We start from the raw sequence: 47,416 nt of genomic DNA on the forward strand, positions 1-47,416 counted from the left end.
GTCGCCCGGGGGGAGTCTCACCCCCGGGCGACCCGACTACTAAGCGCCGATGCGCCACACCAGACGCTGGGGCCCGATGCTGACAGCAGGTTCTAGGGCTGGTGCAGGAGGAGGCGCCGGATTCGAGCGGCCTCACCGGGTCGGTCTTCCGCGGACAGTTGCTCCGCAAGAGAGGTGCCGACGTCGTGGTACGTCATCCCTCTGTCCAGTGGTGCGTGTCCGCGCCGCATGAGGTCCGTGGACCGGTCGAAGAGCTCGACGGCCTCTTCGAGAAGGTCGCTGTCCATGGCCCGGACGTAGACGGCGAGGAACAGGGCGGAGATGTGGTAGGCGAAGGCTGCCGGGTCGGTGTTCGTCAACTTCCCGTAGAGCTCGACGTTTTCATGGGTGGCGGCGACCGCCTCCGCGTGCCTCTCCGCCGCTTCTTCAGGTCTGCCTTCGTTGTTCGACGCTATGGCCAGACCGAGCAAGGTGGCGACCTTCATGCTCAACGCCTCGCCCAGCGTGTACAACTCGACGCCCGGCTGTCGTGCGGTGACGCGGCGAAGGATCGCCACGCCCTCGTGAACCGCCGTCAGGCTCTCTTCCGGGCGTTGCTGCATGACCAGGCGCCCGGCGAGTCCGATCAACCCGTCCGCCAATGAACCTTCGTAGGCCGCGGGGTTGGCCCGGGCGAGGTCCCGGTACAAATCGACGGCCTCCTGCGCGGAGGGCACCGCGTCCGGGCTCCCGACGGCTTCGAGGGATCGTGCGAGCTGCTGCAACTCGACGGCGAGCTGCTGCGCGTTGCCGGACGGGTTCTTGGCCGCGAGCCGACGACGCACCGCCACGCTCTCGCGGGCCAGCGCGAGTGACTCTCGTGGACGCCCGGTGTGCTGGTAGCACACGCCGAGCGCTGCCAGTGACGCCGCGAAGTCTGAGTCATGAGCGTGGGCGTCGGAGACCACGAGGTCCCGGTAGACGCCCACGCATTCCTCCAGCACCACCGCCGCGTCCGCCGCATGTCCGGCCTGAAACAGATCCCGCCCGTGACCCAGCAGACCACTGGCCAAATCCGGTATGAACATGCGGTCCTCGCCGGCCAGTTCGCGCTTCAGCGCCACCGCTTCCTCAGTCGCGGCTCGCGCCTCTGCTCGTCGGCCGGTGATGTCCAGCCGCTTGGCGTAGGTGTTCAGCCCCATGGCGAGATTGGCCTCGACAATCCGGCGTTGAGGGGTGCGACGCATGCTCATGGCCGCTTCCCTCAGCTCGCTGACGCTGGTCGCCGCCTCGGCCAGGGCTTCCTCGAACCGGCCGGCGTGTGTCAGCCGCACCCCGTGCTCGTGCCGGGTCACGGCCCGGTCGTTGAGGTTGCGGGCACGCGCCAGCCGGTGCGGGAGCAGCCGGGTGCTCACCGCGGCGATACCGGGGTCCAGGTCGGGGGTCGGCTGTTGGTGCGACGGGAAGAACATGGCGATGGCTTCGAGAAGGTCCGCGTCGATGTCTTCGAGTTCCGCCAGAGCGGCCAGTGTGGCGCTGCCTCCGATCACGGCGAGTTGCGGAACACCGGCAAGCAGCGGGAAGAGGTGGAGGGGGCCCACGTGGGGCCAGCGCACTGCTGCGGCGGCCAGGAAGACCACCGCACGGGCCATCCAGTCCCCCTCGATGGGGCTGCCAACGACGTCGGCCTCGCGGAGCAGTGCGTTGACGGTCTCGCCGGCCCACTGCTGTCCCGGGTAGTCGGCCTGATGTCCGGCGAGGGTCAGGGCGAGGAAGTCCTCGCAGAGCCGGTCCGGGTACAAGGGTTCCAGGACAGTCCCGCGGTCGGGTTCCGCGGCGGGGTAGCACACGGCGTGGTCGGTGAGCAGCTGCCCGGCCGGGACGTGGACGGTGAGCGGATAGATGGCCGCACGGCCCACATCGGGGGTCACCGCTCCGGTGAGCGCCGCGGTGAAGACCGTGCGGTTCATGACGTGGGGAGGGGTGCGGAAGGCGGTTGCATGCGGGGAGATCACGTGGTCGGGATCCCCGTGCAGACGTGCCCAGTGCAGGTGTTCACGGTCCAGGAGGTACGTGGACAGACCGGCGAGGTCATCGGGTGGCCGTACGCCCTGGACGGCCGCGTCGACGGCGACGAGAGCGGCCATGTGCACGGCCAGCGTCAGGCCGAACTCGGCCTCGCCGAGCTGGGCCGGAGCGGTGATCCCGGCTGCGGCGGCACCGTAGCGGGCGGCGAAGCTGTCTCGGGCCACGGTGAACATCTGGGCGCGCGGGGAGCCGGAGGCGCCCTCGTCGTCGGACAGCGGAGCCAGGCGCTGGGCCGATGTGCGCGCACCCTGGTTGACCAGGGCGGCACGCACTCCGGGCCACAGATCGCCACCCCGGGCCAGCAGCAACACCCTGGCGCTGCGCCCCCGGTCGCTGTGCAACAGGGCGTTGCTGAAGAGCCACAGCAGGTGCGACAGGGGCCATCGGTCGGCGTAGTCGACGATCAGCAGCACGCCCGCCTCTCCTGCGTCGGCGAGATCCTGGCTGCCGGGCGGGGGCAACACGCTGCCCGGGCCGTGGGTCGCCGTCACGACCTGCCAGCCGTCCCGCACGGACGCCTGCGCGAAGCGCTCGGCCAGCCGGGTCTTGCCCTGTCCTCCCGGCCCATGGAGCCATCGCACGGCGAGCGCGCCCTCCTCGTCCCGCCACGCCTGCAGCGAGGACAGTTCGGCGGCACGCCCGGTGAACTCCACCACTCGGAAGCGGGCGTTGAGCATGCGGCTGGGCACTTCCCGCAAGAACGCGTCCTCCGGAGTCACGATGGGCTGCCAACGCTGAAGGAGATACACGGGGACGCCGTCCCCGAATACATGGATGTCCGCGCCGACGACCCCGTAGGCGAAACCGTTCTCGGCATGTACGGACTGGTTCACGAGTCCGACTCTTCTCGCTCTGCACGGCGACCCGCCGCAGGCGGGTTCGGCACGCCGTGGTGGTGTACGTGCACGCTGGCACCCGGCCCCAGAGCTCCATACGCCGAACCGCCGTCCCTGGCCACCACGCTCTGGTTCCAGCGGGGTTGAGCATCCCGGAGCTGTCGGCCGACTTCCTCGCTCAGGGCACGCAGCTCATCGACGGCATCAGGGCTGGCGCGCAGCAGGCTCTCCAACAGCCACTGCCACCTTCGCTGCAACTCCTGACGGGCGCCCTCCGGGTCGGCGGCGTCGCGCAGTTGGGCGGCGCTCGCCTCCAACTCGAGGTAGACCTGGCTCCGTTCCGGATCCTCCTGAGCCCCGGCACCCCCACTGTGTCGACGGAAGACCGCCACGACACGATCGCGCGCAGACTCCCACGCGGTGGTCGCCATGGCCGTCACGATCGTGCTTGCTCCGGTCAGGGCGAGCGAGGACAAAGAATCCGACACGAGAGACCTCCCCCGTACGCGCCAACGTGACGCTCACCTCCGACCGATCGTACGCATCACCGTTCCCACGCGCAGCGGATCGGCCTGTGCGCGAGAGCGGCGCAACGTGTATGAGGGTCCATGCCGAGTCGAGCGTGCGCAACGGCGCAACCCGCGCCCTAGTCTGCCATCGACGCCGAGGCAGGCCTCAAGGATGAGACGCTCCCAACTCTCGACCACTGCAGCCGCCCACTGGTCGCCTCCCGACTGGCTGACGTTCCTTGTCGACGACGACCTTCTGTTCGTGGACGGCCGGGGGTTGCGTACAACTGCGGTGGCCAACGAGTGCGTTGCAGCCGGGACCGACAGAGAAGCGGTTGATTTTCGGGTCGTAGAGATCGGGGTTGTCCACGCCGGTCTTCAGGTTGTCCGGCACCAGCCGGACCGGGGCCCCGCCGAAGAACGCGAACGCCTCCACGTCGCTGGCCGCCCACGACGCCTGGTCCATCGAGACCACCGGCCGCACGAACATGTGCCGCGAGTGCGAGAGCACCATGACGAACGCCCACATCCGCTGCGAGCGCCCGGTGCGCGGATCGGTCCACGAGCCCAGCAGCCCGTAGTCGACCTGCGCCTCGAACCCCGGATCCGGGTCCGGCCGCAGCACCGTCACCTTCTCCCGGACCGCACCCTCGGCCAGGTTCGCCGCGACGTACCGCTTGAACGACGCCACCGACGCCGCCCGCGCTCGTCGCGCAGCCGCTGATGGATCGTCGCCTTGGACACTCCGGCCCGCAACTGCTCGACGATGTACTCCCGGTGCTTGTCGAAGTCCGGCCAGGTCACCTGCCGTAGCCGGGTGTCCGTCAGGTGCGGGAACCAGTCCTTGACCAGCGCCGTCCACTCCGCCTCGCTCACCAGCGGGCCGCCGGGCACAAACCCCGCGGCGATCGCAGGCTCGACATAGCGGGCGATCGTCTTGCGGTTCACTCCCAAGGAACCGGCGACATCGTGCTGAGACCGACCGGCATACCAGTGCACCAGGATCTCGGTTATATCGATCACATAGAACGTCCTCCTCGCCATCCGCTCCCCAGCCACCAGGGCCGACAGCGGACGATCATGAACGAGAACGAGGAAGGATCTTGAAAACTACAACCGAACGTTCGCCGCACCCACGCCGAACATCACGAGCGGCCACACGGTCCATGACGAGCGGCCAACGGCCCCATTACGTGAGCGATTTCGAGCATCGCGGTCCCATTACGTGAGCGCCGACATTCCTAGCCGTCGTCCGCGCCGACGAACACGCACACCGACCCACACCAAACGACCTGATCCCGCTGTCCTGCAACGAGATCTGCCGCCTGTTCATCACGCTCGTCGTCCGGCCCGTCCACGACGCGGCCCACCGGCTTGTCTGGTCCGACTGGCGCCGCCGCCACCAGGCACGATCACGCACCAGTCACTACCGGCGGCAAGCCGCATCCCAGACATGAAGATCACGATCTACAGCTGGAGTACTAGGACCACGCCTTGGCGGCCTGATGGTGATCACTGCGGAGGATGGGAAGAGGAGGGAGAATCCTCGCGGCGTTTCACGAAACCAGCGTTCAGTCGTCGCTGGTTCTGATCTGCGCCCCGTGTTCGTTGCGCTCGTACGTACGCCGCGTGTTCTTCTCGATCTTCCGGGCGACCTCCGAGCCGAGGTCCAGTCCGTTCATCTCTGCCAGGGCGGTCAGGTAGAGGAAGACGTCGGCCAGTTCTTCTCCGAGGTCGGGTAGGCCCTTGCGCCAGGCGGTGAAGGCTTCGCCGACCTCGGCGGTGAGGAGTCCGAACTCCAGGGCGGTGTCGGTGGTGTTGAAGCCCTTCACCAGTTTGTTCTCCCAGGCGAGCTTCTGGGCGGATGAGATGTCCACGACTCCTCCGGGGCGGTACAGCGGGTGCTGCCGCAGCCTAGCGGGAGCCGTGGGTCCGGTGGGCCGGCTTCCTGTCGCCGTCACCCGGCTGACGGGAGTTCGTGGGCCGTTGTGTCGAGGGTGAGGACCTTGGCGTAGTCGGCGAGCGTGGAGAAGACCCGCTGGTAGCCGGTGACGAGGGCGGCGACCTCCGCCGGGCTCGCGGCTTCCCCGTCGCGGTCGAGGAGCCGCCGACGAATGAGAGCCGGGGGTGCGGTCAGGTGGATGAACAGGCCCTTGCGGTCGATCACGCTCTCGGCCAGGTCGAGCGCTTCACTCCAGGTGATGCGTGACCTGCCCCGGTGCAGCGGGCCGTAGACCAGCTCACTGATGAAGCAACGGTCGAAGAGGATACGGTCGACACCGTCGAGGATCTCGCGGTAGCGGGTGGCCAGGTCGAGGTGGTCCGGTGTCCTGGGGGAGTGGATCACCCGGAAGCCGTGCTGTGCCGACAAGCGTTCCGCGAGCGTGCTCTTGCCGACCCCGTCGGGACCTTCGAGGACGAGCGTGTCGTGGGCACTGGCCATCTCGTCGAGGTTCACACCGCCAGCCATGCCTGCACCGCCTTCAGGTTGTCGAGGTGAGTCTGGGCGGCGTACTGGATCATGAGGTTGCGCCAGTTGGGCTCGCGGCCGGAGGCATGGGTGTACGTCGTGCGCGGGTGGAACGCGGCGATCCGCACGCCGGACGCGAGGGCGGCGCCGATCAGCAGAGCGGTACCGGGCGGGGTCTCCGGCCCGGACACGTCCGCCAGGAGCCGCGACGCCCCGCACGCCGCGCTCAGGTCGTCCAGGGCACCGGCGATCGGGTCGGCGGCAGTGAACCGCCGGGGCAGCACCACCCCGTGACCTGCGTCCAGACACGGGCGAGCGAGGTAGTCGTGGCCCCATGCCGCGTACGGCGATCCCTCGACGTAGACGAGTTTTTCCTCGCCGTGGGCCGTCGAGGGCGGGCCGGGGGCCGGCAGATCCAGCAGGGCCTCGACCGCCGTGTCGAGCGCGGTGTCGACCTGGGACAGGTTCCGGGAAAGGAACTCCGCGTAGTGGGTCGCACCCTGCTGATGAGGGGAGGGCTCCGGTCCGAGGCGGGGCACTCGGATGACGCGTGTGGCCACGGCCTGGACCAGGGGGTCAGGAAAGTCGAGGCAAGCACCGTCCGCGGTGAGGGAGTAGGTCTGGAAGTCAGTGGTGAGCAGGAGCACGGGGATGCCGCTGGCGGCGGCGTAGCCGATCTCCATGCACACGCCGTCGTCGAGGCTCGGGCCGTGCAGGAGAGCGATCATCGCGTCGAGACGGCCGAGGCGTTCCCGGTCCAGTTCGAACAGGCGGCGGCCCTTGACCTCGGCGACCAGGTCCTCCTCGTCGGTGTCGCAGAAGGGCAGGAAGACGCGCTCGGTACCGGCCTTCGCAGCGAGCCGCTCGGCGAGGTCGGCGGCGAGGGCACGGTCGTGAGCGGCAAAGAGCCGGTGAGCTATGTAGATGGACACCAGCGGGAGCCCCCAAGTCGGATGTCAGGCGCGGCGTTGCGCCGGGATGGGCAGGGACGGGGCCGTCACGAAGTGGGCTGCCGCCTCCGCCGCTTCGGCAAGGGCCTGGGCGGGCGTGGCGCCCCGTGACCGGTGCGCGAGGAAGGTGCCGGCCAAGGTGTCACCGGCCCCCGACACCTCGCGCGGCGGCCGAGGTGGAGGAAGCACCGAGGCGGCCTGCTGCCCGAAGACCCACACCTGCGCCGTGCGCGGGCCGTCGGTCACCACGATTTCCGGCAGCGCCGCTGTATCGGTGTTGGACCGGAGGAGCTGGTACTCGGCAGCGTTGACGAACACCGTGCTCGCCTGGTCGAGCCAAGGGACGGCGGTCCGGATCATGTCCTCTGCGCTCGGCAGGAAGAAGTCGACGCTGAAGACGGCACCGTGGCGCACGAGCCGGTCGAGGACAGCTGCCACATCGAGGGGGCGGCGACAGCAGAGGTGGTACTGGCTCTCCGGGTGCCGCTCCACGTGGGCGAGTGCGTGGCCGGTCAGCCGTTCGGCGACGCCGTAGTCGGTACGGATGTCGACCAGTTCGCCCATCAGGTCGTACTCCAGACCGAAGCGGGCGGAAGGACCCTCGGCCTCACCGCGCGCCGACCAGTCGATCCCTTCGAGCCCCGCCGCCTGTGGCACGTGGGCCAGGTCGTCGCCGAGGACGCAGACCGGAGCGGCCGGACGGCCCGCCCTGGCAGCCGCGAGCGCCACGAACAGCGCGGCACCGCCGAGACGTGCGCCTCCGCGATGGTCCGGGTAGCGGGTCACGTCGCGGCTCACGTTGCCGATCACGTCGAGGCGCGTCACCCTCTGCCCCCGGGCTGGTCGGTTCGGTCGCGGTGAGCGCAGCCGACGACCTTGGTACACAGCGGCCTGTGCCGACAGAGTCGTGGAGAGGGCCCGTTGAGGTACAGCCGCTTGAAGTAGATCGTGACGAGGTGTACCCACCAGGTCGGCTTCGCGTCATCCGGGATGGTGACCTGGTGGCCATGCTTGGCGACCAGGGTGCGGAAGTCGTGTGCCCGAGCGTGGACGGCGGCTTCCAGGACGTGACGCATCCGTTCGTGGGCCATCGCTCCCGAGGGCAGGCCGATGCCCAGGGCGGGTGCGAGTTTGCTGACTATGCCGGAGTCCACGGGGATGATTCCGCAGTGATATCCGCGAGCGGTGAGCAGCGCGCACTGGGCCACTTTGTACGAGGCCCCTCGCACACGCCGGGCGAAGTCGGTGATCAGCTCGTCGCTGTCGGCCGACGGTGAGAGCGGGGCGACGCCCTCCTTGCTCCAACTCTGCAGCAGTTCGGCGAGTGAGCGCAGGTAGTCGATCCTGGTCTGCGCCAGGCCGAGGGGGCGTACCAGCTCGGTGAGTTCGGTCTTGGTGGCGGCGACCAGAGTGTCGAAGCCCAGGGCGTCCGCCGCTCGGATCACCGTCGCGTAGGTGCCGACCATGCGGTAGGAGACCCGGGTGGACCAGCCGGCGGCGAGCATCCGCATACGCGGGTCGGCGATCGTCGTGGGCCACCATCTGTTGTTGTCGTGGTTGGCCTCGACTTCGGCCCGGACATCCGGCAGGGCGGCGGCGCGGGCGACGAGCCGGTAGACCCGGTGGATTTCCTGCGGTTTCACTGTTGTGCGGGGGACAGCGGTCATGCCGTGACTCCAGAACTGAGGCGGGCGGTCAGGAGCGCCATGGCGAGGTTGGAGGAGTAGACGGGTGTTCGGAGGCGTTGCTCCAGTTCGGCGACCGCCTGAAGGGTGTGCCAACCGGTGCAGGACAGCACCACGGCCTGTGCCGCGTCGACCGCGTGCTGCGGAAGCCCGTCCACCAGCCCCAGGACCTTCTCGGTGGTGATCTGCGGGTAGCCGTCGTCCAGACCGAGGCTCGCGTGCGCCAGGACATCGAGGCTCCCCGTCTTGGCGAACGCGGTGGCCTCGGCCTCGGTGACGTCGACGGGGTAGGGGGTGGCGAGTACTACCCGCGTCACGTCGGCAGCGGCCAGCGCGGCGAGTACCGCGTCGAACGCCGTGGTGATGCCGGCGGGCAGGGGCGGTCCGCCGGTGAACCCGGCCGACGTGCACGCGAGGATCACCGTGTCCAGCTCGATGTGGGACAGCGAGTCGAGTGCCTGCGCCGAGGCCGCTCGTAGCCCGTGCCAGAACGATTCGTCGATGGCCGTCGTCCTGGACGCCGGGACTAGCCGGGCGTGGTGGAAGAGCATGTTGCGAAGGCCGAGACGCGGCAATTCGGCTTCGACCGCCATGTTCGCCCAGGGCAGCAGCAGGCCGGCCCTGACGGGCCGGTCGGCTGCCGCGTCCAGAGCCGCCAGGGCCGCGAGAGATCCGTCAGGCAACTGGTGCACAGCGCTCTCCGTAGATCATCCGTGGAGCGTGCCCGGTGACCACGAGATCTGCGGTGGTCCCGAGCGGTACGGCCGCCTCGCGTTCGACGATCTGGATGGAGTACGAGCCGAGCCGCCGCCACCAGGTTCCGCCCTGCCCGATGAAGTAGGAATGCAGCCCCGGCACCCGCAGGCCCGTGGGATAGACCCGTTCCTTCATCGGCTGGTCCCAGGTGTAGTCGATATCGGCCTTCCACGTGGCGAAGTGCTCGGCGGACGGCAGCGGCTCCAGTGCGCCGAGGGCGGCCAGCGGGGTTCCCGGGAAGGCCCGTGCAAGGCGGACGTTGGTGCGGTGGCACAGCAGGTCTGCGTCGAGGATCGCGGCCAGGCCCTGGAGGTTGGCCGCGTGGGTGCAGTGGGTCTCCCCGGGCAGGCCGTAGATCAGGTTCAGGCCCGGCAGGAGCATCGGCAGACCGCCGGGACCACGAGCGGCGCCGGCCTCGTTGACGTGCTCGACCGCCCGCATGAGGATCTCGGGCGTGCAGGTCAGGGTGTTGTGCTCGATGACAACGGGGTCGAAGGATTCGATGCCCATGGGCGCGCAGTTGCCCTCGGTGCAGTAGTCCGCGACCAGCTTGGCGATGCGCCGCCCCACGGGAGAGGCGACGGCAAGTGGATCGGCGTTGTCTATGTGCAGGACTTCGAGGTCGGGGCAGTTGTCGCGGATGCCGCTCAGCAGGGTGCGGATGGCTTCCTCGTCGCGGTTGCGGTAGGAGAAGAAGCAAGTCTGCTGCCCGAGGCGGAAGTTGCGGATCCCGGCCGCGTAGAGCTGCTTCACCTCGGCGGTGATGTCGTCCACCTCGCGGAAGGCGACCAGCGGCGACTTGGCCGGTTCATTGCAGAAGTTGCAGAACTTCCGGCGCGTGCAGCCACGGTACAGCTCCAGCTCGGCGATCGGCCGCCAGGGCAGTTGCTCGACCAGACCGGTGAACGAGTCGCGTTCGCGTCGCATCTGCCCGTAGTCCGCCGGGCAGTGACTGCCCAGAAGGATGTCGCCCGACGTCACGGTGTGGGTGTGGACAGCATCGAACAGCCCGGCGTACTCCGCGGGCGCCGCCACGGCGTAGGTGGACAGCGGGCCCAGCAGGAAGCGGAGACCCCGCGTGCAGGCAAGCGCTCGGGTGATCTCCTGCAATGACCCGTTCACCGCATGGAGATGGACCGACGGAACGGCGTCGCCCGCGACCACGACCACGATCTCGGCATCCCGCAGGAGCTGAACCGCGTTGTCCCGGTTGACGGTTGTCGAGTAGGTGAGGGGATCGCTCTGCGGCGGCTCCACGGTCGGCCTGCCCCCGGCAAGGCACCACCTCACGTCGTCGATGGTCAGGTACCGTACCTCCGCCTCGGGGCGGGCTCTGCGCAGCGCGGACCAGGCATTGCGCACGTAGGTCGACAGGTAGGGCGGCACGCCGAGACCACTGGGCTCGACGGTGAAGCAGTCCAGGATGACTACAGGCTGCATGTTTCTCCCTCCGGAGCCGAGGGCGTCGGCGGCGCTCCAGCAGCGTCCGCTCTGGAAGGCCCACAGCCCGCAGCGCTTCCAGTCTCATCGCTCGCCCGGCGTGGGAGGAGGGGGCGAGGGGGTTGTTCGGTTGTACGGGGGTTGGTCTTTCACGCCTGAGTGTCCAAAGGCTGGGACGCAGGGTGATCGACAGGGCATCATCTACGCATGGGTGGTGGTACGGGGGCTGGAGGGGGCAACACGGCCCTAGCAGCTCTCATCAAGGAAGCGGGATGCTCGAACGCCGCTTTGGCGCGGCGTGTCAACGAACTGAGTTCTCTGCAGGGCGAGATCACGCGCTACGACAAGGCGTCAGTCACTCGCTGGGTGCAGGGAATGACACCCAGAGGGAAGTCCCCCCAGTTCATCGCCGAGGCCATCGGCAGCTTCTTGGGGCGGCCCGTTTCCCCCACTGACCTCGGATTTCCGCAGCAGGCCCAGCGGCCGGTGGTTGCCAGCGCGCTGACGTACCGTGAAGACGTGGGTGAAACTCTGCACACGCTCGCGGAGCTTGGTTCGACGGACATCTCGCGACGCAGCCTGCTCGGGGCTGTTCCGTTCGTGGCGAGCGCCCTCATGGACCCGCAAAGGCAGTGGCTTCTGTGGCTTCTCGAAGACGAGCAGGCACCTCACCTTGCCGTCGTGGCGGGAGGCGGCCCTGTCGAGCAGGTCGAAGCCATGATCGACATGTTCGACCTGATGGACAACCGTTTCGGCGGCGGGAACGTCCGCCCCAGCATCGTCGGCTACCTCAGCACGCAGCTCACCCCCATGCTCCAGCAGCGGGGCCTGCCTTCGAACCAGCGACGCACCCTCTACGTCTACGCCGCGAAGTTGGCTGCCATGGCGGGCTGGTGCTCGTACGACACGGCCGACTACGGCCTCGCTGAGAGATACATGGTCCAAGCACTCCGTCTGTGCGCCGAAGGTGGAGACCGGGTACTCGGCGGGCAGATCCTCGCCGGCATGTCTCATCTTGCGACCAGCCTCGGCAATCCGGCGGAAGGCGTCGCCCTGGCCCGCGCCGGCGTCGCGACCGCCAAGTCTTCGGGCAGCCCTCTCGGGCTCATGCGCCTGCACGCCATGGCGGCCCGCGGACACGCCATGCTCGACGACTCCCGGCAGGCAACGGCCTCGCTCGTCGCTGCCGGTACTGCCCTGGAGCAGAGCCGCGGTCCGGCCGAAGAGTCCCCCTGGGTTCGCTTCCTCGACCACCACTATCTGGAGGCGGAGGCCGCCCTCGTCCACCGTGACCTCGGCGAGGCGACCGAAGCCGAACGCCTCGCGGCAGCCTCGGTCAAGGCCAACGCCGACAGGCGCCGCCGCCAGGCGATCAGCAGCTCGGTGCTGGCGACCGCACTACTCCAGCAGGATCGCCTGGACGAAGCGGTCGGCTCGGCCAGTAGCGCCTTGGACCGGCTCGGCGGAGTGCACAGCGAACGGTCCGTGCAGGCCCTGCGAGATTTCCGAGCACGCCTCACCCCGCGTCGTAACGAGGCGATCGTCCGCGACTTCGAGCGCAAGGCCCGCCCGATACTCGGTGTGTCCGCCGCCTGAGCTTTATCAGTAGCCCTGTGGGGTCGGCGCGTTCTGCCCTCGGTCTACAGGAAGGTTGACTCCGGTCACGCCACGAGCCTGGTCGGAGAGCAGGAAGGCGATCACGTCCGCGACCTCCTCGGGACGCACCAGCTCCCGCCCCGGGAACTCCGCAGCGAACTGCCGGTAGGCGACCGGGTCCTCCTGCCGCATACGGTCCCACCGCTTCCCCGGGATCAACATGGACCCCGGGCTGACGGCGTTCACGCGGATCCCGTGCGGGCCCAACTCTCGTGCCAGCGAGGCCACCATATGGAGCTGCGCGGCCTTGCTCGCTCCGTACTGCGCCTGTGGGCCAGGTTTCCAACCGGAGATCGAGGATACGACCACGATCGATCCGCTCCCCGAAGCCTGCAGGTGAGGGGTGGCGCACGCGGTGAGCCGAGCAAAGTGGCCGACATTCAGCGCCCACGTCGTCGACCAGTCCTCTGCCGTGGCTTCGGTGATGCCCCTGCCTCGGGCGCCTCCCGCGCAGGCGACAACCCCGTCGAGGCCATCGAACGCGGCAGCAGCCGAGTGTACGAACTGCTCCAGCAGCTCCGGCGCGGCGACATCCAGCGGCTGGGTGAGCAGCTCACCGCCGGCACCGAGCGAACGCCGTAGTCCGTCCAAGGTCTCTGCTTTCCGGGCGCAGGTGGCGACCCGGGCTCCTTCGGCCAGCAGCAGGCGGACCACTTCCCCGCCCAGCCCTCTGGAGCCGCCTGTCACCACGATGCGGCGGCCCGCGAACCTGCCTGCCAGGGGAGCCGATTGCTTCTCCTGCTCCGTGCTTCTTGCCATGTGTACAACCTCCGGCCAACCGCGCCAACTCGCGTGTCTGAAGCCATCCTTTCTGCATCCTTCTTATCCCCTCGCCGCAGCGGTTCTCTTGTCGTCGTGCCCGAACCGGAGCAACCGTGCAGCCGACGGCCAGCCGGCCCCGGTGACTCTCTCGGGGACAGCAGCAAGAACCCGGCACCCTGCCTGCCCACCCCAGGACCGCTCGGGTGGCCCAACACGAACCAAGCGAGAGCCGGCGACCGCACCCTGCGCTCCGTGCCCCGCACTCTCCCCCACACCGCCGATCTGGGAGGCCACCGATGAGCCCCGCTCCCGCCGTCGCACCGGCCACGGCAGCTCTGCGGCCGCAGATGTACCGCGTCTTCGATGTGGCCATTGCTCCGGACCCGGTGCGCGTCGCTGGGATACGGCGCATCACCGCGGCGTTCATGCGCTACTGGGCGGTGCCCGCCGAGTTGGCGGATGACATGGTGCTCGTCGTCTCCGAGCTGGTGACCAACTCCGTCGAGCACGGCACGGGCACCATCAGCCTGCGGCTGCGGCACAGCGGCTCCGGACTGTACATCGAGGTCACGGACGGCAGCTCCACCCCCGCCCGACTCGGTGCTCCGGGCACCGACGCTGAACACGGCCGTGGCCTGCTCCTCGTCTCTGCGCTCGCACAGGACTGGGGTGTCAGCGGGGACGGCCAGACCACCTGGGCCACTGTCCGCGTGCCCGGAGGGAGGTCGTGATGGTTGCTGTAGACGACGCCACCGCCGTCGAACTGCTGAAGCGGCCGGTCACGGCCGCAGACCAGGCGAAGCGCAGGATCGCATTCCGGCTGGCCAGCTCCCTGGCCCGTGAGGGGATCAGCGATGACCTGATCGACACCATCGAAGAGGTCCTGAGCATCCGGCCTGCCTCCGCCGCCTCCCATCCGAAGCTCGATGGCCTCCTGGCGCGTCTGGGTCTGCCCCTCCCGCGGCTTCAGTCCCCCGAGGCCGCTCCGCTGACCGCCGAGGAGACGGCTCGGATCACCGACCGATTCCACCGGGCAACCCGTTTGCTCTTGCAGGTCGTCCCCCACCGCGTCGCGGTCTACCCCACCGAAGAAGTGTGGCTTCTGTGCACCCTTCGGGACGAACATCCGGGCCATGACGGAGCGCTCTCGCACTTACGCAGGTACGCCCTGACGATCGTCTCCATCCTCGACTTGATGGGAGACGACGAGTGATGTCTCCCGTCACAGGCGTCGGGATGTCTTCCCCTACGGCCCGGTACCACCCCACCCGACGCCAGGACAACGCAACTGCGCACATCCGCCTCGGGGCGCCGAAGCCTTTCAGCGGCGGGTGGACTCCCTGCCGCCTCGTCCTCGCCCTCCTCGGCTTGTCCAGCTCCGCAGCCCTGCGCCGAGTACGGCCCGGACGGCGGCCGGCACCCGTCATGGACAGCCTGGTGGCCGCCGACGAACGCCGCTTCTCCGAACTGTGCCGTCTGATCACCCACGTACGTCAAGGAGCTGAACAGTGACCACCACGACCGCGGCAAAGATCAGCCTCGCCCGTCGCGAGCAGCAGGTTCTCCAGGGTATGGCCGCCGGCAATCCCCTGGGTGCCGTCGCGGGGGAGCTGCGGATTCGGGAGGGCACGGCTGCGGGGTACCTCAAGCAGGCGAAGAACAAGCTGCATGGCGTGAGCGTGACCGCCGCTGCGGTCGCCGTCGGCTACGCCACCGGGGCCATCGCCCAGCCGCCGCTCCTCAACCTCGCTTCGCTGTCCGTGCCCCGTGCGCAGTGCGACCTGGTCTCGCTCATCGCGCGGGGGCTGACAACCGCGCAGATGGCCGCGGATCTGAAGCAGCCGGTCAACGTCGTACGAGCCGACGGCCGCGCTCTCCTTACAGTCCTCGGGGCCCGCAACCGTGCCCATCTGATCACCCGGGCCTGGCAGTTCCGGATTCTCTCCGCGGACCAGGTGATCGCGTGACTTCGCTGACGCCGGCTGTCCCCGATGCCCCACCGCCACACGTTCAGGTGACGACAAAACTCCTATGCACTCTTATTCCGCCCTCTGATACGGTCCCGAAATCCGGCCAGCCGCTGTAGAGGAACGACGGAAGACGATGAACTCGCCGATCTTTGCCGGTACCGCCGATTACTATGCGCGATACCGCCCCGTATATCCCGACCGGATGCTGACCGACCTGGTCGATCTCAGCGTCGGCCCGCACGGACGGCGGCTTGTGGACCTCGGCTGCGGCACCGGCGAGGTCGCCCTGCCCCTGAGCGCGTCCTTCGATACGGTGACGGCGATCGACATCGACCCGGACATGGCCGCCATCGCCGAGCGCAAGGCCACCGAGCGGCAGATCCGCAACGTCGCGTGGACGGTGGGGGCGGCCGAGTCCCTCGACCTGCCGGCCGGGTCCGCCGATCTCGTGGTCGCGGGATCGTCCTTCCACTGGATGGACCGCGAACTGCTCGCCGGGCGGGTCCGGACCTGGCTGACCGGCACTGGTGTCTTCGGCCTGCTCGGCGGCGGCAGCGACGTATGGGACGAGCGGGCGCCCTGGCACGCCGTCGCGGTGCGGACGATCCGCGAATACGTCGGCGAGCGGCGCCGCGCGGGGAACCAGCCATTCGTCGCGGCGGGCCGCCACGACGACTACCTGGAGCTGGCCGGTTTCGTTTTGGAGTCCCGGCAGTACACCGCCGAGAAGGTCTGGACGGCCGACGAGATCGTCGGATACCTCTACTCGACGTCATTCTGCAATCCCGTGGTGCTCGGCGACCGCAAGGCAGCCTTCGAGGCCACGCTCCGGGACCGGCTCCGGGAGTTGTCCCCGGCTGACTCGCATCCGGAGACGCTTGTTTTCCACTGCATGCTCGCCCGGCCGAAGCGTTAGCCACGGGCGTCAGCGCCGATGCGGCTAACCCACGCGTTCGACGACCGGATCCGTCGGTCGTCGTGGCCATGCCCCCGTATGTCGTCGACTATCGATGTATGGGAGTGGGGGATTCCTGGTCCAACTCGCCGGGGTCACGGCGACGGTCGCGGTGTTCTGGCTACTGCACGAGCAGTTCGAGGGGCGTTCCGCGGCCGGTCCGGCGCTGGTGCTCGGCGGCGCGCTGCTCGCCTGGTGGCTGCTGCGTTCGGCGTTCACCGGCGTCGAGCTCGTCGCGGCGCGGCGTCCACCACCACAACAACGCGCACGCGGTACGGAAGGACTTGTCGCAGGACGTGTCCGCCCGCCGGCCTGGCGCAGCACGTGACCGACGGGGAGCTGACCCTCGGGGCGGTACTGGCGCGGCTGGAGCAGCAGGAACGGCAGATCGCCGCGCAGGCCGAGACGACGAGGGAGCAGATCGCGCAGCTGACCGCACGGCTGGACGAGCTCTGCCGGGCCGCCGAGGAAGTCCGGATCACCCGTAAGACGCTGCTGGCGCTGCCCGATCCGGCACCGCCCGCGCCGCCGGCCCCGAAGCTGCCGGACCATCCGGCCTATCAGCAGATCATGGCGGTGTTCACCGCGGCCGACGCGCCACTGCGGGCGCGCCAGGTGTGCGAGGCGATGGACCTCGAGATCGCGCCGAACAACATCAACAACACCCGCCTGAAGCTCAAGCGGCTGGCCGACCGCGGAATCCTGGTCGAGACAGAGCAGGGCTTGTTCACCCAGCCGCGGCCGTAGCCGCCCGGCGACGCCGGAGCCAGCCCGCTTACCCCTTCCGAAAGAGTGAAACGGACATAAATTCACGTACCGCCCTCTGAAGCACGCCCTAGAAGAAGCGCACGTCTGCGACATCCATGACCAACCAGCAATCGTGAGCGAGCACACAGGGGTAGACGAGGTACAGCTAATCTCCTTCGCAGTACGCAGAATCCGTTCTGTACCGAGCTTCCGCAAGGATACGGACGGGCTCATGGAACGCGTTCGTGCACTCGTGACCCCTTCACCGTAAGTCGGCACAAGTGAACTGCGTAATGCCGCTGAGCGGTTAGGCGACACTGACCAACTCGTACGACAGCCGCAGCCTCGGGGACTCGCTGGTATCCGGTGCTGCCTACTACGGCCAGTGCGGTGCCAGCCGGGGCTCGGTCCAACCTTGACACAGGCATGTGGGTGCGCAATGGCCCTGAAGAAGTCTCGCCGTGCCAAGCGCTATCGCCTGCCGCTCGCGCGGCATCCACAGTGCACCTGTCACATCCACGACCCACAGTGTGCCCACCCTTGTGAGCACCCCGGTGGGCTGACCTGCTCGGCTCCGCCCGGGGCGGAGCCGAGTCTCCTATGCCTTGTCCTCCCCGCCCCGCAGGGATGATAGGACCAAGCGTCCATACCGTGTGGTGAGGGCTCCGGCTGTGGCGGCGACCGACAATGTCAGCGCGATGAGCAGGTGCGTCACGGAGTTGTCACCGAGGACCTGCAGAATGCTGAGGGCCGTGCCAAGCGGTAGGCCGAGAATGGTGAGGACACCCAGGGCTCCGCTGATCTGCTGGCTCTCCTGGTTCTGTACAAGCCTGCTGTAGTCGGCCGCTTCGGCCAGGATTTCGTCGAAGCGTACAGGCAGCCGGTGTTGGTTCTGGAAGGCGAGGAGCAGATCGTTGGCCGGGCCGTGTGCGGTGAGGTGTTGTCGCCAGTAGGTGCTGCGGAAGACGGCGATGTTCCGTTCCAGCGTGGCGACGCGTCTCGCGAGACGGGAGGAGTTGAACACCTCGGAGAGTTCGTCGGTGAGTTCGTCGATGTGATCGCGCTGGAGTGAACCGAGGAGCAGGGCGTCGAGGTAGACGGTACGCGAGTGCAGGGCGCCGAATTCGTAGAAGTCGCCCGCACCTGTGTCCGGCCGGTGGCCGAGGAAAGCGGCGCCTTGGCGCAGTACCAGGGCGCTCCAGTCCGCCGAGATTCTTACGGTGTCCTTGAGTTGCTCACGGGCGGTCTCCGGGGGCAGGGGGAAGTCCTCCGGGGTGGAGCGTGACGCCAGCTGCCACAGCCAGCGGTCCGCGGTGGCGGGCAGTGCTCCTTCGGGGCCGGCGCGGAGGGCGGGGGCGTGCTGCGCCGTGGGGGTCATGAAGGCGATGGTGTACGGCCGGGCTATGGCGAATGGCGTGTCGGGGTCGCGGACCTCGGCGATACCGGCGAGCAGTACGGCCGGGTCGAAGGGCCCGGTCAGCGGTTCGTCGGCGGAGCTCGGCCTCCGCCCGGCCATGGGCCGCAGAACGGGCAGCAATGGTCCCTCCACGCTGAAGTGCAGGACCACGAGGGCATGTTCAGGGTTGCGGGCGGTGGCCGCGCGGAGAAGTTCCATGCCCAACAGGTGCAGCCCGTCGTTCTTGACGTCGAGCGGCAGGTGCCAGCGGCGCGGCCGTCCGGGCGCTCCGTACAGTGCACGGGCAGAGGCGGGGGCGAAGTAGGTGGACCGGGTCTGGGCGTCGGTACGGCGGTTGCCCAACTCGAAGGGGAACGGGCCTTCGGGCCAGTCGGGTACGCGCAGCAGCCGCACCGGCAGTACCACGGTCAGCTCCTGGCGTGCCCCCATGGAGTTCTGGAGCAGCGGAATTCCCTGGGGATTCACCGGTAGTACTCGGCCGGGTCGGGTTGGTCGAGGCGGATGACGAACTCCGCCCGGTCGGGGCTTTCGGCGCTGATGTGGAAGCGGACCTGCTCGCCCGTGCGGATGGTTCTGAATCCCTCGGTCACGATCTGCCGGTAGTCGAAGCTGTAGTAGCGCTTGTCCTCGTCGTCCCGGACGACGTAGGAGCCGAGCGCTCCGCTCAGCCCGCCGCCGCTCGGGCGCCTGTCCACGATGGTTCCCTGACGTGGCCCGCCGCTGCTCATGCCGTCTCCCGCTGCGTCCGTCACGTGTCGAGGTCTTGCGCGCAGCGGAAGCCGACCGCGTTGCTGCCGCCGCGCTTGCGGTAGATGCCCTTGCTGCTGGTCTGCACAGCACGCATCGGGTTGTCGTAGCTGCCGCCGCAGATGACGGCCTCGCCGGGGTCGTCCAGGCTGGTGGATGTCCATTCCCAGCAGTTGCCCGCCATGTCGAGGACGCCGAACGGGGAGCGGTTGCCCGGTCGTTCGCCGACTGGTGTCGCCCCGGCCCGTCGTACGGCGTCGCCCGCGAAGTCCCGGTACCACGCCTGGTACGTCACGACGGGTTGGCCGACCCAGGTGTCGGCACAGTTGATACGGCTGCTGTCGGGCGTGTCACCCCAGGGGAAAATGCGTCCGTCGCTGCCTCGCGCGGCGGCTTCCCACTCAAGGGAGGTCGGCAGCCGCTTGCCCTCGAACGCGGCGAAGGCGTACGCGCTCCACCAGCTGACGCAGATGGCCGGGTGGGCGTCGTAGAGCGGGTTGTCGTAGTAGTCCGGCCGCCGCAGTCGGTCGGTCCACGGGCGGTGTGTGACGTCGGCCGGCTGGTCGGAGTGGTCCCACTGCGAGGTGCCGTCGTCGTCGAGGGCGTCGAGGAAGCGGCGGTAGCGTGCGACGGTCACGGCGTGGCGGTCGAAGCGTACGGGGTGCTCGACGCGGCGGATCAGCAGCCGTTCGGCGGGACCGACCAGGTACGCCCCGGCGGGCAGCACGCAGTCGTCCGTTTCCGCGTGGCCGGGCATACCGGCGAGGAACGCGCGAACCTGCTCGGTGAGGAAAGCGCCGCCCGGAAGATCCGCTGCCGCGTCCCGGTTCGCCAGGTCGGCCAGAAATCTGGCAGCCAGTAGTTCCTGGTACGCCGTGTGGACGAAGGCGACGTGATCGGGGCCTGCGGGCCGCAGCAGTGGAGCGAGGCCAGATGCGTCGAGGTCGAGGCGCCCGTCCTTGAAGGCGTCGGCTCCCAGCTGCCGGTGTATGTCGAGGAGGGAGAACACGGTGCGGTCGGTGAGGAAGGCGTGCCCGAACGCGGCGGGCAGCCGCTGCTCCAGGTCGGGCTGGCCTCGTTCGGTCAACGTCCGTGTGATGTGTGCGCCGAGGATGTCCGCGAGCGGTCGGCCCGGAGGGAGGTTCAGGGATGCGGTGAGGTGCTTCTCCAGAGGGGTTGCCTCGGGCTCGGCCAGGCGTACGACGTGGAAGTGCGGGACGCGGGACGGGTCCAGGCCGTTCGCGTACATCTGCTCGACCAGTTGCTCGGAGCGGCCCGCGCCGCTGTCCAGCAGTTGGCGTACCTGGGGCGAGTCGGCGAGGAACGACACCCGTGAACTCATGACCACCGCTGATTCGGCGGATAGGACGGCCGCAAGATCGGCGAAGAGCCGCAGGAAACCGGCCGCGCTTGGTTCATCCACGCCTTCGTCGACCGCGTCGAGCACGCACAGCGCGGTCCCGGAACGGATGAGGAAGAGGAAGAGGTCGTAGGCGCGCGAGCGGTCTGACGTCATGGCCGGTGCGAGGAGGCGGGCCGCGTACTCCGAGAACGGTTCGTCCTTCGGTTTGAGACCGAGGTCGAAGTAGAAGCGGAAACGGCGGATCTCGGAGTTGACGGCCAGTGAGCGCAGGAGTGTGCTCTTGCCGCTGCCCGGGCGGCCGGTGACCAGGACATTCGCGCTGCCGCGCGACAGACGCGTCAGCAACTGCGCCGCATCGTCGGACTGCTCCATCGTCGACTCGCCGGTGCGGGGATCGATGGTCAGCGCCGCCGCGGCGATCGCGGTCCTTTGCTCCTCCGGGGTGGCCACGGGGGCGAGATCGGCGAGATGGGTGTCGAGATTGACGATGGTGTCGACGAAACCGTCGTAACGCACGATGCGAAAGTCCAGCCCCAGTATGGAATGGAGGGCACTGGGTGTCGCACCGCCGTCGTCGTCGAGAACGACGAACCGGGTGAGCTTTGGCAGCCGGGTGCGCAACAGCTCGCCACCGCTGGAGGCCAGGACCGTACTCAGGTCGTCGGCGTCCCGGGAGAGCATCAATTCCACGTACTCCAGCCGCATCCCCGCCTCGCGGCAGAACAGCTGGTAGACCGTGTTCGGGCTGAGGACGAACCGCTTCGCCTGCCGGTAACCGAGGGTGACGTACAACCCGGCGAGGAACTCGCAGCGGCCAGCCACCTCGGGCGCCATGTCCGGCTCACCGCCGAGAAGGGCCGCGCTCCCGGTATGGGTGAACCAGACCAGGACGTCCACGAGCCTGCGGACCGCCAGCAGCCCGTCCTCGTCGCTGATGTCGTACCCGTCGTGCGTGGACCGGTTGCGGAGCCGCCGAATATCTTCGAGCGCGTCCACAACCGTGCTGCTGCGGATGTACGGACGGCAGCGCTTCACCAGGTCGTTCAGGGCCTTCGTGGCGGGGTCGCCCTCGACGCCGTGGTGGCGCCACAGCTCCTTGAGCAGCTTCTCGGTCAGTTTCCCAACCAGGGCGACCGCGTTCTCGGGATAGCCGTCATTGAGGGACCGTAACGGCCTCTCCAGATCGAGCCCCAGTCGATCGGCGATCCGCGAGTGGTCGTCGAGTTCGCTCCGCAGGCGCCGCAGCCGTTCATCGACCATGGTGCTCACTCGGGCCTCCCACCGCGGCGGCCGAGGACGAACGCGAACCGGTCGGGAAACACCAGCACGGGCTCCGGATGAGCGGCTCGCATTTCTTCGATGCCCTTCTCGATCTCGCTGTCGCTGAAGGTGGAGAGCAGGGACATGTAGCGGGCGCGCACCATGCCGAGATACTTGTCCCGGTCGATGCGCAGCTCGTGCTCGACATGGCCGAGACCGGCTTCCATGCCTGCAGCTCGCAGGTGTTCCTCGATGACGGCCGGATCCGGCTGCAGTTCCTCGAAGCGCGCAAGAGCCGCCTCGAACAGCGGGTACTGGATCGTGGCCGGAAGCATCACCACCAGCAGCCGCCCTCCGGGCGCCAGGCGATCGGCCAAGCCGCGAAGCGTGCGTGCCGGATCAGCCACGTGGTGCACCGACTCTTTGAGCCACATCGCGTCGAGTTGTTCGTACGGCAGGCGAGTACGTCCTTCGGCGATGTCCTCGGCGGAGGCGACGATCGGCGTCAGATCGGCCGGAGGTGGCGTGCCGAGCTGGCTGATCATCGCCTCGGAAGGATCGGCGCACAGAACGGGATGGCGCGGCTGGAGCTGCTTGGCCACTTCCCTGGCGAACAGGCCCGTTCCGGAGCCGATGTCGGCGATCCGGTCCGTGGGACCAAGCCGCAGGGCATCGGCAATCCGGCCGGACATCCAGGGAATGTAGTCAGGGCCGTAGATCCAGTGCTCGTCGTACTCGGCCGCCAACTCCTCGTAGTGCCCTCGCACGTCGCGCCGCTCCACGATCCCCCTCGTGCCCTCGCGTGTCGCCGGTTGTACTGCACAGGCAGGCTATCGCGGGTACTTGCGCGGCAACAGTCGGTAATTCGGCTGCTGCTGGAGGTTGACCGACTTGCCTCGGGCACATGGGAACACGTGAATGTGAGACGAGGAGCCACACCCCCCGTGGAAACCTTTGGGACTTGCAAAGTGGGCCGCTGACGCGGGTCCCGTCCCACATGGCAACTTCAGCCCCAGGCGAGTTGGCCGCTCGGTGGCTGGGCGCAGGGAGCCGGTGCGGCGGCTTCGGCGTGAGTGATGCGATACGTGAGCGCGGTGTTGCGGCGCTCGGTGCGGTTGTTAGCGACGGCCCGTTCGACGGCCTCGCTCTGGCCGATGAGCATGACGCCATGGCGGGCGCGGGTGACGGCGGTGTAGAGCACCCCAACGGCTCGTCAACGCGCCTGACAGACGCACGGCCGGTTGCGCGCGGGAGGTCCGCTCCTGGCGACGTGGACCGTCCCTGGTGCAGTACCAGGAGCGGTCGGCTCCGTCACGGCCGTCGACATGGCGTCGAAGCGGCGAGGTCTCGCTGCCTACGAGGCCAACGGCATCAGGGGATTCGTAGTCTTCATCGCCGTGCTCAGCCTCGGCTGCTTCATCCTCGCGTGGGTACTGCGCGACAGCCCGAACACACCCCTCGCCGTGATGGCGGCGGTGCTCGGCATCGCCGTTGCCGTGGCCGCGGCCCTGACCCCTCGGTGGATGAAGCAGTGTTACGAGAAGAACCGGCGGCTGGTGGATTTCTACGACCAACAACGGTCTGGCCAGGTGGGCCCCCGCCGCCCCCGCCGCCTCCGCCGCCTCCCGGGCCCACCGATCCGCATCCCGGTAGCGGGAGCGGCCAGTGATACGGGTCGACTTCTCGATTCCCGCCGAGTTCGAAGAGATGCCTTTGGACATGGACTTCGACACGGCCTGGGCCACCATGAACGCCCGAAGCACCTCCGCCTCACTGGCGCCCGAAGCCGAGCAACAGCCACGGGCGGAGATGGCCCGCACACTCCAGCGGATCTCGCGGTTGCTCGCAGAGGTTGGCGTCGTGTACACAGCCAACTGCCTGCGGTCCTTCGAGGGCGAGACTTCCATCGGCTCGCTCGCTGTCGCTGTCGTGGACTTCCCCTACGGCGACGATCCCGTCGCCGCAGTCAGAGCAACCCTGCGAGGGATCCTCGACTCGCGAGGAGAAGGGTGGGCCGCAACGGGTGATCGACGCTCCGTGCGGCCAGGCTGCCGTCTTCACCGGCAGCCAGATCTATGTTCTTCCTGCGGTGTTCCTCCCCGAGCGGTGAAGAACTAAAGGTCCTCACCGCCCAGTTCCACGCGATCATCCCCATCCCGCCCAAGGCGGGGGGAGGCGGCCAGTGAACCTCCCCTCGTAGCGTGGAGACCGTGACCGGAGGGACGGTCGAGGGTCGTGGGATCCAGGAAGCGCATCTACGACGCTGAGTTCCGCGAGGGGGTGGTACGGATCGTGATGGAGACCGGGAAGCCGATCCCGGAGGTGGCCGAGGAGCTCGGTGTACATCCGGGGCCGCTGCACAGCTGGGTGTCGCGGGCCAGGCGCAACGGCTCGCCGTCGTCGGACACGCCCGTCCAGGCGTCGGTGGGAGCAGGCTCGGGTGGCCGGTTGCGGGAGGGTGAGCGGGCCGGGCTGGAGCGGCTGCGGGCCGAGGCCCGGGAGAAGGACAAGCGCATCCGCGAGCTGGAGATGGAGCGTGATGTGTGCAAGCGATTGGTGGCCTTGTGGGTGAAGTAGCTGAGGTAGACCCGGCCGTGGCGGTCAGGGTGATCAGCAGCTGCAAGGCCGAACAGAAGATTCCGCACCGCATCGGCTGCCGGGCACTGGGCGTGTCTGAGTCCTGGTTCTGCAAGTGGCGCGATCGTGAACCGGCCGCGCGGGAGGTGCGCCGGCAGCATCTGGCGGAGGAGACCGAGGAGATCTTCCAGCGGTCCGGGGGCACCTACTGCTCGCCGAAGGTGTTCATCGAGCTGGTCCGGCGCGGCTGGCGGGTGTCGGTGAACACGGTCGTCAAGGTCATGGCCGAGCTGGGGCTGGCCGGACGGAAGCTCCGGCGGCGCCGGTCGCTGACCAGGCCGGGCAAGCGGCCGACGGCCCCGGACTTCGTGCGCCGGGACTTCACCGCCGAGGAGCCCGACCTCGTCTGGTGCGGTGATCTCACAGAGATCGACACGGGCGAGGGCAAGCTGTACTTGGCTACGGTCATCGATCTTTTCTCCGCGGCCACCCGCGGCGGCGACGTGCGCGGCGTGGCGGCCAGTCCCTCGGCGAGGGTTTTGCGTGATTCGCACTCATGGTGGCAGTTTCCTGTGACTGCACGCCGCAGTTGGTTGTTCGGCTTTTAGGTGGTCCTTGGAGTTCATGGGATGGTGCATGGCCCGTCCCTCGGGGCAAATTGGTACTGCCTCGTGCAAGGTGAACCGCTGGGTGGTGTCCTTGTGGAGGAACGGCTTGTCAGCTGGCGCGAGGGGCCAGCCGCTGGTCGGATCATCGGTGCTGGAGAGTGACACGATGCAGCGACGGGGGCGGAATGAGCGGGGTGGACCTGGTGGTAACTGCGCTGGTCGCGGGCGCTTCGGCGGGGCTCACGGACACCGCGAGCAGTGCGGTCCGTGACGCGTACGCCGGATTGCGTGATGCGGTGCGCCGACGTCTAGTGGCCGAAGATGAAGCCGATGTCCAATTCCTGGAGGCCAACGAGGATGAACCCGGTGTGTGGCAGGCCCAGTTGAGTACCCTGCTGACGGATGCCGGAGCTGACCAGGACCGGGAGATCGTGGCTGCGGCCGAAGCGGTTCTGCGGGAGCTGGGCAGGGGATCCTGGCACTCCGCAGTCCAGGGTGTGGATGCCCGGGACGCAAAGGGCGTGCAGATCGGGGACGGCAACACCCAAACAAATACGTTCAACTGACGGGACAGCGTGGGTGAGCGCGGGGGATCGTGAGGTCGACGCCCGTGGGGCGCAGGGAGTGCAGATCGGGGACGGCAACGTCCAGGTGAACGTGTTCCGGGCTGCACTTCCGCTGGCCCGCACCGCCTACCTCCACCAAGTGCAGGCGATCGCCCCCGAGGTACTGACGGACCGGGACGCGGAACTGTCCGAACTCGTGGAGTTCTGCACACGCCCCGACGCCGGCGACTGGATGTGGTGGCGGGCAGCGCCGTGGGCCGGAAAGACCGCCCTACTGTCCTGGTTCGTCCTACGCCCTCCGCCCGGTACGCGCATCGTCTCATTCTTCGTAACGGGACGCTTCGCGGCCCAGAACGACCGGGAAGCGTTCCTTGACGTCGTGATCGAGCAACTGGCGACGCTCCTCGGCGAACCCATCCCGTTGTATTGGACAGCCGCCACCCGCACCGCGCACCTGTGGGCCATGCTCGATGCGGCGGCACGCCACTGCCGCCGTCAAGGGCAGAGGCTTCTTCTCGTTGTGGACGGTATCGATGAGGACCGCGGCGCCGACACCCACAGCATCGCTGCCCTCCTGCCAGCACACCCTGCCGAAGGCATGCGCATTGTGGTCGCAGGGCGCCTCAACCCTCCCCTTCCCTCTGATGTGCCCCCCGAGCACCCGCTGCGCGACCCGAGCATTATTCGTACGCTGGAGGCATCCCCACACGCACGAAACATCCAGCAGGCTGCACCGCTGGAACTGGGCCGCCTGCTGCGTGGCTCCGACCCCGGGCAGGAACTGGTGGGCTTGGTGACGGCCGCAGGTGGCGGGCTCAGCGGCCAGGACCTAGCGGAGCTGACGGGGCGGCAGATGTGGGAGGTCGAGGACACGCTGCGCACTGCGGCCGGCCGTACGTTCACGCGTCGGCCGACCATGGGGCGATCCGATCCGGTATCAGCCGGTGAGGTTTATCTGCTGGCCCATGAGGAACTCCACGAGGCAGCCACGCGCTTCCTGGGCGGTGCGCGGCTTCGCGCGTTCCATGAACGTATTCACTGCTGGGCGGATCGATGGCGCCGCGCGGGCTGGCCCGCCGAAACACCCGAGTATCTCCTCATCGGGTACTTCCGTATGCTCCACGCCCACGCTGAACCGGCCCGCATGATCGCCTGCGCCCTGGACGTGGAACGCCATCGTGCCCTACTTGATGTGACCGGAGGTGATGCCGCCGCCCTGGCCGAGATTACAGCGACACAGGACGTGCTCCTTGACCGGGAACCCCCAGACCTGCGTGGCATGACACTGCTGGCTGTCCAGCGGGACGCCCTCACTGACCGCAATCGCGAGATCCCCACGCGCCTTCCCGCGGTATGGGCGCGCCTGGGGCACCCTCTGCGTGCCGAAGCGCTCGCCCGATCGATCTCTGATCCAAGCCGTCGGGCCCGAGCGTTCGCTGCCCTGAGTGAGGCACTGGCTGAAGGTCGTGCTGGCGGCCAAGCGGGAATCGGGGCCGACGAGGGCGTCTTCGGTGCAGGAGAGGTTGCCGACGAAGCTGAGGCTGCGGCCCGGTCCGTCACTGAGCCGGAAGCGCGAGCCGAAGCCCTGGCGCGAGTAGCGGAGGCATGGGCGGAGTCGGGACATGCCCGACGTTCACAGGACCTAACCCGCGAGGCCGAGCACCTGGCCTGGGCCGGGTTCGGAACCGCCTACAAGTTGACGCTCGCAGTGGAGGCAGTTGCTCGCGCGTGGGCGTGTCTGGGCGACGGTGACCGTGTCGAGACGCTCGCGCGTGAGCTGGAGTCACTGTCAAAGAAGCGTAATTGGAAAGGGACAGGCGACGAATTGCCGGACTGGGCCGCCACAACGGCGCGTGCGCTTGCGCGGGCGGGCGACGTCGATCGTGCTGAGACCGTCGCTCGCGGCATCACCAATGTCCAGGCGATGGCCTTCGCGCGCGTGGTGGAATATTTCGAGCAGCGCGGAGACAACGATCGTGCTGAGATCTTGGCCCGCCATGCCGCTGAGCAGGAACGGACCGTGGACAGCCCCGAACTGCGGTCCCTGGCTTTAGCCGAAGTGGCGGCAGCGGCAGCACAGGCGGGTGATGCCGAGCGTGCTGAGAGATTGCTGTGTGAGGCCGAGCACTTCGCGACGGCGAGAACCGCTGACTCTCACACGTCGAGGGAACAGGCCAGATCGCTCCTCGCGGTGGTGGTGGGCTGGGCAGGGCTGGGGCACACAAGTCATGCCGAGGAGCTTGCCCGCCAGGCCGGACGGCTGATTCAGGCCAGCATGCAGTGGCGGCGCGTATCGGCGCTGGCGTGGGAAGCAGACATCTGGGCGCGGCTTGAGCACAGCGACCGAGCCGAGAATCTGGCCCGGCAGGCGGAAACCATTGCTCGTACCGCTGGGCTACCAGGGCTGCCACGCCTGAAACTGACTGAAGTGGCGGTGACATGGGCGTGGGTCAACGACGCCAACCGCGCCGAGGCTCTGGCCCGCACCGTCGCGCATGCGGACGCACGAGCCTCCGCTCTGGCTGAGGTGACGGCGGCTATCGCTGCCCGGGGGCACGCTGGCCGAGCCCACACCGTTGCACTGAGCATCACGTCACCAGCGCTGCGGGCACGCGCCCTGGCAACGGCAGCGGCGGGGATGACAAGGTCTGGCGATGCGACCAGGGCCCAAACCGCGCTGTACGAGGCCGAGGCGGCGGCACGGGCCACGCCTACTGTGGGGGCTCGCTCGGTCGCGTTGGCTGAGGTAGCGGCAGCGAACATGTCGATGGGACAGGTCACCCAAGCCCGATCGGTCTTGCGGAAGGCAGAAAGCCTGGCCCAGTGGATCGCTATCCGGGATTCCAGCCAGGGAGAACAAGTACAGGCGGTGGCAGAAGTGATGGCGGGGCTCGGCCATCTGAACCGTGCCGTCCAACTCGCGCAAAACATCATGGACCTTGGGCTGCGCACTCAGGCACTCCTCAAGCTAGCGGCGGACCAGACCCTCGCAGGGGAGAGTGAGCAAGCTCGCGTACTCATTCAGGAGGCCGAAGACGTCATCCGGACTAACCCCGAGTACGGAGAGTGGAAACCTCTCATGACCGGGTTGGCGGAGGTGGCGGAGGCGTGGGCACGCTTTGGCGCGATCGATCGTGCCTCGGAGCTTGCCCGTAAAGCCGCGGACCTCGCACGGACTAAGACCGGTCCTTGCCTGGCGCGGGCAGATGCGGCCGCGGCGCTCGCGCGGCAAGGAGATCTCGACGGCATCGAAACCGTGATCAGGACGATCGCTTCCCCTTGGTGCCGGGGGCGCGCTCTGGCGCAGGCCGCGGAGGCGCTGGCGCAGTCAGGACACATCGATCAGGCTGAGATCCTGGCCCGGACGATCGCCCTCCCGCACTGGCAGGCGGTCGCTCTGGTGGAGGTGGCCCGCCGAACCGATACGGCCCGCGCGCATCATCTGCTCATACAGGCGCTGCGGGTCGACGCCTGGCAGACCGCCGCCGACCTGCTCACCTTAGAGATTCCGGATGTCCTGGTGAAGATGGTCGACGAACTTCTCGCCAGCCAACCTGACTTGGGCGAAAGCAAAGAGCAGCACGGCGAGCTCACGTGGCTGCCCCGCTTCGCGAGGCAGTGGTCACTCACGCGACGCATTTACCAGAGGGATCCGGAACCGACGTAGGAGATTGGGTCGGCTTCGGTTTCGTGGTGTCCCTGGCCTGCCCCGAGTTCGATCGGCTCGTGTACCCCGTGTCCAGGCTCCAACCAGGCCGGATCGAAATCTGAGACCTCCGGCGGGGTCCCACCCCGCGGCACCTGTATCCCACCCATGACTCGACCGCCATGGATGCTGTGAGAAAAGCCACATGAAATGGGACGGGCTCACCCCAATGGGCGACCTCGACAGCAGCCACTGAACGTGAGATTAGAGGCCACACCCCTTAAACCAGTGAGACTCGTCCATCTTCAGCGAGATGGGACAATTGCGAGCAGGGAATCTCAGCACCGTGTCTGAATACCTACAAGTAGTCCTGCCCGCGCCCGCCGTCGCGGATCTGGCAGACGGCGATGGTGTGCAGCACCGAGTTCAGCGCGCGGTTGCCGCCGGTGTTGAGTCGGTGGCGGATGTTGTTGCCGCTGGAGGCGTCCAGGGGTGCGCTGCCGGTGTAGCTGGCGAAGTGGTGCTCGGTGGGGAAGCGGCTGATGTCCCCGATGTGGTCGATGGCCTTCGCGGCCAACACGGTGCCCAGGCCCGGCAGAGTGGTCAGCGTGGTGCGGGTCGCGGCGACGGCCTCGCGCATTTCGGCCTCGTTGTCCTTGACCTGCCGGTCCAGCCGGCGCAGGTCGGCCAGCAGATCTCGGGCTATGTCACGATGGCAGTTGTCGGTGGCCGTCACCGGTCGGATGCCCTTCATCAAGGTGGCAGCCTTATCGGCGGAGAGGCCGGTGGGGGCGCCGCCGGGCAAGAGGTCGCGCAGGACGGCGTGCAGCCGGTTGAGTACGCGGGTGCGTTCGTGGACCAGGTCGTCGCGTCGTTCGGTCAGCAGCCGCAGGATGGTGGTCTGGTCTTCCTGCATGATGGGCCGCAGGTCGTGGCGGAAGAGGGCGACCTGCGCGACGTGGAGGGCATCCCTGGCGTCGGTTTTCCGGTCTCCACCGGTGGCCAGGAGGCGGGCCCGGGCCGACAGGGTGGAGGGGACGTCGACCACTGGCTGCTCGTCGATCAGGTGGTCGTCGTAGAGCGCCTCGAGGTGCCGACGGGCCACCAGCACCGGAACCTCACCCAGAGCCGCGCCGACGTGCGCGTCGAGATCGGTGCCCGGGAAGAAGCCGAGCTGTCTGAAGAAGCGCTGTCGCTCCGGCGCGAGATCCCGGTAGGACAGATCGAACGTCGCGGTGACGGCGCGTTCCCCGGCCCGCAGCTCTCCCAGCCGGTCCCGCGCCGCCACCAGCCGCCCGCACAGGTCCTCGGCGGTCCACGACGGATGGTGCCGCAGCCGTGCCGCGAGCAGCGACACCCCCAGCGGCAGACACCCGCGCAGTCGCACCAGTTCGTCCACCACACCCCGGTCGAGGCCATCGGCCGGCCGCCCACTCAGCCGCACGAAGAGGTCGACCGCGTGATCCGGCGGCAGCGCCTCCACCGACATGACCACCTCCTCGCTCGCCACCAGCCGCCTGCGGCTGGTCACCAGCACCAGGCAGCCACTCCCACCGGGGAGTAGCGGCTCCAGCTGCCGGTAGCTGGCCGCATTGTCGAGAATCAGCAGCGCCTTCTTGCCCGCAAGCCTGCTCCGCCACATGGCGGCCCGGGCCTCCGTGACCGCACCGACATCGTCACCGACGGGTATCTGCTGCGTCGGCACGCCGGCGGCCGCGAGAAGCGAGGCGAGCGCCTCGCCGGCTTGCACGGGAGTGCGCCCCGGCGAGTACCCGTTGAGGTTGACGAAGAGCTGACCATCGGGAAACCGCTCGGAGAGCAAGTGACCGGCGTGCACGGCGAAAGTGGTCTTCCCGACGCCCGGCATCCCGTCGGCATGAACCGGCAGCCCCTCGCCACGCTCCTGCGATGCCCGCACGGAGCCCATCAGCCGTTCCAGCTCCCCGACACGGTCGGTGAACGCGGCGGTGTCGCGTGGCAACGAACGCAGCACCTGGGCGGCTCCCGGCGGCCCCGCTCCATCCTACGATCGCCCCGGCGTGGTGGAAGGCCGAGCCTCGGAGAGCCCGGCGAGCAGGGCCGTCAGCCCCGCCATCGTCACGCCCAACACGACGAACGAGAACCAGGCATGCTCCTGTAACCACCCCAGCCAGCCGGGCCACCGCGACTCGTTGGACACGGCGTTCGTGACGAGCCCGACCAACAGCGTGGTCACAGCGCCGCCTCCGGCGACGCCGGCGATCGCGAGTCCGCGCCGGAGTCTCATACGGAGGCCCCGGCGACCGGGGGAGCGGTCGACTCCGCTCCGGCGCCGCTGACGAGACACCACACGCCGCCAACCGACCTGGTCACGAAGGCCCCCGAGTCCGACGCCCAACTTGCCTAGCGGAACAGTCTGGGTGGACCTTGGTCAAGGGCGCGTCTGCGCCATGCCTGCCGTTGAGGTAGATGCGCGTGTCTGCTCTACGTGCCTAGCCGTTGAGGTTCCGGCGGCTGATCAGCCAGATCGCGATCCGTGGCCATGATGACCGCGTTGAACAACCACAGCAACCGATACGACCTCGTCACACCAAGGAGAAGCGCTGCTTCTACCATCCAATGGACGCCACCTGGGTCAGACTCCGTGATGTCCAGGACAGTGGCCAGCAGGCAAACCCCTGAGATCAGCAGGGTCGCCGAAAGAACACTGACCCAGTTCCGCCGGAATTGGGACGCCAAGTGCCCGGCGGTTCGTAGCGTTCGCATGCGCCTACCCGTCGCGGCCGCATACTGCGCGATCGCAGCAGTGACGAAGCTGCCGACCAGGGCCACGACTGTGGCTCCCGTCGTATAGATCTCAAGGCGTTGCTCACGTCCTGGCTTTCCAAAGAGGTCGCCACCACCTGTCGAGTGCACCCAGACAAGGTGCAGCCCGAGAACCACGATGACAATCAGCCAGTCAGCGCTTGGTCGAGCACGCCACGTGTTGAGCAGTCGCTGTGGTCCACCCCCAGTGCCAGACACCGCGATACCCCCTGCGCGACCAGTAGAAAGACTTCCCCCTGTCGCACTCCAGCCTAGACGTCGGCACCGACAGCGGCCTTCAGGGTCCGCCTGTGCTCAAGAGCAACGCGCTCCAATTCGGTCAGGGCTACATGGAGGTCGATCGAGTGCCCGTCTGTTGACTCGAGAGGCACCCTGCACTTCGCGGTGATTCGTTCGGCCACGAAGTCGATCTTCTCGTCCGTCGCTTGCTGGTTCCATTCATCGATGTGCGCCTCGGCTCTCGCGACGTCCACCGCGTCGGTGTTGTCGAGCCAGTCCCCGATGTCCGCGGCAAGCGCAGAGGTCGAATCCAGCAGCTGCCGGTGGCCGCGCGAGCGGCGCCGAACGGAGTACCACTTGGGCTTCTTCGGGACCTCCAGCGTCAGTGTGATGGTCATGTCCGGGTATTCCTCATGGATCCGGCTGACCGCCGTTCCGATGTCCGAGCTGCTGCGGAGCGCAGTCGGACTGTCGTGGGGCTCGGGCTGCACACGGATGGTTAGCTTCTCCACCGCAGTCGCGCGGGCGAGCTTGTCGCGTGAACGAGCGTCGATCACCGGTCGGAGCTGAATCTCCTCGCTGGTGAGGTGCATCCCGTTGAACCATCTCTGGATCGCCTGCACGCGCGGGGCCGAGATGCCACCGCCCATCGTGGCCACCACGTTCCCGAAGGAGAGGAAGTACACCGTCGTGACATCGACGAGCCCTTGATTGGCAGCGAGTTGCAAGTAGCTGAACGACCCGTCGTCGTAGTTGATCTGCTGCGGTACGTCTTTGCGGACCTTGGCCAGGAGCAGGTGAGGGGCCGGCTGGTTGGGGTCAACCGCGCCGATCAGGGTCTCACCGCCCGACTCCACCGTGCGTTGGGGAATCGGCAGGTCGAGCAACTGGCGAAGCCGCGTCCCCCAGTCGCGGTGCTCCATCCGGGAGTTCGGTTCCTTCGCGTCGGCGATTTCGTAGAAGTGAACAGTTCTGTCCCGGTTTCGTGCAGCCACCCGCATGCTCCCCCATCAGGATGTGTACCCACCAGGATAGCGAGCCCAGCGCAGGCTGCTCGATGTATCACACACTGTGGGCCTGCCCCCATCGATGAAGGCGCAGGCCCACGCGGGCTGTTACTCGTTCTCGAACTCGGCGTTCAACTTCAGGGTGTTGGCGTTCTCGGTGAGAATTCGCACCTTGTCTTCCGAGAACCCTTCCGGGTTCTTCGCCTGGATCTCGACGGTGACCTCCACCTCGGTGCCAATCGCGTCGAGGTGCTGGATGATCTCGAAGAAGTACTTTGTCGCGTTCTTGCTGTACTGCTCAGAGGTGAGCTGGGCATGGGCGTAGAAGCGGGTGGGGATGCGGGGGATGACCGGCTGCTGCAAACCGTCGGATGCCTTGGCCGTCGTTCCGCCTGTTGACGTGCTTGTGGCGGGCGACGCTGTGGTGTTCGGGTCGGTGGTGGCGGGTTCGCGCTTCTGCGCGGCCTCTGCCTCATCCTCCTGCTGTTGCCTGACCGCTCTATCCGGACGTACAAGGAGAGTGCTGTCGGTGATCTGGCCGAACTTCGCGTTGCCGCCTGGCAGCGTCAGCCCTTGATAGCGGCCACGGTCCTCGTCGTATCCGGAGGCCAGGGCAAAGCCTTCCGTCTCCCACGTCACCATGGACAGGACGTCCTCGATGCCTTGGTCGAGGACTAGGCGGTTCACCAGTCGGTTCATGTACGGGTACGTGGTGTGCAGTTCCCAGAGCTGCCCCACCGAGATGTGTCCCTGTTCCCAGATCCGCGACAGGGGTCCGCTGAGCTTCTGATACAGCAGCGCGGGAGCCTGCTGGATGTACAGCAGTCCCTCCCGCCTGAGACGGTCGGCCGTCCGTACCGCAGCGTCGCCCGCGCGACCACCGTCCACCTTCAGGTGTTCCCAGACGATCGGGCCGCCAGAGCTCTGTTCGGGAATGAGCGCCCACCGGTAGGCGTCGCCGATCCGCAGCTCGACCTTCTCGTGCGCCTGGTCGCGCCGGGTCTGTGCCTGGCGACGCTGGCTCTCGGTGAGATCGAGTTCGAGCTGGGCGTCCAGCACCTTCTTCCAACCGAGGTACTCTCGGGCCGCCTCCATGAGGTCGCTCATGTCCTTCTTGTCCGGCGCCAGGAACACCAGCGTGTTCTGGTGGGTCCGATTCCTCGTGCCGTGGGAGGAGAGCGCTTCTACCGCGAATTGCAGAGCCGGGGTGTCCGGGACATCCTTACCGCCGCGGTGCACGTACTTCGGGTGGAGCAGCACCACCCGCGCTTGCTCGACGTCGGGGACTTCCTTCGTGTGCAGCGGTGCGATGTGGACGGCGCCGAAGTCCCCGCGCCGGTGCTGGATCGGGCTCAGCCGTCGGACGATCTCCGCCCACACGTCCTCGTCCCGGCCGAGGAGCCGCTCGGCCTCGTCCTTGGCCCTGCGGGTGATGTTCGTTTGTGTGTCGAACCAGTAGCGGTCGGCATCGCTGTACAGGTACGTGGAGCGGTCCGCGAGGGTGTTGAGCGCGGTGCGGAAGTTCCCCATAGCGTCACCTGGAACTGCCATGCCGAGCCTGATGTGCTGCTCTGACAGTCCCTTTTTGGCAGCCTTGATGGTGGGGGCGGAACCCATGAAGACAGTGCGCGCGACGCGACGGCTCATCGCCCGCTGGCCGAGCACCGTCTTCTCGTTGTCTACGGACACCGGGGTGGAGTCGGGACCGTCGACGTCGGCGTCGATGATCGGCTTCCAGCGATCTTCCAGGTAGTGGGTGAGTTCGCTCGCGACGCGCTGGTCGTCAAGCGGAATGTCTCCCGGCATGATCATGGGGCTCTTGTTCTGGTCCCGCCACAGTGCATGGATGACCGCGCTCATCAGCCTCAGCACACCACGAGTGCGCTGGAAGCGGTCGAGGGTCGACCAGTCCTCGTAGAGACGGGTAAAGAGCTCCGGGTGGATCGGGTACGTCGACTTGATCCGCCGCTCGTAGTCGGTCCTGTCCACACCCGCCGGGAAGTCCCGCTTATACGTCGCATAGAACTGGCTGAACAGCCGGGCAGCCTTGTTTATCTCCGCCTGGACGTCGCCGGTCGGAGTCTCAAAGAGCCGACGCCGCACAATCTCGAAAGACTCGTCGGAGCTTGCCGGCCTCCAGGCATCCGCCTTGCGATGGATGACCTTCTGCAGCCGGTCCAGAGCGATCTGTCCAGCTTCGCCGCCGATCTCGTCAGCATCAGCCCTCTCGTTCTGTCCATCTTCCGAAGCTGGGATGGACAGAACGAGCTGCGCACCGGTCACCGCCTCGACCGCCTCGGTCAGGGACTGGGCGAACGAGAAATGCGTCTCGAACGTGCCGGCCGGAAGGTCGTCGTTGTTGACAAGCTGGCGCGCGTAGACCACCCACTCGTCGATGAGAACCAGGCACGGGGCGTAGGCAGCGAGCAGGTCCTGCAGCAACTCCGAGCCCGGGCTGGTACGCGTCCGGTCGGCCTCGGCGATGACGTCGTACGCCTGTCTGCCGCCCAACTGCCAGGCCAGCTCCCCCCAGAGGGTGTTGACTACGGTTCCGTCCGGCTTCTCATCAGGCTGGCCGGGTGCCAGAGCCGTCCCTACCAGTACGGCACGCCGCACTTTTTCCTTGGGCAGCCCTGAGGGCGAAGATGCGATGAGTTCTTGCATCTCCTGCGGCAGCCGCTGCGGCTGAAGGCCCGCGGAGTAGAGGTGATACAGCGCCAGCATCGAGTGGGTCTTGCCGCCACCGAAGTTGGTCTGCAGATTCACGGTCGGTGAGGCGTTGTTGTCGCCAGAGATTCGTCGCAGCGACTTGCTCAGCAGATCGCGCAGACCGTCGGTCAGATAGGTCCGCTGGAAGAACTCTTCAGGGTCCGTGTACTCCGGTGCACCCTCACCCTTCGCAACCTGCGCGAGATTCGCCGCGAACTCGGAGGCGTTGAAGTCGCCGCGCGCCACGTCCTGGTGCGGGACGAGGACATCACGCCAGGGCTTGAGGCCATCAGCGGCGACGCTGGGCATTGCCGCCGCACGCCTGGTCTGTCGCTTGGTCTCGGCCTCGATCATGGTCCGTTGAAGGTCGATACGGGACTTACGGACCTGCTCAACCAACTCAGCAGTCGCCCCCACTGCGATCAGCAGCCGTTCCGCAGTGTCCAAAGCACGTACCGTGTCATCGGCACTGAACGGCTCGTTGTGCGCCCACCGGTTGCGCACGTCGTTGACCTCACTGGCGTACCCGCGAGTGGCGCCTGGCAGCGAATGACGGAAGTACGATCCCCAATAGCGTTGGACAATGTTCAAGAGGAACTGCGGATCGCGCTTCGACGCCAGGCTGCGCCCCTTCTCGCGCTCCTCGGCAGCCGCATCGTCAAACCAAGTCGCCCCCTGCCTTTTGGTCATCTCCCGCTCCACAAGCGGGAGCAGCCCGTCAGGCAGCAGCTGGATCATGCGGCTGATGCGGTCGAGGTTGCTCATTGCCATGGTTCCCGCAATCCCGTCTTCTGAACGCTTCCGTGGTGTCCGCTTCGTGATTGGCGCCGTGCGACATGTCGTTGTTCTGCACGCCCGCCCCCTCGCGCATACTCTGGCCTCACCGATCAGAACAGCATGTCTTCCTCCGCTGTCACGCCTCGTTTGTCCGCACCTCGGGCTGCGGTCTGCAGATCAGGCCAGGAGCTGACAAGGTTGTTGAACCACCTCTGGCTCTCTGCCCAGCCTCGGCTCTCACAGACGTTGTGCAAGAGGTAGGCCAGTCCCTTTACCGTGTCCTCGTCAATTTCGGGGCGTGTACGTGCGCGTGCGAGTAGCTCTCCAGCCGCATCAATGCCGGTGCCTGGACCCTTGCCCTCAATGAGGCGGGATAGGTGCATAGCGACCTCCCAGACGGTGAGACGGTCGTCAGCGGCTGGGTCGTATTTGACCGGAAGAACAGCAGGTTTGATAAGTGCCGCCTTCCCGGCAGCAGACCTTACAACCCCAGCGTGCACGAGACCGGGCACGGAGGTGTTGTATCGGTTAGCTAGTTTATCGGCTTCACCGAAGTCAGCGGTGCCCCACTGGTGTTCCTCAAACCATTTAATGCACCACCGGGTGTCCGAATCGAAATCTTCTTCGTATTCAGAGAGGACTTCATCGAGCGCCTTGGCGATCAGAGAGAGCGCGGTCCGGACACGCATGGGGGAGCCATCGGGCTCGGTCACGCGGATATACCGGGAGAAGATCTCCATGCCAGGGCCGATGGCGGCCTGGCCAAGGTCGATTGCCGGGATCGAACTCTGCTGCAACGGTTTGATGCGCTCAGGGAGTTCACGGCGGAGGGCTTGAAGGAAGCCGCGGCGATCTAGGGCACCCGCGGTTTCAGGGCGGGGACGGCAGATCATCGCAACGTAGGAGGCGAGTGCATTCGCCCCCTGCCCCACCTGACGGGTGCTGTTGGTGGCGTGAAGAGGCCATGTCCCAACGACGCTCACGCCAGCAGCCAACATCGCCTCAAGCAGGGCATCCCATGCGGAGGAGGTCAGCTCGCCGTCCTTGGTTTCCTCCTGCCGATGGGCATAGATGACGATGAGGGGGAGGTCGGGGCGCGACGCCTGTTTGAGTGAGGAGAAGACCTCTGTGAAGCCGTCAATGAAATACTGGCGGGCCATTTCCTGGCCGCCATGGCGGTGGGGGTTGGCGATCAGCTCCTCGGCCTTGGGGGTGGCCATGGTGCCGAATAGGTCGGGATGAAGCCTTCTTGCGGCACGGCGGAGCCATACGTAGAAGTAGTCACTCAGGTCCGCGTAGTTGATCTGGGCGAAATACGGAGGATCTGTTGCGATCAGGGAGCTGGCAGCGGGAACGAGATGGCCCGCGGTACGGGCGTCAGCTTGCACGACCGTCCCTACCTTGGCATCGCGAGGCAGGGACTTGAGTGCCTTAATAATACCATTGACCAGCGAAGACCAGCTCCCAATGGATGAGCTAAAGGGATTGACTTCAGCAAAATCCCATAGCATAGGGATCGCCTGACGGCCAAAGGCTGGCTCCGCCTTGGAAGGCCCCTTTCGGATTCTCCATCGACTCTGGGAAGAGTGTGCTGCGCTTAGCTTACTCATGCAAAGAGCGAGCACCGATCCAATCGCCTTTACCTGATCTCCATCGCCTCCATCCTGTTCGACCCATTCCGGCACCTTGGCTACGACATCCGCAAACGCCCCCAACATGTGCAATTGGCGCGGAGTGTAAATATCGGCCTGTCGTCGCAAGCCGTATAGTGGGGTCTTGAAGTCCCGTGTATTGCCGGGGAATTCTAGCTCCGGAACTTCATCGGGAAGGGTTAGCTCGAGAGCCTCAGATCCTGGGGGTTCGGGTACGAACCGTCGTCCTGTCTCGTCGTCCACTGCAATTGCCAGCATTTGCAGCCCCATGTGGCCGTCGATGCCCGCCTTGCGGATGTACTTCTCGTCGACCTCTGTTTCGCATGCAAGGCACGTGAACTTTCCGCCGCGTCCCGCCCGTTTTGTCGCGTCTGGAACCGCCGCGTTCACGCCGGTACCGACTTCGAATCGCACGAACCGCTGCTCCACGACAGGCTTAAGCCATGCCTCACGCCTCTCTTGCTTGCTCAGCCAGGGGGAGCTGTAGAGCGGGATGTCGATTCCGCAGGCGGGGTTGGCGCACGGAACCTTTCTCGCCCAGAGCCAGGCTACAACTTCTCCCCCGCTGACTGGCGCATACAGGTGCCCGACCCTGGCTTTGACCTCCTTCTCAACGCGCTTGGCATAATGTTGAATGTCGACCAACAGCCCGACCATCGGGTCGACGGTTGTACCTTTAAGTGTGCCGTCATCACCAGAAACCGGAGATCTGCCGAGCACGGCAGGAACCAACTGAGTTTCCACGCGGGTCACAAGAGCTGGCACTGGATTAAGGTCGCTCGCCACGGTCGGAAATCCGAGCCGTTGTGCCTCTACCAAGGTTGACCCACCACCGCAGAACGGGTCAAGCACCGTTGGGAGTTCCTGCCCCTTCTCGGCTAGTATCGCCCTGGCTCGCTTCATGGCTTCCGATGATGGAGCCGTGCCATTTTCTGGGACCAGACCCTTAATGATCTCCTCAAGTTTGGCACGCTCCTCCTCATCGCCTGGGTCGTCCACAACGGCCGCGAACAGTAGCGCCCGCCATGCGGGAGTCGGCATAGGCGCAAACCACTTGTGGACATTCTTCACGGTGCCGATGCTGCGCTCTTTCTCAGCCTTGCTTGCTTTACTGATAGCCTCTAGTGGAAGCGCGACCTCAATTAGCTTCCGCCTCCGCGGCGCCGAATCATTATTCACCCCAGTGCTCACAGCGGAGCTCCTCCCTTGTTCCAGGCATCCGGCCACGACAGCAGGAGCCCCTCGGCTTTCAGATCCCCGAACTCGGTGTCGGCGAAGGCATTGTTCAGGTACCGCACCTCATCATGTTCCGGCCCCTCGGGGTGCACGGATACAAGAGCGAGTCGGTGTTGATCGCCACGATTCTTGGCGACCAGAATTTCGTTTCGGCTGATGTAGAACTGATCCGCTCCGGCACGGCGACCCTTCACCTCGATGTGAACGAGTCGGCCTTCCGGGGTCAGGGAACGGATGTCGTATCCCGGGTTGTTGTGCGCCATCTCTTCAGGAACGCGCCCCAGTGCCCTCTCGACTCTCAGTACGGCGGCAACTGCCCGGCGGTCGGTCTCGTATCCGTCCGTCGCGTGCAGCGGTGCTAGAGAACTCCCGCCGTCCCCAGGCCCAACTGCCCTGGCCAGCCAGCCAATCGGGACGATCAGCGCGTGGCCGGCCACCACCGGTGGCTTGGGCTGTAGTGATGCGTCCTTCTCCAGATCAGCCAGCCGCTGTTCGCGGCGCAGCTCAAGTTCCTCAGCCCATGAGCGCGCTCGCTCCGGCCTGTGGCGGACCCGCTTTCCTACTGCGAGATCCTGCTCCAACTTGCCAGCCTGCGCGTACCAGTAGCTGATCTCCTGTTTGAGGCGCTGTTCGACCTGAGTGCGAGTGCGGTCGATGACAGGCAGGAGGCGTTCGCGAGCTGAAGCGAGGTGCTCGGGAACGGCTTCCTGAATCGCCCAGTCCAGAGCCCGTGCACTGCCGCCGTCGCGCAACCACTCTTCGTCCAGCAGGACCTTTATGGCTTTGGCCTCCAGCGGAGTCGGCGGCCGGTAGTCGAGGTAGGGGGCCGGACCCGCGTTCCGGGCTGTGCCGTCGGGCAGCAACTCCGTGAACGCGAAGGTCCGGTCGACCGCGCGCCGGTGACCATCCAGGACGTCCTGTTCCAGAGCGACGAGGAGCTGTGGCTGGTCGCCCGGGTCTGCAGCGTCGACCAAGACTGCGCCTTTGCCGAGAAGGTGTCCGTGGCGTCGCACCGTCTCATTCAGCACGGCGTCGAAGAGGGGGTGGCCTGGTGCGATGAGGTCGGCTCGCGGCTTGCCCGGTACCGTGATGCAGTCCCGCTCGAAACACACTCGCTCGTACTTGCGCTGCACCATGCCGCCGAGGCCGTCACCGAGACGTCCCGCCTCTCGCAGGATTACCGGCACGTGGGTGATCTCGGAGCGACCGGCTTCTCGAGGCTTCAGATGTCCGCCCAGGCGCGCGAAGGCGTCGCGGAAGAAGGCTTGCACGTAGTGCGGATGCAGTCGGCGGGCCTGTGCCTCTTCCATGCGCAGCCGCACTCTGTGGATGTCCTCGATCCCCATGACCTGAGCGTCAAGGGCAAGGCCCTTGATCAGCTCGACGGCACGCTCACCGACTCGGGCGTCGATGACCTGGTCGAGCTGGGCCTTCACCTCGGGTCGGTCGCCGTAACGGATCGCTTTGACCAGCAACTCGCGCAGCGGCTCGCCCTCGAAGATCTCGCCGAGGACATTGTAGACCTTGCCCTGGTATGCCTTGCTTTGCTGCTCGATCTTGTCCAGGAGCCGCTGGAAGACCTGGCCCTCGCGCGTATTGTCGGCGACCAGATTCCAAAGGTGGCAGACCTCGGTCTGGCCGATGCGATGGATACGGCCGAAGCGCTGCTCGATCCTGTTCGGGTTCCACGGCAGGTCGTAATTGACCATGAGGTGGGCACGCTGAAGGTTGAGACCTTCGCCGGCCGCGTCGGTGGCAATGAGCACCAGGACGTCGGGATCCTGGTTGAAGGCGTCCCGAACGTCACGTCGCTGCTGTCGCGGCGTACCGCCATGGATGGTCACCACGGTCTCGGGGCGCCCGATGAGCGCACGGATCCGCCGGGAGAGGTACTCCAGAGTGTCCCGGTGTTCGGTGAAGACAATCAGCTTGCGAGGCCGGCCTTCAGCGTCCCGCATGTGTTCGTTGTCCTGGAGCAACGTGGAGAGTTCCAACCACTTACGGTCCTCGCCCAGCGCGAGGACGCGGGTGGCCAGGCGTTCCAGCTCCCGCAGGCTGTCGATCTCCTGCTTCAGCTCGGCGATGGTCAGCGCGGCGGAAGCCGAGTCGACGACCTCCTCTTCCAGGTTCTCCAGTTCCTCGCCAGACAAGTCGTCCAGCTCGCTGTCGAGCGAGTCCATCCCGGCCATCGCTGCGGAAGCAACGGGCTGAGGAGCCGTGGCAGCAAGCTCGGCCTGCTGCTTTGCCGTGAGCATCTCCTCGCGTCGGGCCTCGAGTCGTTTTCGGCGGCGTTCCAGAGATCTTGCGATGGCCTCGGGACTCGATGCGAGCCGGCGCTGCAGCACGGTGAGGGCGAAGCCGACCTGGTTACCGCGGCGGCCGTCCAGCCGCTCGGCACGGTTCATCTCGTCACGGACGTACTCCGTCACACGCTCGTACAGTTCCTGCTCGGCGTGCGAGAGCTCGTAGGGAACGGTGTAGGCGCGCCGCTCTGGGAACAACTTCCGCCCATCGAACGTGAGCAGATCCTCCTTGACCATGCGCCGCATCAGGCCCGCCGCGTCGTGCTGGTGGACTCCGTCCCGGTACTTCCCAGCGAAGCGGTCGCCGTCGAGCAGCGCCATGAACAGCTGGAAGTCCTCCTCCTTGCCCGCGTGCGGGGTAGCGGTCATCAGGAGGAAGTGCCGCGTGATCCGGCCGAGGAGGCGGCCGAGCTCGTACCGCTTGGTCGTCTTGAGCTCGGTCCCGAAATAGCTGGCGCTCATACGGTGTGCCTCGTCGACGACCACCAGGTCCCATGCCGACTCGACAAGACGTTCCTGGATCTCCTCGGAGCGTGCCAGGGCATCCATGCGCGCGATCAGACGCGGGTGCTTGTCGAAGACGCTGCCGTCGATGGTGGAGTCGATGAGTTGCTTGGTGAGCAGCGTGAAGTCGAGCCCGAACTTCTCCAGAAGCTCGTCCTGCCACTGTTCGACGAGACCACCGGGGGCGACGATCAAGCAGCGCTCCAGATCGCCGCGGAGGGCCAGCTCTTTGACATAAAGGCCAGCCATGATCGTCTTTCCAGCGCCGGGGTCGTCAGCTAGCAGGAACCGGAGCGGCGTACGGGGAAGCAGCTCGTTGTAGACCGCCTGGATCTGGTGAGGCAGCGGATCGAGCACGCTCGTGGAGACGGCCAGCATGGCATCACCGCGCGCAGCCATGCGGATACGTAGTGCCTCTGCGGCGAGACGGAACAGCTCGGGATCGGCGTTGAATCCTTCATGGGAAGGAGCGGACGTCGCGAGCGCGAGCTTGCTCTCGTGGTCGCGGTAGAGAATCGTCTCCTCGACCGTCCCGTCAGGGCGGCGGTAGGTGACCTGTGCTGCGGACGTGCCGAACATCCGCAGCGCGACGATCACGACTTCCGTACTGGGAGCAATGCCCGATATCACTCTGCCCGGCGCAAGGTCCTCAAGCCGGAGGTGGCTTTGTTCGGACATACCTAAGCCTCCTGCCGACTGCACCCATGGTCACGTGTATAACGAGCTTCAATGATGCATCAGAGCGAACATCCTGAGCCCCGAGATGCTGCGGCCTCCCCACGCGACATCCCCGGCTTTCCGGACGGGCTCCGTCGCACTTCGGTTCGGCCTCGCGATCCGCACTTCTCTGATGATTGGCAAGGTAGGTCCCGTGATGACGCGCGTCGAACTCATGACCGCCCTGTCGGGAATACGGCAAGCACAGATAGGCAGCCGCCGTGCCCCGCACAAGCCGCTGCTCATACTGTGGCTGTTGGGGCGATTCGCCGAGTCGGGCAGTACCGCGGTCACGTACGACGAGGCGGAAGCCCCTGTCAGCCGTCTCATCAACGACTTCGGCCCCGCCGTGACGAACCGCTCGCGTGCACGGGAGCGAGCCGCGATGCCGTTCGTGCACCTGGAGCGCGAGCTGTGGGATGTTCGGGAGAGTGACGGCCTGGCCCTCGGGCCGGACGTTCCGGAGCGCGGCACGGGGGTACGTGTTTAGCGCTGCAGTGACCTCCATGCTGCACCGCCCTCATCCAAGATCATCTAGGGCCATCTGCTCCGACTGTGATGCTTGGCCAGGAATATGAGTTCCCGGAATTCCAACAGCCCGAAGCGCCTCGATTCGATCGATAATGGCCTCAGCAAAAGCGGACCAGCCAACCGAAGGGACAGGCTCGACGAACGAGCCGCTACCCTTGGGGGCGGTAACATAGCAAACGGTATCGTAGAGGTTTTCTGCTAGAAGTCTTTCACAAAAGACTCCGCCGCGTTGCTGGTAAGACAGGTCCATCCATGTATCGCTTACAGGGAGTGGTGATTTTGCCGTCTTTACTGGACGGCGTGATCCCGAATCATCTTCCATAAGGTAGAAATATCCAAGCCAGGGCGGCGTCTTCCGACGTTCCTCAGAGAATGCTCGACGGACATCCGTTGCGCTTCCCACGGCCTCTTCTACTCGGTTGTTGAAATTGTTTCCATAGGATGGGCCTCCGAGCGCTTTCAATTCGAATGCCGCAACGAGAAAATTACCCCAAGTGATGACTACATCCCACTTTTTCTGAGGTCTGTAGAAACCCGGTAGCTCCAGCTGTGATGCGGTCTGAATGCAGGAAGAAGGGTACCCTGCGTCTCGAAAGAAGTTTGCGACCAGACTTACAATCGGGTCGAACTGCTTGCCGCCCCTGACCGAACCCTCGGTGCCTGCATCTTCGTCGTCGCTTTGATCTCCGGGTGCGCCGTCATCTTCGCTTGATTCCGCAACGGACACCTCTTCGGCGAGCTCGTGGGCGTCTGTCCCGGGATCCACTCCAGCAAGAATTGCGTCTGCCTTCTTCTTTGCAGCTGCCTTAGCCGCTTTTTTGGCGCGCGCTTTTCTTGCTTGCTCTTCTTTGATCTCCCAATATGAAGATATTGCGATCTCAAGGTTGCCGCGATCGACTGGCAAGTCAGTTCTCCTAATCTGGTAGCTCGCTGAGTCCGTACACGCGCAGCGAAACCGCCGTCGCGGCCGCGACATCGCGTTGGTCAAAGGCGGTCGCCAAAGCAGTCTGGTCTTCTTCAGTAATGTCAGCGGGAGAAGGTACGCGAATGCGACGTAGATATTGAGCCTGGAAGCGCAGCGTCCCCCCTCGCATCTTGACCGCATATGCTTCCACGAAGGCTTCCGCGACCTTGGATAGCAACAGGCCGCCGAGTACGCGCATGTCCCAGACATCTGAGACGATGAAGTACAAGTTGTGGTGTGGATAGAAGCCACCCTTATCCAGCACCGGATGGATCGTCAGCTTCATGTCCGGGAACAGCAGCTTGGGACGACGAGTTAGCTCGTGATCGACCTTGTCGATCGTCTTGTACCAACGGTGAGGTTGCTTCGTTGCGACGTAGCGCTTACGCAAGGCCGCACCGTGCTCTTCGAAGTAAGAGGCGAGCCGCGGATACAGTGTTAGATCAACGAGGTCACCATCAGCCGTCCAAGGGTTGACCAGGTATTTACCGTGCCAGTCCAAGCTGCCATTGCGGGTGTCTCGGACCATGGTCATCGGAAGAAGCCGGTCATGTTCTACGAGGTCGCAATTCTCCGTGAGGAACACCTTGTCAGCACCGGTAGCAATACCGATCCCGACACGTGTGCCGGTCTGTGGGTCTTCCAGCAGACTGAAGCGTTCGGTGAGGTCTTCCAACATGGCTAGTCGTGCTGGTGAGGCCGCCGGCCAAGAAGCATCGTCATCGAACCAGTGCGGCATGCGAGCACCCTGGAACGATTCTGTTGTAGTCGACTGCTTATCCGCTTTGAAATACCAGGCGGCGAAGCTGCGTGCTTGATCGGCCCCAAATGACCGATTGGTGTCGGCCGCTACTGCCACGCCTTGAGGCCGGTTGGAAATGATCGTGATGGCTGGGTAGGCGGAGACTTGATCGTCGAAGGCGTCGACATCATGCATGACCAGGGCCAGGTCCATGCTGAAGCAGCTGTTTACCAGCTGGCGCAGACGGCGGCCATACTGATTCCGCATCCATCGGTCCGCACAGATGAATCCCAATTGACCGTCGGGGTTGAGGCTTCGCAGAGCGATCTCATAGAAGCCGACGTAGATATCGGCTCGGCCGCCCATCGTGGAGCAGACACTGCGATAGGCCGCCATGCGATCGTCAGGTACGTCTTCGAGTCGGATGTACGGCGGGTTCCCGACTACGTAGTCCGCACCTTGTTCCGAGGTGGGCTGCAGCAGGTAGTCACCTTGCTGGACCCAAGCGGTTGCTACCTGGGCGGCTTCGTCGGGTTGCCAGCCTTCGTTCAACAACTCCTTCTCGACTACGCGACGACTCATCCGAACGTTGCGGGAGAGCAGGTCGAAGGCACGGACCGACGCCAGTGCATCACTGATCGGGCGCCCGTGTGCGCGGCAAGAGGTACTGATCCGTGTTGCAGCGGCCGCCAGGAACGCTCCGCTACCGCAGGCCGGCTCGACAAGGCGCACAGTGCTGAGGTCCTTCTCGGCCGTGTAGCCAAGGAGATCAAAAATGAGATCGACCACCCAGCGCCGCGTGAACACCTCGCCATGTCCCACAGCCTGCGGCGGGAGATCTGGGACGGTGCGTACGCCGGTGCTAATGGTTGAGAGAGTGGTCACGGCGACGACCCTACAGCCGGGGCAACTGCCGTGGCTGCCGTCCCTCGGTGCGGCAATTGTTCGTTGCCAGCAAGGCTAGGTGATCAGGTGTGTGCTGCCTTGTAAGGGCGGACGTGGTGGGCAGCGAGGACGCCCAGGGCACTCCAGCTTTGGAGGACGCGCACGTCACTGGCGCATCTCGGCTGATACGAACCGTCGTTGACCGCGTCATGTGGCACGCGGGCCCGGGTGCTGAGTCACGTGATGAGAAGCGCCCCATCTTGCCTGGCGTCCAGGCTTGCACTGACGGTTGCGGTGGCCTGTCTGTCACTGCCGGTCGCCGTTGAGCGGCCTCGGGGAGCCTCGGACGGCCCAGGGACGGCCCAGGAGTCAGCCGTCACGCGTCCACACTGAGCAGGTAGCAGCGGCAACATCACTCAAGCGGGACGGGAGCGTCCGGGAGCTGCTCGCTGTAGAGCCACGTGAAGGTCCGGTCGGGTTCGAGGTGTGCCTCTCCCCAGTGGACGACGTGGATGCCGCCCGCTACGTCGGCAGCAGGGACGGCACTGGCGTGAGTCCCTGATGCCATGCTTCCCCATCGATGCTCGGCAGCGTCCTGTAAGAAGTTCATCCAAACCGCTGTCTCGCCCGGTGCGGGAAAACTACAGTGGGCGGGTGCTTAAGAAGCTTCGTCTGTCCCACTTTAAGGGTTTCGCCGAGTTCGAAATCAACTTCGGCCAGCAAGTAGTTCTCGTTGGCCCCAACAATGCCGGTAAGAGCACCATCATCTCCGCGCTTCGCCTTGCAGCCGAAGAGGTTTCTTTCGCGCGCCGCAGGAACTGTCGAGACCGCTTTAATCTGGATGGAAATAGATGGGCTCTGGGACATCACCTTACTGACGGAATCGGTAATCCATCTGGTTTCGTAGGCGAAAACATTCGACACGAGTTCCGGGAGTCGGAAACGCGGCTTGAGCTGACGTTCAGTTCTGGCGCAACCCTCAAATCCGTATGGCCCGTGGAGGATCCTCCGTTTTTCTGCCTGACGAACGATGACGGGCCGGTAGTGAGCACAGGCGCAAACGCTCGATCTATTACGCCGTCAATCGGAGTAGTACCCACGCTTACACCTGTTCAGCACAGAGAGCTCATCTTGACCGAGAGATACGTCAAGGAAAGCCAGACCACTGAGGTTTTCTCAGCGAAATGATCTCCGCGAAGCAGGCTGATCGGCGCATGTCCGGATGGATCGGTCCGGGCGGCCCCAGCTCTGGACAGACGTAAAGCCCCTGGTAGGACAGGTCCCACCACAAGATCATGTCCGTAACACCAGAGGCTTCACGTTGGTCACCTATGTTGCCACGCTCGACGTCCCGCGCCATGTCGTGGAGTACCTGTCC

At 66.2% G+C, this 47,416-nt stretch carries 40 protein-coding genes and 2 pseudogenes; 15 read left to right on the forward strand and 27 right to left on the reverse strand.

The window, feature by feature from the left end; all coding sequences use genetic code 11:
• Positions 1-92: 92 nt before the first annotated feature.
• From ACWEKM_RS18640 to ACWEKM_RS18655, 4 genes are all read right to left on the reverse strand, one after another.
• Positions 93-2,900: a hypothetical protein gene (locus ACWEKM_RS18640; RefSeq protein WP_451622263.1), complete on the reverse strand. Its 2,808-nt coding sequence runs from the start codon at positions 2,898-2,900 to the stop codon at positions 93-95.
• The gene (locus tag ACWEKM_RS18645; protein ID WP_451622264.1) at positions 2,897-3,391 is read right to left on the reverse strand and encodes a hypothetical protein; all 495 of its coding nucleotides are present in this window, start codon (positions 3,389-3,391) and stop codon (positions 2,897-2,899) included. Before ACWEKM_RS18645 ends, ACWEKM_RS18640 begins: the two co-directional genes overlap by 4 nt.
• Before the next feature lie 187 nt (positions 3,392-3,578).
• A complete protein-coding gene (locus ACWEKM_RS18650; protein ID WP_451622265.1) occupies positions 3,579-4,043 on the reverse strand; it encodes a hypothetical protein in 465 nt (154 codons plus the stop codon).
• Positions 4,040-4,435, reverse strand: a complete 396-nt coding sequence (locus ACWEKM_RS18655; protein WP_451622266.1) for a hypothetical protein — start codon at positions 4,433-4,435, stop codon at positions 4,040-4,042. Before ACWEKM_RS18655 ends, ACWEKM_RS18650 begins: the two co-directional genes overlap by 4 nt.
• 206 nt (positions 4,436-4,641) lie before the next feature.
• Here ACWEKM_RS18655 and ACWEKM_RS18660 point away from each other — a divergent pair.
• Positions 4,642-4,869 (forward strand): annotated as a pseudogene (locus ACWEKM_RS18660) (IS701 family transposase); the annotation flags it as partial.
• A 114-nt stretch (positions 4,870-4,983) separates the two neighbouring features.
• Here ACWEKM_RS18660 and ACWEKM_RS18665 read toward each other — a convergent pair.
• The 7 genes from ACWEKM_RS18665 to ACWEKM_RS18695 all read right to left on the reverse strand — a co-directional run bounded on the left by ACWEKM_RS18665 (position 4,984) and on the right by ACWEKM_RS18695 (position 10,713).
• Positions 4,984-5,289 carry a MazG nucleotide pyrophosphohydrolase domain-containing protein gene (locus ACWEKM_RS18665; RefSeq protein WP_451622267.1) on the reverse strand — a complete coding sequence of 102 codons (306 nt, stop codon included), beginning with the start codon at positions 5,287-5,289 and terminating at the stop codon, positions 4,984-4,986.
• 80 nt (positions 5,290-5,369) lie between these two features.
• A complete protein-coding gene (locus tag ACWEKM_RS18670; RefSeq protein WP_451622268.1) occupies positions 5,370-5,882 on the reverse strand; it encodes a hypothetical protein in 513 nt (170 codons plus the stop codon).
• Positions 5,867-6,814, reverse strand: coding sequence for a nucleoside 2-deoxyribosyltransferase (locus ACWEKM_RS18675; RefSeq protein WP_451622269.1), 948 nt, complete (start codon positions 6,812-6,814; stop codon positions 5,867-5,869). The genes ACWEKM_RS18670 and ACWEKM_RS18675 overlap by 16 nt, the downstream gene beginning before the upstream one ends.
• A 24-nt stretch (positions 6,815-6,838) precedes the next feature.
• Positions 6,839-7,657 carry a PfkB family carbohydrate kinase gene (locus tag ACWEKM_RS18680; RefSeq protein ID WP_451622270.1) on the reverse strand — a complete coding sequence of 273 codons (819 nt, stop codon included), beginning with the start codon at positions 7,655-7,657 and terminating at the stop codon, positions 6,839-6,841.
• Entirely contained in the window at positions 7,654-8,499 is an 846-nt protein-coding gene (locus ACWEKM_RS18685) for a hypothetical protein (RefSeq protein WP_451622271.1), read from the reverse strand. The genes ACWEKM_RS18680 and ACWEKM_RS18685 overlap by 4 nt, the downstream gene beginning before the upstream one ends.
• Entirely contained in the window at positions 8,496-9,209 is a 714-nt protein-coding gene (locus ACWEKM_RS18690; protein WP_451622272.1) for an aspartate racemase/maleate isomerase family protein, read from the reverse strand. The genes ACWEKM_RS18685 and ACWEKM_RS18690 overlap by 4 nt, the downstream gene beginning before the upstream one ends.
• Positions 9,193-10,713 carry a radical SAM protein gene (locus tag ACWEKM_RS18695; RefSeq protein ID WP_451622273.1) on the reverse strand — a complete coding sequence of 507 codons (1,521 nt, stop codon included), beginning with the start codon at positions 10,711-10,713 and terminating at the stop codon, positions 9,193-9,195. Before ACWEKM_RS18695 ends, ACWEKM_RS18690 begins: the two co-directional genes overlap by 17 nt.
• Positions 10,714-10,920: 207 nt before the next feature.
• On the opposite strand from ACWEKM_RS18695, the gene ACWEKM_RS18700 reads away from it, so the two are divergent.
• The gene (locus tag ACWEKM_RS18700) at positions 10,921-12,309 is read left to right on the forward strand and encodes a hypothetical protein (protein WP_451622274.1); all 1,389 of its coding nucleotides are present in this window, start codon (positions 10,921-10,923) and stop codon (positions 12,307-12,309) included.
• Positions 12,310-12,315: 6 nt separating this feature from the next.
• On the opposite strand, the gene ACWEKM_RS18705 is transcribed toward ACWEKM_RS18700, so the two are convergent.
• A complete protein-coding gene (locus ACWEKM_RS18705) occupies positions 12,316-13,128 on the reverse strand; it encodes an SDR family NAD(P)-dependent oxidoreductase (RefSeq protein ID WP_451622275.1) in 813 nt (270 codons plus the stop codon).
• Between the two features lie 299 nt (positions 13,129-13,427).
• On the opposite strand from ACWEKM_RS18705, the gene ACWEKM_RS18710 reads away from it, so the two are divergent.
• The 7 genes from ACWEKM_RS18710 to ACWEKM_RS18740 all read left to right on the forward strand — a co-directional run bounded on the left by ACWEKM_RS18710 (position 13,428) and on the right by ACWEKM_RS18740 (position 16,803).
• On the forward strand, positions 13,428-13,862 hold the full coding sequence (locus tag ACWEKM_RS18710; protein ID WP_451622276.1) for an ATP-binding protein: 435 nt from the start codon (positions 13,428-13,430) through the stop codon (positions 13,860-13,862).
• Positions 13,862-14,344, forward strand: coding sequence for a hypothetical protein (locus ACWEKM_RS18715; protein ID WP_451622277.1), 483 nt, complete (start codon positions 13,862-13,864; stop codon positions 14,342-14,344). Before ACWEKM_RS18710 ends, ACWEKM_RS18715 begins: the two co-directional genes overlap by 1 nt.
• A 155-nt stretch (positions 14,345-14,499) precedes the next feature.
• A complete protein-coding gene (locus ACWEKM_RS18720) occupies positions 14,500-14,643 on the forward strand; it encodes a hypothetical protein (protein WP_451622278.1) in 144 nt (47 codons plus the stop codon).
• Positions 14,640-15,098 carry a LuxR C-terminal-related transcriptional regulator gene (locus ACWEKM_RS18725; protein ID WP_451622279.1) on the forward strand — a complete coding sequence of 153 codons (459 nt, stop codon included), beginning with the start codon at positions 14,640-14,642 and terminating at the stop codon, positions 15,096-15,098. The genes ACWEKM_RS18720 and ACWEKM_RS18725 overlap by 4 nt, the downstream gene beginning before the upstream one ends.
• 136 nt (positions 15,099-15,234) lie before the next feature.
• Positions 15,235-16,017, forward strand: coding sequence for a class I SAM-dependent methyltransferase (locus ACWEKM_RS18730; RefSeq protein WP_451622280.1), 783 nt, complete (start codon positions 15,235-15,237; stop codon positions 16,015-16,017).
• A gap of 94 nt (positions 16,018-16,111) precedes the next feature.
• Positions 16,112-16,384 carry a hypothetical protein gene (locus tag ACWEKM_RS18735; RefSeq protein WP_451622281.1) on the forward strand — a complete coding sequence of 91 codons (273 nt, stop codon included), beginning with the start codon at positions 16,112-16,114 and terminating at the stop codon, positions 16,382-16,384.
• Entirely contained in the window at positions 16,381-16,803 is a 423-nt protein-coding gene (locus tag ACWEKM_RS18740; protein ID WP_451622282.1) for a hypothetical protein, read from the forward strand. The genes ACWEKM_RS18735 and ACWEKM_RS18740 overlap by 4 nt, the downstream gene beginning before the upstream one ends.
• A 598-nt stretch (positions 16,804-17,401) precedes the next feature.
• On the opposite strand, the gene ACWEKM_RS18745 is transcribed toward ACWEKM_RS18740, so the two are convergent.
• The 5 genes from ACWEKM_RS18745 to ACWEKM_RS18765 all read right to left on the reverse strand — a co-directional run bounded on the left by ACWEKM_RS18745 (position 17,402) and on the right by ACWEKM_RS18765 (position 22,791).
• On the reverse strand, positions 17,402-18,685 hold the full coding sequence (locus ACWEKM_RS18745) for a hypothetical protein (RefSeq protein ID WP_451622283.1): 1,284 nt from the start codon (positions 18,683-18,685) through the stop codon (positions 17,402-17,404).
• Complete coding sequence (locus tag ACWEKM_RS18750) at positions 18,682-18,915, reverse strand: hypothetical protein (RefSeq protein ID WP_451622284.1); 234 nt, start codon at positions 18,913-18,915, stop codon at positions 18,682-18,684. Before ACWEKM_RS18750 ends, ACWEKM_RS18745 begins: the two co-directional genes overlap by 4 nt.
• Before the next feature lie 53 nt (positions 18,916-18,968).
• Positions 18,969-21,590: an SUMF1/EgtB/PvdO family nonheme iron enzyme gene (locus tag ACWEKM_RS18755; RefSeq protein WP_451622304.1), complete on the reverse strand. Its 2,622-nt coding sequence runs from the start codon at positions 21,588-21,590 to the stop codon at positions 18,969-18,971.
• A gap of 5 nt (positions 21,591-21,595) precedes the next feature.
• Entirely contained in the window at positions 21,596-22,372 is a 777-nt protein-coding gene (locus ACWEKM_RS18760; protein ID WP_451622285.1) for a class I SAM-dependent methyltransferase, read from the reverse strand.
• Between the two features lie 224 nt (positions 22,373-22,596).
• Positions 22,597-22,791: a hypothetical protein gene (locus ACWEKM_RS18765; RefSeq protein WP_451622286.1), complete on the reverse strand. Its 195-nt coding sequence runs from the start codon at positions 22,789-22,791 to the stop codon at positions 22,597-22,599.
• 1,034 nt (positions 22,792-23,825) lie between these two features.
• On the opposite strand from ACWEKM_RS18765, the gene ACWEKM_RS18770 reads away from it, so the two are divergent.
• The 4 genes from ACWEKM_RS18770 to ACWEKM_RS18785 all read left to right on the forward strand — a co-directional run bounded on the left by ACWEKM_RS18770 (position 23,826) and on the right by ACWEKM_RS18785 (position 29,008).
• A complete protein-coding gene (locus ACWEKM_RS18770; RefSeq protein WP_451622287.1) occupies positions 23,826-24,167 on the forward strand; it encodes a transposase in 342 nt (113 codons plus the stop codon).
• 17 nt (positions 24,168-24,184) lie between these two features.
• On the forward strand, positions 24,185-24,775 hold the full coding sequence (locus tag ACWEKM_RS18775) for an IS3 family transposase (protein WP_451622288.1): 591 nt from the start codon (positions 24,185-24,187) through the stop codon (positions 24,773-24,775).
• Between the two features lie 185 nt (positions 24,776-24,960).
• A complete protein-coding gene (locus ACWEKM_RS18780; RefSeq protein WP_451622289.1) occupies positions 24,961-25,341 on the forward strand; it encodes a hypothetical protein in 381 nt (126 codons plus the stop codon).
• A 58-nt stretch (positions 25,342-25,399) separates the two neighbouring features.
• Positions 25,400-29,008, forward strand: coding sequence for a hypothetical protein (locus ACWEKM_RS18785; RefSeq protein WP_451622290.1), 3,609 nt, complete (start codon positions 25,400-25,402; stop codon positions 29,006-29,008).
• 337 nt (positions 29,009-29,345) lie between these two features.
• Here ACWEKM_RS18785 and ACWEKM_RS18790 read toward each other — a convergent pair whose 3' ends face one another.
• The 6 genes from ACWEKM_RS18790 to ACWEKM_RS18815 form a co-directional block, all read right to left on the reverse strand.
• Positions 29,346-30,980: a transposase gene (locus ACWEKM_RS18790; protein WP_451622291.1), complete on the reverse strand. Its 1,635-nt coding sequence runs from the start codon at positions 30,978-30,980 to the stop codon at positions 29,346-29,348.
• A gap of 30 nt (positions 30,981-31,010) precedes the next feature.
• Positions 31,011-31,202: a hypothetical protein gene (locus tag ACWEKM_RS18795; RefSeq protein ID WP_451622292.1), complete on the reverse strand. Its 192-nt coding sequence runs from the start codon at positions 31,200-31,202 to the stop codon at positions 31,011-31,013.
• An 841-nt stretch (positions 31,203-32,043) separates the two neighbouring features.
• A complete protein-coding gene (locus ACWEKM_RS18800) occupies positions 32,044-33,006 on the reverse strand; it encodes a hypothetical protein (protein WP_451622293.1) in 963 nt (320 codons plus the stop codon).
• A 120-nt stretch (positions 33,007-33,126) separates the two neighbouring features.
• Positions 33,127-36,492 carry a DUF499 domain-containing protein gene (locus ACWEKM_RS18805; protein WP_451622294.1) on the reverse strand — a complete coding sequence of 1,122 codons (3,366 nt, stop codon included), beginning with the start codon at positions 36,490-36,492 and terminating at the stop codon, positions 33,127-33,129.
• Positions 36,493-36,614: 122 nt separating this feature from the next.
• Positions 36,615-39,347, reverse strand: a complete 2,733-nt coding sequence (locus tag ACWEKM_RS18810) for a DUF1156 domain-containing protein (protein WP_451622295.1) — start codon at positions 39,345-39,347, stop codon at positions 36,615-36,617.
• Entirely contained in the window at positions 39,344-42,877 is a 3,534-nt protein-coding gene (locus tag ACWEKM_RS18815) for a helicase-related protein (RefSeq protein WP_451622296.1), read from the reverse strand. Before ACWEKM_RS18815 ends, ACWEKM_RS18810 begins: the two co-directional genes overlap by 4 nt.
• A gap of 196 nt (positions 42,878-43,073) precedes the next feature.
• Here ACWEKM_RS18815 and ACWEKM_RS18820 point away from each other — a divergent pair.
• Positions 43,074-43,400, forward strand: a pseudogene (locus ACWEKM_RS18820) (phosphorothioated DNA-binding restriction endonuclease); the annotation flags it as partial.
• A 36-nt stretch (positions 43,401-43,436) separates the two neighbouring features.
• Here ACWEKM_RS18820 and ACWEKM_RS18825 read toward each other — a convergent pair.
• From ACWEKM_RS18825 to ACWEKM_RS18835, 3 genes are all read right to left on the reverse strand, one after another.
• Positions 43,437-44,351, reverse strand: a complete 915-nt coding sequence (locus tag ACWEKM_RS18825; protein ID WP_451622297.1) for a PaeR7I family type II restriction endonuclease — start codon at positions 44,349-44,351, stop codon at positions 43,437-43,439.
• 10 nt (positions 44,352-44,361) lie between these two features.
• Entirely contained in the window at positions 44,362-46,038 is a 1,677-nt protein-coding gene (locus tag ACWEKM_RS18830) for an Eco57I restriction-modification methylase domain-containing protein (RefSeq protein WP_451622298.1), read from the reverse strand.
• Between the two features lie 412 nt (positions 46,039-46,450).
• A complete protein-coding gene (locus tag ACWEKM_RS18835) occupies positions 46,451-46,606 on the reverse strand; it encodes a hypothetical protein (RefSeq protein WP_451622299.1) in 156 nt (51 codons plus the stop codon).
• Between ACWEKM_RS18835 and ACWEKM_RS18840 the strand changes: the two genes are divergently transcribed.
• On the forward strand, positions 46,600-47,226 hold the full coding sequence (locus ACWEKM_RS18840; RefSeq protein ID WP_451622300.1) for an AAA family ATPase: 627 nt from the start codon (positions 46,600-46,602) through the stop codon (positions 47,224-47,226). The genes ACWEKM_RS18835 and ACWEKM_RS18840 overlap by 7 nt on opposite strands.
• Here the strand turns inward: ACWEKM_RS18840 and ACWEKM_RS18845 are convergent.
• Positions 47,186-47,416: hypothetical protein (locus tag ACWEKM_RS18845; protein WP_451622306.1), on the reverse strand; the 231-nt coding region annotated here is incomplete at its 5' end. The two genes, ACWEKM_RS18840 and ACWEKM_RS18845, sit on opposite strands and share 41 nt — an antisense overlap.

The organism is Streptomyces sp. NPDC004752, assembly GCF_053601275.1.

Bases quoted from the DNA above. Each gene is read 5' to 3' on its own strand.
- ACWEKM_RS18670 (WP_451622268.1), bottom strand. From the start codon at position 5,882: ATGGCTGGCGGTGTGAACCTCGACGAGATGGCCAGTGCCCACGACACG.
- ACWEKM_RS18685 (WP_451622271.1), bottom strand. From the start codon at position 8,499: ATGACCGCTGTCCCCCGCACAACAGTGAAACCGCAGGAAATCCACCGG.
- ACWEKM_RS18695 (WP_451622273.1), bottom strand. From the start codon at position 10,713: ATGCAGCCTGTAGTCATCCTGGACTGCTTCACCGTCGAGCCCAGTGGT.
- ACWEKM_RS18700 (WP_451622274.1), top strand. From the start codon at position 10,921: ATGGGTGGTGGTACGGGGGCTGGAGGGGGCAACACGGCCCTAGCAGCT.
- ACWEKM_RS18705 (WP_451622275.1), bottom strand. From the start codon at position 13,128: ATGGCAAGAAGCACGGAGCAGGAGAAGCAATCGGCTCCCCTGGCAGGC.
- ACWEKM_RS18710 (WP_451622276.1), top strand. From the start codon at position 13,428: ATGAGCCCCGCTCCCGCCGTCGCACCGGCCACGGCAGCTCTGCGGCCG.
- ACWEKM_RS18715 (WP_451622277.1), top strand. From the start codon at position 13,862: ATGGTTGCTGTAGACGACGCCACCGCCGTCGAACTGCTGAAGCGGCCG.
- ACWEKM_RS18730 (WP_451622280.1), top strand. From the start codon at position 15,235: ATGAACTCGCCGATCTTTGCCGGTACCGCCGATTACTATGCGCGATAC.
- ACWEKM_RS18735 (WP_451622281.1), top strand. From the start codon at position 16,112: ATGTATGGGAGTGGGGGATTCCTGGTCCAACTCGCCGGGGTCACGGCG.
- ACWEKM_RS18755 (WP_451622304.1), bottom strand. From the start codon at position 21,590: ATGGTCGATGAACGGCTGCGGCGCCTGCGGAGCGAACTCGACGACCAC.
- ACWEKM_RS18780 (WP_451622289.1), top strand. From the start codon at position 24,961: ATGAGCGGGGTGGACCTGGTGGTAACTGCGCTGGTCGCGGGCGCTTCG.
- ACWEKM_RS18805 (WP_451622294.1), bottom strand. From the start codon at position 36,492: ATGAGCAACCTCGACCGCATCAGCCGCATGATCCAGCTGCTGCCTGAC.
- ACWEKM_RS18815 (WP_451622296.1), bottom strand. From the start codon at position 42,877: ATGTCCGAACAAAGCCACCTCCGGCTTGAGGACCTTGCGCCGGGCAGA.
- ACWEKM_RS18840 (WP_451622300.1), top strand. From the start codon at position 46,600: ATGCCATGCTTCCCCATCGATGCTCGGCAGCGTCCTGTAAGAAGTTCA.
- ACWEKM_RS18835 (WP_451622299.1), bottom strand. From the start codon at position 46,606: ATGGCATCAGGGACTCACGCCAGTGCCGTCCCTGCTGCCGACGTAGCG.